We start from the raw sequence: 53,937 nt of genomic DNA, 5'->3' as shown, positions 1-53,937 counted from the left end.
GGGTTGAGATGGAAATAGCGGTTCTGCGCCAGCATCGCCTTCAGCAAATGCGGGAAGTCGCATTCGCTTGGGGATCCGGTGACGCTGCGCCACTGGGTCATCTGGATCGCCGTAGCACGGCTCCTCGCCGCGAGGTCGGTCACGGGCCCCTCCGGATGATGCGATCAGGCGAACCGCCGGTCATATTCGAGCACGGCATTGAGCAGCACCTGGGCGCCCGCCCCGCATTCATCGAAGGACGTCGATTCCGCTTCATTGTGCGAAAGCCCGCCGAGGCAGGGCACGAAGATCATGGTCGTCGGCGCGACGCGGGCGATATAGGCGGCGTCGTGGCCGGCGCCGGACGCCATGTCACGGGTGGCGAAGCCGGCCTGGTCGGCGCCATGGCGCACGCAGTCGATGAGGTCCGCCGCGAATCTGACCGCCGGCGACTTCCAGATCCGCTTCTCCTCGATCTCGAGCTTGAGCTCTTGCGCGATGCGCGGCAGGGCCGCCTGATAGGCCGCCTCCATCTTGTCGAGCACGCTCTCGTCGGGATGGCGAAGATCGACGCTGAAGAACACTTCGCCCGGCACGACATTGCGGCTGTTCGGCCGGTTCTCGAGGAGACCGACGCTGGCGACGCCCGGCAGATGATCGAGCCCGACCTGATTGATCGCCTCGATCATGCGCGCGGCACCGACGAGCGCGTTCTTGCGCAGGAGCATGGGGGTGGCACCCGTATGCGCTTCCTGGCCCCTGACCGTCACCTCGTACCAGCGCATGCCCTGCACGCCGGTCACGACGCCGATCATCTTCTGCTCGGCCTCGAGGATCGGCCCCTGCTCGATATGAAGCTCGAACATCGCCTGGAATTTGTGCGAGCCTACGGGCTCCGAGCCCTTGTAGCCGATGCGCGTCAGCTCGTCGCCCAGCGTGATGCCGTCGCGATCGGCTCTGGCGTAGGCATAGTCTTGCGTGAACACACCGGCATAGACGCCCGAGCACAGCATGGCGGGTGCGAAGCGCGAGCCTTCCTCATTGGTCCAATTGACGATCATGACGGGCGCATTGGTCTCGTAGCCGAGATCGACCATGCTGCGCAGCGCTTCGAGCGCGCCCAGGACGCCGAGCACGCCGTCGAATTTCCCGCCCGTCGGCTGGGTGTCGAGATGCGAGCCCATGGCGATGGGCTGGAGCTTGTTGTTCTTGCCCGGCCTGAGCGCGAACATGTTGCCGACGCTGTCGACCGACACCTTGCAGCCCAGCGCCTCGCATTGCGCCTTGAACCAATCGCGCACCTTCTTGTCTTCGTCGGAAACCGTGAGCCGCTTGATGCCGCCTTTCGGTGTCGCGCCGTATTTGGCGGTCTCCATGAGGGCGTCCCACAGACGCTGCGGATTGATGGTGAGATTGCTCTTAGCGGTCATGGAACGGCCTTTTCGAAGCGACAAAAGATTATTGCGGAGGATTGTCAGGCGTCTTCGGCCAACTCAAGAAAAAAGTCCACAGCGCATAGCAGAGCATCGCGGCGGCGATGGCTATCCACAGGCCGCTTTGGTTGTAGATCTCGAAAGCGAGCCACAGAGCGACGACGGCCGTGATGGCGATACGCCGCCACAAGGGCCGGTAGAAAGGCGAAGACTGTTCGTAGGTGCGCTTGCTCTCTCGACTATTGTCCATCGATCTGCTTGCCCATGATGGCAATCGCCTTCTGGTAGACGGTCGCGGCGTTCCACCCCTGGATGGCGCTGAAATTGGTCTGGCCCGGCTGATAGCCGGCACCCCTCACCCAGCCATGGCCTTTGAGGAAATTGGCGGTGGAGGCGAGCGCGTCGGCCTTGGAATTGAGATTGACGCGGCCGTCGCCATCGCCGTCCGCGCCATAGAGCCGGACATTCTTGGGCAGGAACTGGGTATGGCCGACCTCGCCATGCATGGCGCCGCGCGCCGAAGCCGAGAGCGTTCCGCGGTCGATGAGGGCGAGGGCCGCATAAAGCTGCTCGGTGAAATATTCCGTCCGGCGGCAGTCATAAGCCAGCGTCGCCACCGCCGACAGTGTGTTCTGATTGCCGGTGACGTTGCCGAAACCGGTCTCCATGCCCCATATGGCCAAGAGCGGCCCCGGCGGCACGCCATAGCGCCTTTCAAGGGAGGCAAAGAGAGCGGCATTGGATCTCTTGAGCGCCCGCCCGCGCGACACGATGGCAGGCGCGCCGCGCTTGGCCATGAAGGCCGAGAGCGACAGCTTGAAGCTCTTCTGGCTGCGGTCGGCCCTGATCGTGGCGGTCGAATAGCTGGTGTTCATCAGGGCGGCGATGGCTTTCGGCTTGACGCCGTTCTGCTTGGCTTCGGCGCTGAAGCTTTTCTTCCAGCTCTCGAAATTGGCCCCGCTGCTGCTGCATCTGGCGGCCTCGGCCGCGCCTGCCGCCGTCAGGAACACGCTTACGGTTGCGAGCAATCCCATCCATGTGCCGAGCCTCATGCCGTCCTCCGCCTTTCGTCGCTGATTTGAGGGAACCCGAATGTGCCATCAAGCGGCGGCCTTGTCACCGCTTGGATGAGATGGCATCAGGGGGATGGTTGAGCCCATGCCGAAGCCATCGTCCGCCCATATCGAGGCGCTGTTCCCGACCCTCGTCTACCGCACCGTCATCGAGGGTGCCGGCCGGCTTAACCATGATCTCGAACAGGCCGCCCTGGCGCTCGCCGAGAACGACACGGCCGGGCGGCGCTGGTGCGAAAAGCACGGCTATTCGGGCTATACCTCCTATGGCTCGCTCGCTGATCTCCCCGACCGGAGCCCGCTTTTCGCCAGGCTCAAGCGCGGCATCGAGCGCCACGCCGCCCGCTTCGCCAAGGAGCTCCATTGGGACCTGCGCGGCGGCAAGCCCGTCTGCGATACGATGTGGGTCAATGTGCTGCCCGAGGGCGGCTCGCACAGCTCGCATATCCATACCAACGCCGTGCTGAGCGGCACTTACTATGTCACCTCGCCCGAAGGTTCCGGCCCTATCGTCTTCGAGGATCCGCGCCATGGTTTGATGATGGCGGCGCCGCCGCGCAAGGCCCAAACCCCTCGTCCCTTGCGGACCTATGTCAGCGAGACGCCGGTTCCGGGTTCCCTGATCCTGTGGGAAAGTTGGCTGCGCCACGAAGTTCCCTTGAACCGGGCCCGGGCTGAGAGAATCAGCGTGAGTTTCAACCTCGTCATCGGGTGATCCTGCTTTCCGGAACATGGAAAATGTGTATAGTCCGGGCGAGGCGATAATCCGGGCATCCCCAATGAAAGCTCTCCCGTCTGTTGTTCTGGCGCTCCTGACGATTGTGCTTGCTGTTGTCCTGCCGGCCGGTCAAGCCGATGCGGCGAAAAAGAAGACGGAGACGCCCGTCTACGACCAGCCGATGCGGGTCGTCATCGTCCGCAGCGTGATGGGGGGGTGCGAGCCCTCCTGCCCGCAATGGATCTCGGCCGAAGGCCAGATCACGGCAAAGTCTCCGGCGGTGTTCAAGAAGGCGCTCGCCAAGGCGAAGGATCTGCGGCTGCCGGTGGTCGTCACCTCGACCGGCGGCGATGTCGATGCCGCGCTCAAGATCGGCGAGATGATCCGTGGGCGCCATCTCGATGTGGCGGTGGGCTGGACCTATTTCGGCGGCTGCGCGCCGCATCAGACGAATTGCAAGCTTCCCAAGGCGCAGAAGGGCGTCTATCGCGGCGTCATCATGTCGGGCCAGGGTTTTTGCGTTTCCGCCTGCGCCTTCATCTTGGCTGCCGGCGAAAAGCGCTTCATGGGCGAGGGCACGGCCGTCGGCGTGCATCAGATCAGCCGGACCATCACCCAGGAGAAGGTCCGCTATTATGAGCGCTACCGCATCGTCCGGGGCAAGAAGCAGGTCCTGAGCCGCAAGGTCGTCAGCCGCAAGCCGATGAAGAGCTATGTCTCGACCAAGCTCGACCGGAGGCTCGAGAAGAAGCTCAATGCCTTCTTTGCCAAGATGGGCGTCGACAAGTCTGTGCTCGGGCTGTTCAACAAGGCACCGCCGACGTCCATGTATATACTGACCTGGGGCGAAGCGCGGAACACGAAGCTCGTCACCGATCTCACCCCTGCGACGGATCTCGTCGCCGGCAGCCGCTGCAAGAGCGATCCGCCGGCCGACAACTGCGTGCTCATCGCGGATGAGCAGGCGGCCGTCGCTCCCTGATCCATCACCGCATCACGGTTTGGAATTCGCCTTCTCGAGCGCCCGCTTCATCTGAGCGTCAAGCGCTTTGAATTCGCTCATCATTGCTTTGCAAGCTGCCTCGCTTGCGGCACATTTGGCGTTGGTCCTGACATACCACGCCCCATCCTTCTGCCGGAAAGCATGGCGGCAGGCGACGGCGGGATGCGCCTCGTTTGCCGACGTGGTGATGGTCAGCGTTGTCAAGTCGGCTTTATTGGCATAGGCCACATAGCGGGCATTGCCGCCAACTCTCTTGAATGCCTTGGTTTTGGCCACATTGGCCGCAATTTCCTGCGGAGACTGGCCAGCGATACCACAGAACTCCGCTTGGGCGGCACTCGGAAGAGCGGCTCCCGCCGCACCAAGGATCAGCAGGATCACTTTTCGCCACTGTTTCATGACTGCCTCCAACGCAAGGCGTAACAGCGCCTGCCCTTTTCACCGCACGGGGCCGCCAAGCCCGGATCATCGCCCCATCATTGTGGGGCCTTCCTTTGCCACTGCACATCGTGAACTTTGAACTCGGCTAGGAACGTCCTGCAGGCTTCCCGGCTCGCCTCGCATTGGATTGTGTGCCAAGCCTCCCAGTCGCCAGACTTCCGTGTCACGCGGCGGCAGGCGACAGCGGCGTGGTGACGAGCAGCGTCAGCACGGCCTTTTGGTTGAAGTAGGATACAAAGCGGGCATTGCCGCCATATTTCTTGAACTGCTTCGTTTTGACGACATTGGCGGCGATCTCCTGCGCGGAGCTGCCGGCAACGCCGCAGAAATTTGCCTGCGCCACGGATGGAAATGCAACGGCCGCTGCCCCGAGCATCGCCAATCTCAACTTTCTTGAACGTAGCATGCCTGCCCCCGTCCCTATGACTATGGCGTCACCGTTCCTGCCCTTTTGACCGCGCGCGGCCGGTTGGTTTCGCGCCAGGTCGAATTGGCGACATGGACGGCGGGATAGGGATCGCGGCGGACGAAATCGCCATCCCCCGCTTTGGCCCTGAGATCGCCGTCCTTCCAGGCGATGCGCCCGCGCGACAGGACCACGACCGGCAATCCTGTGCATTCATAGCCTTCGAATACATTGTAGTCGATGCGGCTCACTTGCGCCTTGGCCGAGATCGTCTTCGTCTTGTTGGGGTCCCAGAGGACGAGATCGGCATCGGAGCCTTGGGCGATGCGGCCCTTCTTGGGATACATGTTGAGAATGCGCGCGATATTGGCGGACGTGACGGCGACGAACTCTTCCTTGGTGAGCCTGCCGCTATTGACGCCGGCCGTCCACAGGACCGGCATGCGGTCTTCGAGGCCGCCCGTGCCATTGGGGATCCTGGTGAAATCCTTGGCACCCATGCGCTTCTGCTCGGTGGTGAAGGAGCAGTGATCGGTCGCCACGACCTGCAGCGAGCCCGACTGCAATCCGGCCCACAGCGAGTCCTGGTGCTTCTTGGGCCTGAAGGGCGGCGACATCACCCGCCTTGCCGCATAGTCCCAGTCCTTGTTGCGGTACTCGTCCTCATCGAGGGTGAGGTGCTGGATCAAGGGCTCGCCATAGACGCGCTTTCCGGCTTCCCGCGCGCGCTTGATCGCCTCATGCGCCTCGCGGCAGGAGGTGTGCACGACATAGAGCGGGCATCCCGCCATGTCGGCGATCATGATGGCGCGGTTGGTGGCCTCGCCCTCGACCTCGGGCGGACGCGAATAGGCGTGGCCTTCGGGCCCGGTGATGCCTTGCGCCAGGAGATCGCCCTGCATGCGGAAGACGACGTCGCCGTTCTCGGCGTGGACCAAGGGCATGGCGCCGAGCCCGGCGCAGCGCGAGAAGGAATGATAGAGCTCATCGTCATTGACCATGAGCGCGCCCTTATAGGCCATGAAATGCTTGAAGGTGTTGATGCCATAGGTCTTCACCACCGTTTCCATCTCGTCGAAGACCTGTTTGTCCCACCAGGTCACCGCCATGTGGAAGGAATAGTCGGACGCCGCCTTCTCGGCCTTGCGGCGCCAGTCCTGATAGGCGGCGAGCATCGACTGCTTGGGGGCGGGAATGCAGAAATCGACGATCATGGTGGTGCCGCCGGAGAGTGCCGCCTTGGTGCCCCATTCGAAGTCATCCGCCGACACGGTGCCCATGAACATGAGCTCCATATGGGTATGGGGGTCGATGCCGCCCGGCATCACATAGAGGCCACCGGCATCGATGATCTCGGCCTTTCCCGGCGCCTCGAGCTTCTCGCCCACCGCGACGATGCGCCCCTCCTCGATCAGCACATCGGCGCGCCGCGAATGATCATGATTTACGACAATACCGCCGCGGACGAGAATGGACATGAGAGGCCTCCGTTTCTTACTTTCCCTCCCTCTTGCGGGGAGCACTATCGCATATGGAATTTTTTAAGGCCCCATCATCATTCCCCTTCTCCCGTTGCGAAGCAATGGGAGAAGGGGCGCGAAGCGCGGATGAGGGCTCTTTCGCGCAGTGCACTCTGATCTCAACGAGCATTTCTTGCTGAAACAAAGAGCCCTCACCCGGCCTTCGGCCACCCTCTCCCATTGCTTCGCAACGGGAGAGGGGGAACATCGGAGATGGCTCGCTCGCTTCAAGAATTCTCATATGCGATAGCCCTACCCTGCGGGGGAGGGGAACTGAGTACGCTACATCTTCTTCACTTCGTCGGTGACGACCGCCGACCACGCACCTTCCGGCTTCTTGGAGATGACGGGATCGGAGCCGCCCTTCATCAAGGTGTCCACCGTGCGGTCAGCGGCGGCGGTGTCGAGCGTGCCGTCGGAGCCCTCGGTGAGCTTGTTGATCTCCTGCATCATCGTCTTCTGGTGGCCCTCGGTCTGGGCACCCGTCGCGTCATTGTCGAGCACGATCTTGGCCGCATCGTCCGGATGCTCGCGCGCCCAGTCCCAGCCCTTCATCGACGCCTTGACGAATTTCGCCATGGTGGTGACGAAGGCCGGATCCTTGAGCTTGGCTTCGAGCACATAGAGCCCGTCCTCGAGCGTGGCCACGCCCTGATCCTCATATTTGAAGACGATCAGGTCTTCCGGCTTCACGCCCGCTTCGATCACCTGCCAATATTCATTGTAGGTCATGGTCGAAATGCAGTCGGCCTGCTTCTGGAGCAGCGGATCGACATTGAAGCCCTGCTTCAGCACCGTGACGCCGTCCGGCCCGCCAGTGGTCTTGAGCCCGAGCTGGCTCATCCAGGACAGGAACGGATATTCGTTGCCGGAGAACCACACGCCCAGCGTCTTGCCCTTGAAGTCTTCCGGCTTGGTGATGCCGGTGTCCTTGCGGCACGTGAGCATCATGCCCGAGCGCTTGAAGGGCTGGGCGATATTGACCAGCGGCACGCCTTTCTCGCGCGACGCGAGGGCCGAGGGCATCCAGTCGACGACGACATCGGCGCCGCCGCCCATGATCACTTGCGGCGGCGCGATATCGGGTCCGCCCGGCTTGATCGTCACGTCGAGCCCGGCGTCCTTGTAGAAGCCTTGCGCTTGCGCGACGTAGTAGCCGGCGAACTGGGCCTGCGTCACCCATTTGAGCTGGATGGTCACCGCCTCGGCGTAAGCCGCGGCGCTGCCCGCCATGAGCGCCGCGGTCGCCGCCGCGGCCATCAGAAATTTCTTCATGCTGTACGTCTCCTCTTCTCCCTGTTTGCCTACTGGTCTTTGCGCGACCGGTAGGACGGATGCCAGAAGGTCACCGCGCGTTCGATGAGCGCGATCACCCCGTAAAAGGCCGAGCCAGCGAGTGCTGCGACGGCGATCTCGGCCCAGACCAAGTCGAGATTGAACTTGGCGACCTCGGTTGAAATGCGAAAGCCCATGCCGACAATGGGGGTTCCGAAGAATTCCGCAACGATGGCCCCGATCAGGGCCAGAGTCGAGTTGATCTTGAGCGCATTGAAAATGAAGGGCATTGCCGCCGGAAGCCTGAGCTTCACCAGCATGTCGAAGTAGCTCGCGCCGTAAGACCGCATCAGGTCGCGCTCGAGATGGCCTGCCGCCTGAAGGCCTGCCACCGCATTCACCAGCATGGGGAAGAAGGTCATGATGACGACGACGGCGGCCTTGGAGTGCCAGTCGAAGCCGAACCACATGACCATGATGGGCGCCACGCCGACGATCGGCAGGGCGGCGAAGAGATTGCCGAGCGGCAGCAGCCCCCGCCTGAGGAATCCCCAGTAATCGCACAGGATCGCCACCACAAAGCCGGCGAGCGAGCCCAACGCCCAGCCGATCAGCACGGAGCGCATGAAGGTCTGGATGAAATCCGCTTCCAGCGTGGCATAGGACGTTGCAATTCTGGTCCAGATGTCCGAGGGCGCCGGCAGGAATACCGGCGATATGCCGAAACCCTTGACGATGAGCTGCCACAGCAGCAGGAGGGTCAGGCCGAAGATGGCCGGAACGGTCAAGTTGCGCAGCCTGAGCGCCAGAGGCGACGATGCGGCGAGACCCGAAAGCGCGTCATTGCCGATCCACACCAGGGCCCACAGCACCAGGACGCCGATCCAGAACAGGACGCCGGGTTGTGCCGTCACCTGATGCGCCATCAGCCACAGGAGTCCGCCGGCGGCGAGCAGAATGGCGATCACGGCGGGCGGGCTGCGGCGCAGGTTGGCAATCATGGCTTCGCCCCCATGGCGCGCGCCACCTGGCGCTCGACGAAGCCGACGAGCCAGACCAGTCCCGATGACATGACTGCGGCGGCGACCAGCGCCGCCCAGATCTGCTGGGTCTGGCCGTAGTAAGAGCCGTTGAGCAGCCGGGCGCCGATGCCGGCCTGGGCGCCGGTCGGCAATTCAGCGACGATGGCGCCGACGAGTGCTATGGCGATTGCCACCTTGAGGGAGGTGAAGAGGAAGGGCACCGCGGCGGGCCAGCGCAGTTTCCAAAAGGTCTGTGCCGTGCTCGCATTATAGGTGCGCATCAGGTCGAGTTGCATCGGGTCGGGCGAAGTGAAGCCCTTCACCATGCCGATGGTGACCGGGAAGAAGCACAGATACATGGAGATCAGCGACTTCGGCACGAGACCGGTGAGCCCGATCGAGCCCAGCACCACGATGATCATCGGCGCGATCGCCAGGATCGGGATGGTTTGCGAGGCGATGATCCACGGCATCAGGCTGCGGTTGAGCGCCTTCACATGGACGATGGCCGCGGCAAGGGCGATGCCGAGGAGCGAGCCCAGCACGAAGCCGAGCAGGGTGGAAGAAAGCGTCACCCAGCAGTGATAGAGGAGCGATCGCGGCCGCCACGGCTCGACCGTGAAGATCGTGTTCCACAATTCGGCCATGACCTGGTTGGGCGCCGGCAGGACCGGGCGCGGCAGCGACCAGGAGATCGACAGCGTATTCATGAGACCGCCGCCCGCGGCATCGATCAGGGGCTGGCTCAACACCCGGTTCATCGGGATGGCAGCGACATACCAGATGACGAGGACGATGGCGACGATCACCGCTACGGGGAAAGCGTGACCCGCGGCGAGCGCGCTCGCAAATGACGGCCGCTGTGCTGTGGCGGCGGCGACGGTCATGGAAGGACTCGCGCGCATACCCTCTCCCCCCACGGGGGAGAGGGAGGGACCCATTGCGCAGCAATGGGAGGGTGAGGGGGAACGGACGGCGCAGCATTTCGCTTCGGCAAGACTCTTGCCGTCGGTTCCCCCTCACCCTGCCCTCTCCCCCGCGGGGGGAGAGGGCAAACACCCTCAGTCATCATAGCTGTGCCCTTGCCTCAGGCCTTCGCGCACACGCTGTGCAACTTTCAGGAATTCCCGCGTCTCGCGGATATCGAGCGTGCGGTCATGCGCGAACTTCGTTTCGATCACGTCGATGATGCGCCCGGGCCGCGGTGACATGACGACGATCTTGCTCGACAGGAACACCGCTTCCGGGATCGAATGGGTCACGAAGACCACCGTCTTCTTCGTGCGCGCCCACAGCTCCAGCAGTTGCTGGTTGAGCTTGTCGCGCACGATCTCGTCGAGCGCGCCGAAAGGCTCGTCCATCAGGAGGAGCTTGGGATCGAAGGCAAGGGCGCGGGCGATCGACACGCGCTGCTGCATGCCGCCCGAGAGCTGCCACGGAAACTTCTTCTCGAAGCCGCTCAGATTGACGAGATCGAGATTGCGCGCGATGCGCTCGGCCCGCTCGCGGGCGCTGAAACCCATGATCTCGAGCGGCAAGGCGACATTGCGCTCGATGGTGCGCCAGGGATAGAGCGCCGGCGCCTGGAACACATAGCCATAGGCGCGCTTCTTGCGCGCTTCGTCGGGCGTCATGCCATTGACCGAGATCTGGCCTTCGCTCGCCTGCTCGAGATCGGCGATGACGCGCAGCAAGGTCGTCTTGCCGCAGCCCGACGGCCCGATGAAGGATACGAAATCCCCGTCCTCTACGGTGAGATTGACTTTCGACAGGGCATAGACCGGCCCGTCGGCTGCTTCGAATGTCAGGCTCAGCTCGCGCGCCTCGATAACGGACGCTGCCGCCATTCAACCTCCCCTGTATCATTTTTTAGAGACTCGTTGGAAAAGGATGCTATGCGGTCTTGACCATTTGATCAAGAATTAACACCATCGGCTATGGCCCAACCCAAGCAGAAGCTCATGGGCAAGACCCGCATCCAGGCGATCAATGAGGACATCATCCTCGCGGCCGCCCTCGAGGTCTTTTCGGTCTATGGCTATCGCGGCTCGACGGTCGACCAGATCGCCGAGCGTGCCCAGATGTCGAAGCCCAATCTGCTGTATTACTTCCGCCGCAAGGACGATATCTACCGCGCCGTCCTGGAGAAAACCCTGGCCGACTGGCTCAAGCCCTTGCGCGGCCTCGATCCCCAAGGCGAGCCCCTGGCCGAGATCGAAAACTATGTCCGCGCCAAGATGGCCATGTCGCGCGACAATCCCAAGGCCTCGCGGCTCTTTGCCAATGAGATGCTGCATGGCGCGCCCGCCATCGGCGACTTCCTTGCAGGGCCCATGAAACTTCTGGTCGACGACACGGCGAAGATCATCAAGGGCTGGATCACCAAGGGGCAGATCGCCGCCATCGATCCCTATCACCTGATCTTCACCATCTGGGCGATGACCCAGCATTATGCCGATTTCGATATCCAGATCCGCGCCGTGCTCGGCAAGAACGGCGATCACTTCCCCGATGCCGAGACGACGATCATCCGTTTGATCCAGGATGGGCTGAGGCCCCGGAAATGACTACCTTGCGGCCGTGGTCGGAGGCTGATCTCCCCGTCCTCGAAGCCTGCAACACGTCTGAGCAGAAGAAGTATCTCGGCGGTCCGGAGAGCCCGGAACGCCTCTTGAAGCGCAATCGCGACTTTGCGCAGATAGTGATTCCGGGCGAGACGCGCATGTTCCGCATCGACCACGAAGGCTCACCCGCAGGCTCGATCGGCTATTGGCGGAAGGAATGGCGCGGCGAGACCGTCTATGAGACCGGCTGGGCGGTGATGCCGCACCTCCAGGGCCGCGGCATCGCTCATGCCGCGACCGCGGCACTGATCGCCATTCTCAGGCAGGAAGCGCAGCGCCGCTTCCTCCATGCCTTCCCTTCGCCCGAAAACCTCGCTTCCAACGCGATCTGCCGCAAGGCCGGCTTCCTGCTTCAGGGCGAATATGATTTCGAGTTCCCGCCGGGCCGCATCATGCGCTGCAATGACTGGCGTTTCGATCTCACCGGCTGAAGCAAAGCTTCACATGGATCGGCCGTCGAAATCCATCACCGGGACCTTGCTCATGTCGACGCCTTCGAGGCAGCGGACATTCACATAGGCCATGCGCTCAGCCTTGCCGGCGCCGTCATCGGCAAAAGGATGAATGCCGCAGGTGCGGCAGAAGCGGTGCACGATCGCATGCTTGTTGAAGGTGTATTTCTGCAGGTCGGTCTCGGGCGACAGCAGCTTCAGGCTGTCGCGCGGCACGGCGATGAGGAGCGCTCCCTTGCGCGAGCAGATCGAGCAGTTGCAGCTGATCGCTCCGCCCGAGAGATCGCTTTCCACTTCGAAAGCGACCTTGCCGCAATGACAGCGTCCTTTGTAGCGCATGTTGTTCCCCTCAGAAGGATAGCCGTCGCGCCGATCATAGCGGCATTGGCTGAGTATTTCTATGCCGGAACGCGCCCGATGAGGCGGAAGAATGTATGCGACGTCACCAGCACACGAGGATCGGCGAGATGGCGCTCGAGATCCGCCATGTCGCTTTCGAGCTCGGCCTTGCTGATAAAACCCTGGGCGATGAGCCTGTCGCGCACATTGTTGATGAAATCGCGCAGGATGGGCCTGCGGTCATGGCCCGGCGGATAGACATGCATCACCGCATCGACGCGGATGTCCTCGACGCCCGCCGCGCGGAACAGCTCATGCGTGCGCCTGCCGATGAAGAGATCGATGCCTTGCCCCGCCGAATAGGCGATATAGGCCTTGAGCAACCGGTCCCAGGCCGGCAGCGGCGGATCGCAGACATGGCCGACGAAATCCGCTTCGAAACTCGCCACCCAGCCACCGGGACGCACCAGCGCGACCATCTCGCGCACGATCCTGTGGGGCTCGGGCACGTTGACGAGGACGAGGCGCATATGAGCGCCGTCGAAGGATGCGCGCGGCAGCCCGGTCGCATAGGCATCGCCCTCGCGCAGCTCGACCTGGCTCAGCGCGTGATCCTGGACGAAGCGGCGGGCCAGTTCGACGAAATGCGGGCTGCGCTCGATGCCGAGCACCGAGCCTCTGGGCCCGACGCGCTTGCCGAGGAGATGCAGCACGCCGCCTGGTCCGCAGCCGAGATCGACGATACGCTCGCCGGGCTTGATGCCGATCTTCTCGAACTGGGCGTCCGAATCGGGCGCCAGATTGGCGATCTGGCGTTTGAGGCGCGCTTCCTCGGCTTCGGCGCGCCCCAGCAGATATTGGTCGGGTTGCGTCACGGCACGTTCCTCTTCTGAAACCCGGATACAGGGAAGATACAGGGTAAAGTCAAAAAATCACTCTTCCAGAACGTGGAAAAAGTCAGGATAAGTCTGATTTTTGAGAGCTTAGCCCGGAAATGCAGGCTTCTGGAGAGCAGGGAAGCTTCGCCCGATGACCAGGGACCGTGCCACACGCTAGCGAAACTGCGATACCCTGCGGGCCGTCTCGGGGTCGAGGAAGCCTTTCACCGTCGCCGCCGTTTCCTGTTCCATCGCCGCCTCGAGCCCGGCGCGCGCGGGCCTTGCCAATATGCGGCGCAGATCCGCAACCCGCTCCCGGGGCAGTGCCGCGAGCCGCCTGGCGAGGTCTATCGCGGCCGGCAGGAGTGCTGCATCGTCGACGACGTCGCGGATGAGGCCCCAGGACCTCGCCTCAACGGCATCGAACTTCTCGCCCAAGAGGATCATCTCGCGCGCCCGGGCGAGGCCGACGAGGCGCGGCAGGAGCTCGGTGACGCCGCCGGTGACGAAGACGCCGAGCGCGATCTCCGGGAAGAAGAAGCGCGTGCCCTCGGCGGCGATGGCGAAGTCGCAATTGATCACCCATTCGAGGCCGCCGCCCGCGGCCCAGCCGCGGATTGCGCCAATGACCGGCCGTTCGCCCAGCATGATCGCACGGGTGACATCCTGGATGCGCTCGATATAGGCCCTGGTGTCCGCTTCGTCGGTAGCCTGGGTGTTGAAATCCTTGAGATCGTCGCCGGCGCAGAAGGCGCGGCCTTCGCCGGTGAGCACGATGGCGCCGACCTTGCTGTCGCGATTGGCTTCATCGAGCGCGGCGATGAGGTCTTCGAGCAATTCCGGCACGATGGCATTGAGCCGGTGCGGCCGGTTGAGCGAGATCTTCTGGACGCCGTCGCCGAGATAGTCGCTGAGCACGGTCTTGGTCATGATCTATCTCCTGACTACCCTGCGGGTCTTGCCCTCGCTCCGGGGCAGGCTGTTGAACGGCAGCACGGTGAGCCTGGCGCTGACGCCGATCTCGGTTTTGATACGTCGCTCGATCGTCTGGACCAGGCTTCCGACTTGAACATGGCCTTGAGCGAGCTCGGCCTCGACCGGCAGGATGTCATAGGGTCCTTTGCCGTCGAGCATGATGCGGTATTCGCCCGAGAGCTCGGCGAAGGAATTGAGGACGGCGGCGATCTGCGTCGGAAACACATTGATGCCGCGCACCACCACCATGTCGTCGCTGCGGCCCGCGACGCGGAAGCGCGGCGCGGTGCGCCCTGAGCGCGCTTTGCCGGTGCCGGTGATCTCGATGATGTCGCCGGTGCGGAAGCGCACCAGCGGCTGGCATTGACGCGTGAGATGAGTGAGGACGAGCTCGCCCTTGGCGCCCTCTTGCCAGGCGAGCGGCGCGCCATTGGCGGGATCGATGAGCTCCGGGTGGAGGATATCGAGCGCCAGGAAATGCAGGTCGTTGTCGACCTCGCTCTGGCCGGCGAAGACGCTGAACACATCGGTGACGCCGTAATTGGCATTGCGGGCGGCCATGCCCCAGGTCGTCTCGAGCCGGCGGCGGAATTCCGGATCGTCGAGCCCGGCCTCGCCGCCGAAGAGCCCGAGCTTGAGGCCGAGATCGGAAGGCCTGAGCCCGGGAAAATTCTCGGCGATGACGCGTTCGAGCACCGCGGGGTAAGAGGGCGTGCAGGAAATGGCGGTGATGCCCAGCTCCCTGATGGTGCGGATCAGCAATTGGGTCTCGCCGATCCCGAAGGGCACGACCGTGGCGCCGGCGGCTTCGAGCGTCGAATGATCGGTGTAGCCGCCCATCCACAGACGGTAATTGAGGCAATGGACGACGCGGATGCCGGGTCTCAGCCCCGAGGCCCGGTGGGCGCGGGCGCCGAGCAGCGCCGTCTCCTCGGCATCGCGCCGCGACAGAGCGAGATTCATCGCCGTGCCGGTGGTCCCTGAGGTGCGATGCACGCGGGCGATCTCGCTGTCCGCCGCGGCGAGATAATCGCCGAAGGGCGGATATTCATGCTGGCTCCGGCGCAGCATCTCCTTGTCGATCAAGGGCAGCTCGGCGAGGTCGGCAAGCCGTTCGGGCGGCCGCTTCCGGCCCCAGGCCCGCCGATGCAGCGGCGACCTCTCGGCCACATAGTGGCGCTGGCTTTCCCATAGGCGCTGGCGATGCGCCGCGAGGTCGTGAAGATCGGCAAAATCGGCCCGGTCGACCAGCATGGCCGTCGCCTCCAATAAATGACTATGATATCATTTCCATTATTTTACAAATCATGTCAATATGCTGGGAAGATGATCAAACCGATACCGATGTCACCCGCCGCAGTGAGCGATCAGGATCTCGATTTTGCCGCGACCCTTCTCGCCCGGGCGGATGATCTCTCCTTGCGCAAGGTCGAGCGCACGGAGCTGCGTCTCCTGGCGAGCCTCGCCCGAGAGCTCTTGGCCGGCGTCGAAAGGGCCGGTCTCAAAGTGGCCGAGATCACGCGCAAGGCCGGCCTCGCCCATGGCACCTTCTATCGCTATTTCACCGACATCGAGGCCGCGACCGCCCGGCTGATCGAGGATTTTTCGGCTTTCGTGCATGAGAAGATCGCACGAGCCCGCCGCGGCGAGACGGGCTCGCGCGAACGTGTCAGAAGCGCCACTTTGCTCTATGCCCGGCTCTTCCGGCGCAATGCCGGGCTGATGCGCTGCCTTCTCGGCCTCAGCAATGATGGCCTGTCTTTCACGTCTTCCTATCAGCGCCTCAACCGCGACTGGTATGGCCGCGTGGCGACGGCTATCGCGCGGCAACGGGACGACGGGACATCGCCGCAGGACCTTTTGCCCGCTGCCTATGTGCTGGGCGGCATGATCGACGATTTCCTGAGGCAGATCTATTTGCGCCACGACCCGACGCTCGCTCATCTCGCCGATGACGAGGAGAAAATCGCCGACCTTCTCACCGATCTTTGGTGTTTCGGCGCCTATGGCAAGCCGTCAGAATGAAAACCGCTTGCCGACCGCGAGCGGCACGAGCGTCTTGTCGCCGAATTCATTGGCGAGCGCCGTGACGGCGCGCCATCCGGTGCAGTGGCCGGCGGCGATGACGGTGAGGCCGAAGTCGCGCAAGGCCGCGACCGTCTCGGGGATGATCCGCTCATTGGCGCCGGAGAGATGGAGCCCGCCCGCCACCGCATAGAGCGGCACGTCGGGAAACGAGGCCTTGGCCTGCTTCAGCACATTGACGACGCCCGCATGCGAGCAGGCGGTGAACACGATGAGCCCCTTGCCCGCGACATTCACCGCGACGAAGCGCTCGTCCATGATGAGCTCATCGAGCTCCCAGCCCTTGCCGTCGAGCGTGCGCCTGTGCTGGCCCGGAAACCCGCGCTCGAAGGGCGTGACCCGCGCGATCTCGCCGCTCACATAGGCCATGCCGCCGAACAGCGATTGCGCCTCGGTGGTATTGACGACCTTGGCGCCATAGGCGGTCAACGCCTCTATGCTGGGCACGTCTTCCAGCATCAGCATCGACCCATTGGGCATCTTCAGTGCCCGGCTACGGAACATTTCGGGATGAGCGTAATAGGGAATTTCCCTGCCGCCATTGCGGTCGCGGATGATCTGGAGTGCCCTGAGCATGGCGCCGCCATGGTCGAAATGACCATGTGACAGCACGATCGCCTCGACCGTGCTCAGATCGGCGCCGAGGCGCGAGACATTCTGCTCGAAGGTGCGGTCCTCGGGCCCGGTATCGAAGAGGAGCGTCTTCGCCACATCGCCGTGCCGGACGGTGACGAGGCAGGAAAGGCCATGCGCGGCGCAGCACAGGCAGCTGCCGGCGAGCACCCAATGGCCGTGGCGCCGCCGCCCGAGGCCCGCGAGCTCCGTCTCGACGAAGGACGGCACGGAAGACAGGCTGTCGGTGACATTGTCGACAAGGACATGGATCTCGGCGCTGTCGACTTCATGGAGCGCTGTCATCGCTGGGTCCTCCGGTTCAGGCGAAGCGGGCTTTCGACCTCTCGCGCGCCTTGATGGCCTCAATCTCGCGGTTGCGTGGCGGCGCCTGGGTCTCGAGCGCGAAAATGAGCTTGCGCGCCGCCGCCGTCACGTCCTTGACGGCGCGATCGAAGGCCGCTTCATTGGCTTTCGACGGCTTGTTGAAGCCCGAAAGCTTGCGCACGAATTGCAGCGCCGAGGCGTGGATCTCGTCCTCGCTCGCCGGCGGCTCGAAATTGAACAGAGTGCGGATGTTCCGGCACATCGTGACCTCCTCTTGATTGACTTCTTATGATAGAGCAGTGAGGCGAAAATGGGAGCCCCCTCCCCGCCAATCGGGAACACTGCGATGCCGCAACGCGATTCTGAGCCCGTCACCATCGAGATTTCAGGCGAGGCCCGTGTCTCCGGCCTGTTGCAGAGGCCACCCAAGGCGAAAGCGCTCTATGTGCTGGCGCATGGCGCCGGCGCCGGCATGACGCATCCATCCCTGACGTCCATCGCCAATGGCCTGGTCGAGCGCGGCATCGCCGTATTGCGCTATCAGTTCCTCTATATGGATAAGAAGACGAAGCGGCCCGATCCGCCGAAGCTCGCGCAAGCGACGGTGCGCGCCGCGGTCGCCGAGGCGCGTCGGCTTCTGCCGAAACTCCCGCTCTTCGCCGGCGGCAAATCTTTCGGCGGGCGCATGACCTCGGGCGCGCAGGCCGCCGAGCCCTTGGCAGGCGTGTTGGGCCTCGTCTTCCTGGGCTTCCCGCTGCATCCCGCCGGCAAGCCTGGACGTGAGCGCGCCGATCATCTGGCACAAGTGCATATACCGATGCTGTTCCTCTCGGGTACGCGCGATGCGCTGGCCGAACTCGATCATCTCGAACCGGTGATCAAGGGCTTAGGCGAGCGCGCGACGCTGAAGCTCTTCGATCAGGCCGATCACTCTTTCCACGTGCCGGCCAAGAGCGGCCGCAAGGATTCGGATGTGCTGAAGGAGATCCTGGACGATTTCGCGAACTGGGTGGACAAGGTGATCGCCGCATCATGACCTATGACGATGTGCGCAAGATGGCGCTTGCCTGGCCGGGCGTCGAAGAGGCGACCTCCTATGGAACGCCGGCACTCAAGGTCAAAGGCAAGTTCCTGACCCGGCTCCGGGAGGATGGCGACAGCCTGGTGATCAAGGATGTCGATCTCGACGAGCGCGACATGCTGATGGAAGCAGCGCCCGAAGTCTTCTACATCACCGATCACTACAAAAGCTGGCCGATGGTGCTGGTGCGCCTGTCCAAGGCGCATCCGCGGCAGGTGAAACCACTGCTGCTCCGATCCTGGAAGGCGACCGCGCCCAAGAAATTGGCGAAGGCCTTCGCTGCGGACACCACGCGACAAGCTTGAAACCCGCCAGCTGGCGCTCCCGTAAGGTTCTGTTGAGAGCAAACGAAGGAGCATCGTCATGACTCCCGTCGAGCAGGTCCGCCGGATCTATGCCGCCTTTCTGCATGGTGACGTCCAGTCGATACTGGCCGCCTTGGCCGAGGATGTGGTGTGGGAATATGGCGTCGCCACAAGCCCGGTGCCGTGGCTCGAGCGGCGCGACGGCCGCGCCGCGGTCGCCGGCTTCTTCAAGGCGCTCGAGCTTGTCGACATCGTCCGCTTCGAGCCGAGCGCGCTTCTCGCCGATGATGATCTGGTGGTCACGTTGTTCGACGTCGAGCTCGTCGTGAAGGCGACCGGCAAGCGCGTGGTCGAGCTCGACGAAGTTCACATCTGGCGGTTCAACGATGACGGGCTGGTGAAGCGTTTCCGCCATCAGGTCGACAGCTGGTCCCTGGCACAGGCGCTCATCGCCTGACGTTTCAGGGCGCGTGCACTTGGGCTTTCTTGAGCAGCGCCAGGGCCGCGTCATGGGCCTCCTTGACCCAGGCGGCCATGGCCTTGGGATCGGGCGGGAATTCGAGCTCGATCGAGGCAGCGCCTTGGAATCCCGTCTCGCTGATGGCTTCGAGATAGTCGCTGAACGGCGTGTTGCCGCGTCCGGGCGGCATGTCGCCGTGATGGATGCCGTCGCAATCCGACATATGGACATGGGCGATGCGGCCCTTGAGCCTTTTGGCCACATGCTCAGGGCTGATGCGCATCAGCCAGAAATGCGAGATATCGACCGTCGCCTTGACATTGGCAAGCGCCACTTCGTCGAGGAAGCGCTCCATCGTGTCGAGCGAGTTGATGAAGGCGAATTCGAAGGGCAGAAGCTCGATGGCGAGCTCGCGATGCCGCCCCGCCGCGTGCTTGCCCACTTGCCGCGTCGCATCGACCACTTTGTCCCACTCGCCCTTGGCTGGAATGAGCTTCTTCTGGAACATGTATTCGCCCGGCACGAAGCAGAGATTGCGGGTGGTCGGGAAATCGGCGGCGAGATCGACGACATTCTTCGCCCGCTCGATATGATAGTCGCGGATCGCCGGGTTGAAGTCGCTCAAGCCGAGACAAGTGCAGACCAGCGAGACGACCGGCAGCCCGGCCGACAGGTTCTCGTCGATATAAGCCTGACGCTCGGCCTTGCTCAGCTTGCCGGGATCGAAGCCGACAAAGAGATCGAGGCTTTCGAAGCCGATGCGCTTCGCCTCCTCGCGCCCGCGCTTGCCTTCATAATCCGTGCCGAACCAGGCCGAATCGATCAGGCCGAGTGTCCAATTGCCGTTCTTCTGCATGTGGCGCCTTTCGGCGTTATCTTCACCGACTTCGTGCGAGATGCCAACCCCTTATGAGGAATAACTTTTTGCACAAACAGAGACCAGCCATTTGCGATGGTTGAAGCGCGGCGTAAAGGTTCAATCGGAGGCCCCAGAATACCCATCGATTTGGGTAGGACGATTTTCTTGGACAAGCGACGGGGGAGCCCTTCTGATTTGGGTTTGAGCCGACGCTAGAGGACTACGCTGATTGCGTCTGATCTATGCATAGCCGACTCACGCATCGATTGTGTTATTTGGTAGACTTGGCAACATGGAGCGGCCTCTTGAGCGACCAAAAGAAACCAGTATTGCCACCAGATGTTTCCAAAAAACTCGGGGTTGATATCCGACGCGCTTTGGAGAGCACCCCAAGCTTTAACATTGTGAAGGCGCTCGAAAGCAGTCCCTTATTTCAAGCCAACAAACATCTCGAAGAGTTTAGACGTTTGGAAGCAACAATTACTAGCCTCCAATCTAAAATGCCCGAGAGCTTTAAGTCTATCGAACTCGTTCAGAAGGCGCTCGAAAACGGTCCCTTGTTTCAAGCCAACAAATATCTCGAAGAGTTTACACGTTTGGAAGCAACGATTGCCGGCCTCCAATCTAAAATACCCGAGAGCTTTAAGACTATCGAGCTAGTGCAGAAAGCGCTCAAGCTGCAGGGAATTTCAACTCAATTGCTTGAGTCTCAAAATCAGATTGATAGCATCGCGCGGTCATTGGAAGTAGCCATCGCCCCAAAGGCAGGAGCAATATCCGCACTCAGCAAGTCACTAGCAGATATTGTTGGTAACAATAGCCCGCTCTTTTCATCGAAATTGGACTGGCAAGAGTCTTTAGCCGCCCGAATGTCGTCGTTAAGAATCGATTGGGCTTTCGCAGACCGCTTCGATCAATCCATTCTTGGATTTACACGCATGGCTCGTCTCAGCGACGCTGTTCATGTTGATGCGCCATTCGCCGAGGGAACTGGCGAACTAGTTGCACTGGAATTGGGCGCAGCGATCGAGGTTGAGGCGGACGATCCTGCGGCGCGAGAGAAAGCGGCGATTGACGGAGGCTTCAATCCTGAACTAATCGCCTTTCCGACAGCCGCTTACAGTAACGTTGTAGTTGCTGCGGGTTTCGAATTTAAGTTCACAAGCGCCCCCATACCAAAGCCTCTGCACCAAAATACTGGAGATGTTTGGTATGATCCGACTCACAACACTATACTTTTCGAGCTGGAGCAGCACCTAAGGCAGTTCGTGGAGAACGGCCTTCGAGCTCTTGCGGGTGAGAAATGGATTAAGCAGAGGGTATCCCAAACCGTGAGAGAACGATGGCAGAATCGACAGTCAGAGGAAAGAGACGCTCGTCGCCCCGTTTACCCCCTAGTACAGTATTCTGATTTTATGGACTTGGCCGACGTAATTGGCCAGGCAAATAATTGGCGCGATACATTTGCGCTGGTAATTGGCAACCGAGAGGACTTCATACTTTCTCTGCGCCGACTTCACCCAATCCGAAACGCGATTGCGCATCATCGTCCGATTGGCAGATCGGACATTCTCACGCTCGTTTGTGAAGCCACTAGGATATTTAGCGCGCTAAAGATCCCGCACATGTTAGGTTAGTATCACTCCGCCGCGATCTTGGACGCCGGATTATTCGGATGCGTGGTCCAGTTGGCGTAGCGCTTGTCGATCTTCTTGCCGGTGCGCGGATCGACGCCGTCGGTCAATCGCACCATGGTGATGCAGCTCTCGACCGGGCAGACCTCGATGCACAGATTGCAGGCGACGCATTCCTCGTCGATCACCTCGAAATGGCGTTTTCCGTTCTTCGGCTTGTTGGAGATCGCCTGGTGCGATGTGTCCTCGCAGGCCGCGTAGCAGCGCCCGCATTGGATGCATTTGTCCTGATCGATACGCGCCTTGGTGACGTAATTGAGGTTGAGATACTGCCAGTCGGTGACATTGGGCACCGCCTTGCCGACGAGCTCGTCGAGCCGCTTGTAGCCGTGCTCGTCCATCCAGTTCTCGAGGCCCGAAATCATCTCCTGCACCACCTTGAAGCCATAGGTCATGGCCGCGGTGCAGACTTGCGCCGTGCCGGCGCCGAGCACGATGAATTCGAGCGCGTCGCGCCAGTTGGTGATGCCGCCGATGCCCGAGATTGGCATGCCCTTCGTCTCGGCATCGCGTGCGATCTCCGACACCATGGAAAGCGCGATCGGCTTCACCGCCGGGCCGCAATAGCCGCCATGCGTGCCCTTGCCGTCGATGGTGGGCTCTGGCGCGAAATTGTCGAGATCGATGCCCATGATCGAATTGATCGTGTTGATGAGCGACACGGCATCGGCACCGCCTTGCTTGGCGGCCCGCGCGGGCTTCCGGATGTCGGTGATGTTGGGCGTGAGCTTCACGATCACCGGCATGCGCGTATTGGCCTTGCACCAGCGCGCCACCATCTCGATATATTCCGGCACCTGGCCCACCGCCGAGCCCATGCCGCGCTCCGACATGCCATGCGGGCAGCCGAAATTGAGCTCGACACCGTCGCAGTCGGTTTCCTCGACGCGCTTCAGGATCTCCGCCCAATTGCGCTCCTCGCACGGCACCATCAGCGAGACGACCATGGCGCGGTCCGGCCAGTCGCGCTTGACGCGCTTGATCTCGTCGAGATTGGTCTGCAATGGCCGGTCGGTGATGAGCTCGATATTGTTGAGGCCCAAGAGCCGCCGGTCGCCCGAATGGATGGCGCCATAGCGCGGCCCGTTCACATTGACGATATGCGGGTCCTCGCCCAGCGTCTTCCACACGACGCCGCCCCAGCCCGCCTTGAAGGCGCGGACCACATTGTATTCCTTGTCGGTCGGCGGCGCCGAAGCGAGCCAGAAGGGGTTCGGCGACTTGATGCCGACGAAATTGCTGCGAAGGTCTGCCATGGGGTTCTCCTAGGCTGACAGAAAACTATTGATCGCTTCGGCGGCGCGGCGGCCGTCATCGACGGCGGCGACCGTCAGATCCTGGCCGCCCGCGGCGCAGTCGCCGCCAGCCCAGACATCGGGCAGGCTGGTGCGGCGGGAAGCGTCGACCTTGATGCGCCCGCCGTCAAGCACGATCGCGTCCTTCATCGGCTCCGGTACGAAACTCTGGCCGATGGCCTTGAAGATCATGTCGGCCTTGAGCTTGAAGGTCTCGCCCGTACCTTGGAGCTTGCCTTTCTTCTCGACCGTATATTCGCATTCGAGCCCGATCGCCTTGCCGTCCCAGGCGAGGACCTTCTTCGGCATGACCCAATGCTTGATCTTGACGCCCTTGGTCTGCGCCAGCTCCTGCTCGAAGTCAGACGCCTTCATCTGGTCGGCGCCGCGGCGATAGAGGATGGTGACCTCCTCGGCGCCCAAAAGCTTCGACTGCACCGCGATGTCGATGGCGGTCATGCCGCCGCCGATCACCAGCACATGGCGTCCGACCGGAAGCTTGCCCAAATCCTTCGCCTGGCGGAGCTCCGCGATGTAATCGACAGCATCCTCGACGCCGTCCGAATCCTCGTGTCGGCTGTTCAGCGCATTGACGCCCTGCAATCCCATGCCGAGGAAGACCGCGTCATAGTCCTGGCGCAGGCGTTCGAGGGTGATCTGCTTGCCGAGCGCCTTGCCATGCTCGATGGCGATGCCGCCGACGCCCAGGATGAAATCGACCTCGGCCTGGGCGAAGCCGTCCACCGTCTTATAGGCGGCGATGCCATATTCGTTGAGTCCGCCCGATTTCTTGCGCGCCTCGAAGATGGTCACGTCGTGACCATGAAGAGCGAGGCGATGAGCACAGGCGAGGCCCGCAGGCCCCGCCCCGACGATAGCCACTTTCTTCCCGGTCGCGGCCGCTCGTTGGAAGGGTTGCTTGCCCGACCGCATCAGCGTGTCGGTGGCATAGCGTTGCAGAAGCCCGATCTTGACCGGCTTGCCTTCGGCCGTCTCGCGCACGCAGGCTTCTTCGCATAATGTCTCGGTGGGACAGACGCGGGCGCACATGCCGCCCAATATGTTCTGCTCGAAGATCGTCTCGGCGGCCCCTTGCGGATTGCCGGCGCCGATCTGGCGGATGAAAAGGGGAATATCGATCGAGGTCGGACAGGCCTCTTGGCAGGGCGCCTCATAGCAGAAATAGCAGCGGTCGCTTTCGACCAGCGCCTCATGCGCGCTCAAGGGCGGATGCAGATCGGCGAAATTCTTCGCATAGGCGTCCTTGGACAGACGGCGTCCCGCAATATCGGGGTGGCCCATGGCAGTCTCCTCGCATACCGGTCTTGTTATGTCCGCCGGATGCTGCGGATAATGGGTTAATTTTGTCTTTTGGTCAAATTATTTATCAAAAGGTCAAAAATACTTACTTCCGCTCGCCTCTGAGCAGGCTGCGCTGCGCTCGCAGTCGTACCGCCGCAAATTCCGCGAACCGCCGCGCCTCCGGCATGCGCTGCACTTCCGGCGTCATCAGCAGCCACCATATACCCGTCAGTTCCTCCCGCGGCTCGAAGCAGCGCAGGAGCCCGGCATTGTCACCCTCGATGCAGGGCAGAAGCCCGACGCCAAACGACGCTTTGAGCAGCCCGAGCATGTTCAGCACCGTGTTGCTGCGGGCCACGATGCGCGAAGGATCGGCCTGCGTCACGAGCCAGCGCCCGCGCGGCGTTTGTCCCAATGCCTTCTCATAGACGATCACCGAATGCCCGCGAATCTCATCAGGGCTGGCCGGCATTCCGTGCTTGGCGGCATAGTCGGCGCTGCAATAGAGCGTCCAGCCGAAATCGGGCAGCCGCTGGCCGATCAGGCTTTCGCTGATCGGGCTCTCGGTGGCGCGGAAGGCGATATCCGCTTCGCCCTTCTCGAGATCGCAATGGGCCTCGCTCGACACCTGCTCGATCTGCACCTGGGGATGCTCCTGGCGATAGGCGGCGACGATCGGCGCCAGAAGATGGGTGAACATGGTCTCGGGCGCGGTGACGCGGATCAGGCCGGAGACCAGCCGGCGCAGCCGCTCCGCCTCGCATTCGAATTCCAGTGCCGCCGTCTCCATCCGCGCCGCTGCCGCTTCCAGGGCGCGGCCATGCTCGGTCAGGGCATAACCGGTGCTGCGCCGGGCAAAGAGGGCAAGGCCCAGCTGATGCTCCAGCAGCTGAATGCGCCGGCTGACCGTGGTCTGGTTGAGCCCCAGGCCGCGGGCGGCGCCGAGCGTCGAGCCGGCACGGACCACGGCCAGGAAGATTCGCAGATCGCTCCATTCGTACATGGAGCTGATTCTGCAACAATGCAGAACCATTCTTCAAGGCCGTATATACCCTAACGTCATATTTTCTGCGACATGGTCGCCCCTCGATTGTCCCAGGAGGAAGCCATGACCACCGCACCTGCTTCGGCCCATCCGGTGAAAACCCGGGAAATGCACAGCCACCATTTCGACTCGACCATCTGGAACGACTTCAACTTCCGGGACGACGACATCGTCATCTCGACCTATGCCAAGTCCGGCACCACCTGGGTGCAGCAGATCGTGAGCCAGCTCATCTTCAACGGCGCGCCTGGCTTGCCGGTCGCCGAGATGTCGCCCTGGCTCGATTTGCGCGTGCCGCCCAAGGCCGAGAAGCTCGCGGCGGTCGAGACGCAGGCGCATCGGCGCTTCATCAAGACCCATCTGCCTGTCGATGCTTTGGTTTTCTCGCCCCGCGCCAAATACATCTATATCGGCCGCGACGGGCGCGACGTCGTGTGGAGCATGTACAACCACCACGCCAATGCCAACGCCCTCTTCTATGAGGTGCTGAATGAGACGCCGGGCCTCGTCGGCGAACCCATCGCGCCGCCGCCCGCATCTGTCCGCGACTACTATCACGATTGGCTCGACCGCGATGGCCATCCCTTCTGGCCGTTCTGGGAGAATGTTCGCTCATGGTGGGCGATCCGCGATCTGCCGAACGTCTACCTCACGCATTTTCAGACGCTGAAAGACGACATGCCGGGCCAGATCCGCCGCATTGCCGACTTCCTCGGCATCACCATCGACGCGGCGAAATGGGATGCCATCCTGCGCCATTGCAGCTTCGACTATATGAAGGCCCATGCCACGGCGAGCGTGCCGCTCGGCGGGGCATTGTGGGAGGGCGGTGCCCAGACCTTCGTGCACAAGGGCACGAACGGACGCTGGCGTGACGTTTTGACAGTGGCGGAAAGCGCCAAATACGAGCGCCTCGCCCTCAAAGAGCTCGGGCATGACTGCGCCCGCTGGCTCGCCTCAGGTGATCTCTGCGACGGCCTCGGCAAAGCCGCTTGATCCAGCGCGCGAGAGCATCCAGGGGGTGCGCGTTCTCTAGCTCCACGTTTCAAATGTAACCGAATTCGCGCCCCCTGAAATCATTCCGCAACCGGGCCGCGCGACCTTGCTCGAGCAGAGATGCAGGGCAGAAAGGTCACGCCATGCGAGAGGTCAGCCGCTCCACGGCCCATCCGGTGAAGCGCCGGGAGATGCACAACCATCATTTCGACTCGACCATCTGGAACGACTTCAAGTTTCGCGATGACGACATCGTCATTGCCACCTATGCCAAGTCGGGCACCACCTGGGTGCAGCAGATCGTAAGCCAGCTCATCTTCGGAGGCACGGAAGGCCTCAAGGTGGCCGAGATGTCGCCCTGGCTCGACCTCAGGGTGCCGCCCAAGGCGGAGAAGCTCAAGGCGGTCGAAGCGCAGACCCATCGGCGCTTCGTCAAGACCCATCTGCCGGTCGATGCTTTGGTCTTCTCGCCCCGCGCCAAATACATCTATATCGGCCGCGACGGGCGCGACGTCGTGTGGAGCATGTACAACCACCACGCCAATGCCAACGCCCTCTGGTATGAGGCGCTGAATGAGACGCCCGGCCTCGTCGGCGAGCCTATCGCGAAGCCGCCCTCATCGATCCGCGACTACTATCACGACTGGCTCGACCGCGATGGCCATCCTTTCTGGCCGTTCTGGGAGAATGTTCGCTCATGGTGGGCGATCCGCGACCTGCCGAACGTATATATGGCGCATTTTCAGACGCTGAAAGACGACATGCCGGGCCAGATCCGCCGCCTTGCCGACTTCCTCGGCATCACCATCGATGCGGCGAAATGGGAGGCGATCCTGCGCCATTGCAGCTTCGAGTATATGAAGGCCCATGCCACGGCGAGCGTGCCGCTCGGCGGCGCGTTCTGGGAAGGCGGGGCCAAGACCTTCGTGCACAAGGGCACGAACGGACGTTGGCGTGACGTGCTGACGGTGGCGGAAAGCACCAAATACGAGCGCCTCGCTTTCAGGGAGCTCGGACCCGACTGCGCCCGCTGGCTCGCTTCAGGTGATCTCGCCGACGGCTTCGGCAAGGTAGCCTGACATCATCAGATTTTCGGCGCGTAGTCGGCCGTATTCACCGTCTTAGGCCGGTCCTCGAGATGGAGCCGCGTCACCCGTTCCGGCGTCTCGGCGATGACCTCGCCGCGCCGTACGACATAGAGCCGCGCCGGCTTGAGCCTGATCGCCTCGACCGGGTCCTTGGCCTGCAGCACCACGAAATCGGCATGGCAGCCTTTTTCCAGCCCGTAGCCTTCGAGCTGCATGGCTTTCGCCGGATTGACGGTGACCGCATCGAAGCACCAGCGCATCGCCTCGCGGCTCGTCATCTGCGCCACATGCACGCCCATGTTGGCGACCTCCAGCATGTCGCCCTGGCCCAGCGAATACCAGGGATCGAGCACGCAATCATGGCCGAAGGAGACATTGATCCCTTGAGCGCGCAATTCCGGCACGCGCGTCATGCCGCGGCGCTTGGGGTAGGTGTCATGCCGGCCCTGGATCGTGATGTTGATCAAGGGATTGGGCGTCGCATGGAGGCCCGCTTCCGCCATCAGCGGCAAGAGCTTCGAGACATAATAATTGTCCATGGAGTGCATCGAAGTGAGATGCGAGCCGACCACGCGGCCGTTCAATCCGAGCCGCTGGGTTTCACTGGCCAGCGTCTCGACATGGCGCGACAAGGGATCGTCGGTCTCGTCGCAATGCATGTCGACCATGAGGCCGCGCTTGGCGGCGATCTCGCACAAGGCCTTCACGCTCGCCGCACCCTCCTCCATCGTGCGCTCGAAATGCGGGATGCCGCCCACCACATCGACGCCGAGGACGAGAGCGCGCTTCAGGTTCTTGGCGGCGCTGGCCGAACGGAAATAGCCGTCCTGCGGGAAAGCGACGATCTGCAGATCGATATAGGGCTTAACCTTCTGGCGCACCTCGAGCAGGGCCTCGACGCAGAGCAGACGGTCGTCGCACACATCGACATGGGTGCGGATGGCGAGCAGGCCTTGTGACACCGCGAGATCGCAATAGCGCAAGGCGCGCTCGATGACGGCCGCATGGGTGAGGCGCGGCTTGAGCTCGCCCCACAGCGCGATGCCTTCCAGGAGCGTGCCCGTTACGTTCATGCGCGGCTGGCCGAGCGACAGGGTCGCATCCATGTGGAAATGCGCATCGACGAAGGGCGGCGAGACGAGATAGCCCTTGGCGTCGATCTCACGCGCCCCTGCGATCTGAGGCACGGTGCCGATCTCGGCGATGCGCCCCTTGCGGGCGAGGATGCTCACCCGCGTGCGCCCATCCGGCAAAGTCGCATTTCTGACGATCAGATCGCTGGTCATGTTTCCCACCCCACCCTGAAGGGCCATGTGAGCAGGAAATTTTTGTGGCGTCTAGCGCGCGTCCCGGCGAAGTGGAATCACTTCGCCGAAAAGGATTCGCGCCAAATCAATATCTCTGAGCAAATCCTTATCGCCAAAGTCTTCAACTTTGGCGGGATTTGCTACATGCGCCGCGCCGCAAGCGAGAAGGCGAGCGGCAGTTGCACATGATCGGGAGGCAGGCGGTAGAGCCCGTCTTCCGAGACCGTCATATTGGGGAAGAGCGGCCAGGTGAGCGCTGCATGCTCGTTGAGCCAGAAGAGCGCCAACCCCGCAGCGATGAGGCCGTTGACGATGTCCGACAAGGGATGCTGCCAGGAATAGGTCGTCTTGTTGTCGAGCACATCGGCCGCACCCGTATAGGTGTTCGCCGTCTCTTCGATGATCGGCCGATCCCTTGGCGTGCGCCAGTCGAAGCGGGGTGCAATGCGGCCATCGATCCAGTCGAAGCTCAGGATCGTCGGATGGCTTTCGGCCAGATAGAGCCGGCCGCCGGGCTTGAGCAGCGAGGCCACGACCTTCGCCCATTGCGCGATATCGGGCAGCCAGTTGATGGCGCCCCAGGTCACATAGACCATGTCGAAGTCGCCGGTGAGAAGACCGCGCGCATCATAGACATTGCCCTCGACGAACCGGGCATCGACGCCGAGCTGCCCGGCAAGAGCGCGCGCTTCCGCAACCGCCGCCGATGAGAAATCGAGGCCGACGACGGACGCTCCCCGCCTTGCGAGGCAGATCGAGTCCAGGCCGAAATGGCATTGCAGATGGGCGACGCGCAAACCCCGCACATCGCCGATCTCGGCCGCTTCGATGGCATTGAGCTTGTCATGGCCGTCGAGAACCTTCTGGACGTCATAGAATTTCGTCGCGTCGCGGCGATGGATCGCCACGCGCTCGTCCCAGCTCTTGCGGTTGGTGTCGAAATAGATCTGCTTGTCCATCGCCTGCATCCTCGCAAAAATGAAACGGGCCAGCTCGATGAGCCGGCCCGCACCAAATCAGAGCTGAAAAGAGAATTATGCTTTGTCGGCTTCGCTCGCCTCGGTGACCGGAACGGCATCCGTTTCCGCCGCAGTCCCCATGAGCGAACGCTGCTTCTCGGCGATGCGCGCCGATTTGCCGGTGCGTCCGCGCAGGTAATAGAGCTTGGCGCGGCGCACATCGCCTTTGCGCACCACCTTGATCGAGTCGATCAGCGGCGAATAGACCGGGAAGACGCGCTCCACGCCTTCGCCATAGGAGATCTTGCGAACGGTGAAGTTCTCGTTGAGGCCGCCGCCCGAACGCGCGATCACCACGCCTTCATAGGCCTGCACGCGGCTGCGGTCGCCTTCGACGACCTTCACATTGACGATGACCGTGTCGCCGGGGGCGAAATCGGGAACGGCGCGCTTGGCGGCCACCGCCGATGCCTGCTCTTTTTCGAGCTGCTCGATGATATTCATGGGCGTAAATCCTTTTGGAGTTGGCGGCTCTTTACCTGCTGAGCCGGTTAAAATCAATTCTTTCTCTGCACATAAGCCTGCCAAAGATCGACGCGGCGTTTCTCGGTCAGCCTCTCGCGCTGCTCCTTCTTCCAGCGGTTCATCGCCTTGTGGTCCCCTGAGAGCAAAATCTCAGGGATTTCAAGGCCTTCCCAGGTCCGAGGCCGGGTATATTGCGGCTGTTCGAGAAGCCCGTCCTCGAAGCTTTCCTCGAAGCCCGACCGCTCATCGCCCATGACGCCCGGCAGAAGCCTGACCACCGCATCGAGGAGCGCCAAAGCCGCGGGCTCGCCGCCCGAGAGCACGAAATCGCCGAGCGAGACCTCGCGCAATTGCCGCCGCTCGATCACCCGCTCATCGACGCCCTCGAACCGCCCGCAGATGATGAGGGCGCCTGGACCTTGAGCCAGATGTCGGACGAGCCCCTGGGTCAGGCGCTCGCCCCTTGGCGACATCAAGAGACGCGGCCCCACATGCGGGGCCTGATCGATCGCCGCCGCCAGGATGTCGGGCTTCATCACCATGCCGGGCCCGCCGCCCGCCGGAGAATCGTCCACGCTGCGGTGCCGGTCGGTGGCCGATGCCCTGATGTCGCGCACGGCGAGCGACCAGATGCCCCCGTCCAGCGCCTTGCCGGCGAGCGATGTGCCGAGCGGTCCCGGAAACATCTCCGGGAACAGCGTCAATATGGTCGCCTGCCAGCTCATCCTCTTTGCCGTTCGTCCTCGTCGAGCCAGGTCGCCGGCAGATCGATGACGATCCGGCCCTTGGCGAGATCGATCTCAGGCACATAGTCTTGAGCGAAGGGCACCAGCACCGTCTCCTCAGCACCGTCACGGCGGATCTCGATCAGATCGCCGGCGCCGAAATTCGGCACCGCCACGACTGTCCCGAATTTTTCGCCGCCCATGTCCATCACCGTCACCCCGATGAGATCATGGATATAGACTTCATCAGCCTCGGGCGCCGGCAATTGCCGGCGCTGAACGAAGAGCTCGACGCCTTTGAGCGTCTCGGCCCGGTTGCGGTCGCCGACGCCTTTGAGCGTCGCGATGAAACCGTCCTTCTGGGCTTTCAGCCTTTGGATCTCGAAGCGCTCGCCGGTCGACGCGAGAAGCGCACCATAGGCCGCGATCGCTTTGGGATCGGCGGTGAAGCTTTTGAGCTTCACCTCGCCCTTGATGCCATGCGCACCGGTGATGACACCGGCCAGCACTTTATCGTCGGGCGAGGCCATGGCCTCGGACTAGCTCTGCGCTTCGGCCGGCGCGGCAGCGGCAGCAGCAGCGGCTTCAGCGGCCTTGGCGGCGGCGTCGGCTTGGGCCTTCTCGCGCTCCTGGCGCTTCTTGCCCGGCAGGGCCTTGTTCGGGTTGTTGCGCGCCTCGCGCTTCTTGAGGCCGGCCTTGTCGAGGAAGCGCAGCACGCGATCGGTCGGCTGTGCGCCCTTTTTGAGCCACGCCGCCGCCTTCTCGGCGTCGAGCTGCACGCGCTTCTCGTCGGTCTTGCCGAGCATCGGATTGAAGGCCCCGACCACGTCGATGAACTTGCCGTCGCGCGGTGATGCCGCATCGGCGACCACGATGTGGTAATAGGGCCGCTTCTTCGAGCCGGCACGCGACAGTCTGATCTTGAGTGACATTCAGTTTCTCCTTGGATTTGAATCAGTCGTTGTTGGGATAGAGATAGATGCGGTGAGGCTTGCCGTGCATGAGGAATTCTCCGTCAGGCACAGCGCCAAGCTTCTCGGCAACCTTGATCGATGCCGTGTTGCCGGGATCGATGTAGCTGACAAGACGGGCAAGCCCGATCTCGCGATAGCCGTAGTCGCGCACGCGCCGCGCCGCTTCCGCGGCATAGCCCTGCCCGCGGAATTCCGGCATGATGCCGTAGCCGATCTCGACATCGCCCCAGCCATCCGGAAACCACAGGCCGCCAAGGCCGGCGATCTTGCTGGTCGCTTTGTCTTCGAGCACCCACGGCCCGAAGCCCCGCAGGTGCCAATGGCCGATGGCGAGCGCCATGCGCCGCCACACATCGCTGCGCTTGATATCCTCGCCATAGACCGCCGCCGACTGGGGATCGCGATAGAAGGCGAGAAGCGGATCGACATCGCTTTCGCACCAATGGCGCAAGCGCAGTCTTTCCGTCTCGAGCTCGGGGAAGGGCGACATGTCATTTCTTCTTGCCCAGGCCCGGGAGCCCCTTGAAAGGCGAACCGCCGCCGAGACCCGGGAGCTTGCCGCCCAAGCCCGGCAGGCCCGTCGGCAGCTTCGGCATGTCGGGCAAGGCGCCGCCCTGCATCATGTCTTTCAGCTCGGGCGGGATCGCATTGGGATCGAGCTTGGCGAGCTCGGCCTGCATCTTCTCCATCTCGGCCGCGTCGGGGGCGCCCTTGCCGCCGAACATGCGGCTCATCAGGCCTTTGTTGCCGCCCATCTTCTTCATCATATCCGCCATCTGGATATGCATCTTGAGCAGGCGGTTGATCTCCTCGACCTTGGTGCCCGAGCCCGCGGCGACGCGCTTCTTGCGCGAGGCGTTCATGACCTTGGGATTGCGCTTCTCGAACTTGCTCATCGAGCCGATGATCGCCATCTGGCGCTTGAGCACCGAATTGTCGAGGTCGACACCTGCGAGCTGCTTCTTGATCTTGCCCATGCCGGGCAGCAATCCCATCATGCCCGACATGCCGCCGAGCTTCTGCAATTGCTGCAACTGCTCGGCGAGATCTTCGAGATCGAAGGCGCCCTTCTTCATGCGCTCGGCGATACGCTTCGCCTTGTCGGCATCGATCGACTGCGCCGCACGCTCGACCAGGCTGACGACGTCGCCCATGCCGAGAATGCGCCCGGCGATGCGCTGCGGATGGAAGTCCTCGAGCCCGTCGAGCTTCTCGCCGGTGCCCATGAGCTTGATCGGCTTGCCGGTGACGGCGCGCATCGACAGCGCCGCACCACCGCGGCCATCGCCGTCGATGCGGGTCAGGACGATGCCGGTGATGCCGATCTTCTCATCAAAACTCTTCGCCAGATTGACGGCGTCCTGGCCGGTGAGCGAGTCGGCGACGAGCAATGTCTCATTGGGCTTGGCGATGTCGCGCACCGCCGCCGCTTCGGCGAGGAGCTCTTCATCGATGTGAAGACGGCCGGCGGTGTCGAGCAGGACGACGTCGAAGCCGCCGCGGCGGGCTTCCGACATGGCGCGCCTGGCGATCTGGACCGGGTTCTCGCCCTTGACGATGGCAAGCGTCTCGACGCCCGTCTGCTGGCCCAATATCGCGAGCTGCTCCTGCGCCGCGGGCCGCCGCGTATCGAGCGAGGCCATCAGGACCTTGCGCTTCTCGCGCTCTTGCAGGCGCTTGGCGATCTTGGCCGTGGTCGTCGTCTTGCCCGAGCCCTGCAAGCCCACCATCAGGATCGGCACGGGCGGCGAGGCTCTGAGATTGAGCGTCGCCCCTTCCGAGCCCAAGGTCTCGACCAGGGCGTCATGGACGATCTTGACCACCATCTGGCCGGGCGTCACCGACTTGACCACGTCGGCGCCGACCGCCTTGGCCCTTACCTTGTCGATGAAGCCCTTCACCACATCGAGCGCCACGTCGGCCTCGAGCAGAGCGCGTCTCACTTCGCGCATCGCCGCATCGACATCGGCCTCCGACAGCGCACCGCGGCCGGTGAGCTTGTCGAGAATGCCGGAAAGGCGCTCTTGCAGTGTTTCGAACATACCCAGTTCCTTTTAGCCCAAACGCAAATGACACCCGGGGGCGCCACGCGCTGCCGGATGCCGGTTCATCACCTCCCGGGGACGAAACCCATGTGTGACGAAGCCTCGAGACGTTCAAGCGTCTTGAAATCGGGCCGTGTTCTAGGGTCCCAAGGGGCAAAAGTCAATTCTGGGATATGCTTCCTATTTCAGCGCCTCGCCGGCCTTGAGCGCGGCCGCTTCGCCCGAAAGCCTGGCCCCGGCGCAGGTCTGGATCAGCGATCCGCCCAGCGCCTCTCCGGCGAAGAAGATGCGGTTCCCGATGGGCTCCATCAGCGTCTTTCGCGCCGCGGCATAGCCTGGCCGCGCCGCCGCATAGGCGCCGCGGGCATAAGGATTGGCGCCCCAGTCGGTCATGGCGCTGCGCCCGATCTGCTTTTCGATATTGGCGCCGAATGTCCGCGTGAGGCTCTGCACCGCGAAATCGACCGCCGCCGCCTCTCCCGCCGCCGACAATTCCCAGGCGAAATCGCCGCCGACGAAGCCGATGAGAAGATCGCAGTCGAAGGGGAAGCACAGGAAATACACATCGTGATGGCCATGGCGCTCGATCAGGATGTCCTCGAAAGGTTTCAGGCCGAGCCGGTCGCCTTTGATCTCGAGCGGGATCTTGGTGAGAAGCCCCATCGGCAGATTGTGGACCGCTTCATCATGCGCGGGCGGCAGATCGGGCGTGAAGCGCAAGCCGCCGAAGGCCAGCACGCCGGTCGAGACCGTGACGATCGCCGCCTTGGCCTGGAGCTCGCCGCGCGGCGTTTCGGCAATGACACCGGGCCCGTCCCAGCGCAGCCGCTTGACCGGTGTCGCGAGCTCGACCGGGACATCGCGCGCCCACTGCGCCACCACGGCGCCAAAGCCTTCGCGCACCAGGAAATTGGGATCGAGATCGGCGGCGGCCATCAGGTCGGCGGCGGATATCTCATCCAGGTCCTGGGCGAAATCCATCGGCCCTGCATAGGTGCCGGCCGCGGCACTCGCCGCCGAGACCTCGAGAAGCTCGGCCAGCCTGTCGCCTTTCGCCGTCTTGTGCTCGAGCAGGGAAGCGAACTCGAAATCGGCCTTGAACATCTGCGCCATTTCGACCGCGGTGGCGCGCCTGGCGCCGAAATAGAGCCGGTCGAGATTGAGATCGTGATGTTGCAATGTCGCATTCTGGGCGATGGCTTCGTCGAAGAAGGGATTGCGGTCGGCGGCATGCATCCAGGCGCAGCCCCAGTCGAAGGGCACGCCGAACCTGGCCGTCACCGTATGGGCACGCCCCCCGATGCGGTCCTGCGCCTCGAGGATCCGGACCGATTTGCCCTGGGCGATGAGGGTTTTCGCCGCGCCGAGCCCCGCGGCGCCGGCGCCGATGATGATGACGTCTGTTGCTGAAGCCATTTCGCGCACCCGCTTCCCACGGAACGCCCTCTCGCAGCGTCAGAATGTCTGTGCGCGCCGGTTTACGCAAGCCTCAATTTGAGATCATTCGGCGGGCGCCAGTATTAACCCTCTTTGCCGCCGGTTCTCCTTGACGAAGAATACCATCAGGCCGGCGAGCACGGCCGTGGCGAAGGCCGCCCACCACATTTCGGTATAGCGGGCGAAGAGGTCGAACAGATAGCCGCCCATGAAGGAGCCGAGAGCGCCCCCCAGCGCATGTCCGCCGCTGATCAGCCCCATGGCGAGGCCCATGATCTTGAGGCCGAGATGTGAGGCGGCGAGGCTCGCCGTCGGCGGCACGGTCGAATAGTCGAAGATGCCGTAGATGACCGCAAAGACGAACAGCATCTCATAGCTCGTTCCCACATGCATGAGCACCAGGAAGGAGAAGGAGCGCACGATGTAGATGCTGCCCAAAAGCAGCGGCCGGTTGACCTTGTCAGTGAGCCAGCCCGAAAGGAACATGCCGGCGAGATTGATGGCCATGATGCCGCCATAGACGCCTGACGCCGGCACCGGCGGGAAGCCGCAAAAGGCCGCATAGGGCAGGAAATGCGTCTCGATGGCGCCGGTGGTGGTGACGCCGCAGATGAAGAAGCTCCAATAGAGAATGTGGAAGGTCGGATTGGTGAGGAGAAATCTGAGCCGCGTCCACAGAGGCTCCTGCGACAGGGTCTCGGCCTTCCGGGTTTCGGCCGCCGCATCGGCGCCGGGCTTGAGCGCCACCCAGATCACCACTGCCATCCCGACGCAGGCCAGCGCCACTGCGATGATGCTCCATTGCCAGCTCACATAAGCGAGACCCGCCGTGACCAGGGGAACGGTGATGAACTGCCCGGCCGTGGCGCCCGAATTGGCGATGCCGGTGGCAAGCCCACGCTGCTCGGTGAAGAGCTTGGCGATGGCGGTCGAGATCAGATGCATGTTCGCCGTGGCGAAGCCGACGCCGCCGACGAGGCCGTAGCCGACAATATAGAGTGCAGCGACCGGGAAGCTGGCGAACAGGAGCAAGCCTGCCGCAACGACAAGCAGACCGGCCGTCAGCATCACCCGCGCGCCATAGCGGTCGGCGAGATTGCCGGCGATCGGCGCCACGATGGCGACCATCACCAGGGCCACCGACTGCCCCGAGCTGATGAAGGTCTTCGACCAGCCGAGCGTCCTGGTCCAGTCGTCGGTCATGATCGCCACGACCTGGCGCGCCGACATCACGATGGAGAGCACGGCGAAGCACAGCCAGACGACGACCCAGGGATTGAGTCGGCGCGAGCCCGGAAGAGCGGAAGTCATTGCTTGAGTCATGCCGCTCCCTTGGCGTGACGGGCACGGCTCGGTCCAGCGAAATTATTTGATGGATATATCGCCAGCGTTGATATATGCGCGGGGCGCTGCCTAGCTTTGCGGCCGGTTCCGCAGCGCTTCCGCTTCGGCGTAGAAGCGCTTCTCCCATTCCTTGTGGTTGTCGAGGCCTTCGCGGATGAAGGGTGTGAACAGCGCGATGTTCATCAACAGCCAGTTGACGAAATTGGCCGGGAAGCGGAGCGGCTTCACGAAGTCGACGAACAGCACCACACGCGTCTTGTCGGAATGATTCCACGCCTCATGCTCATAGGCATCGTCGAAAATGAGAACCTTGCCCTCGCTCCAATGGCAGACCTGGTCCTTCACCCGGATCGCGATCTTGTCGCGGGGCTCCGGCACGATGAGGCCGAGATGGAGCCTGAGCACGCCATTGTAGGGACCTCTATGCGCCGGCAGGTGCTTGCCCGGCTCGAAGATCGAGAACATCGCGGTCTTGAGTCCGGGAATGGCCTGGACGGCCTTCCAGGTCTCAGGGCATTGCGCGATGTTCTGCTCGGACTTCATGCCGAAAGCGAGCAGGAAGAAGGTCTTCCAGCCCTGATCGGTGCTGATGGTCTTCACATCGGCAGAGATGTCCTGAAAATTCGGCAACTCTGATTTGCGCACGAGGACACGCTCGAGCTCGGCCCGGATCTTGGGCGCGGCCTTCTCGATCTCGACCGCCCAGGGGAAGACCCGGTTGTCATAGACCGGCGGGTTGCCGAGCTTGGCATATTTCAAATTGAGCCTTTCGGCCCTGGCGACCACGCCCATGAAGAAGCGGGTAAGCGCGCTGGGCCTTTCGAGCGGTGCGATCCCGGCGGTGGCATATTGCTGATCGGCGCCCTCGTCCCGTCTCCCGGCGGCGAAGGCATCCTGCGTGGTATTGGCAGTCATGGGAATGATTGCTTATGGCTGCTTCGTGGCGGCTCTATGGCATAAACCGCGGCCAGGGGGAAGCAAAGGGCTGGCTTTCCCGGACCCTTTCACCATATAAACCGGCCATGAACGGGTTGGCCCCCAGGGAATTCCGCAAGATGAACGGGCTCGGCAACGATTTTGTCGTGCTCGACGCCCGCTCGCGTCCGGCGGTGATCAGCGACGCGCAGGCCCGCGCCATTGCCGACCGCAAGACCGGGATCGGCTGCGACCAGCTCATCGTCATCGGGCCTTCCAAGACGGCCGATGTGCAAATGCGCATCTGGAACAATGCCGGCTTCGAGGTCGAATCCTGCGGCAACGCCTCGCGCTGCATCGCCGATATTCTGTTCGCCGAGAAAGGCTCGTCCGCGGCCACCATCGATACTCTGGGCGGCTTCCTCGTCTGCGAGAAGGGCGAAAACGGCATGGTGACGGTCGATATGGGGGCGCCCCGCTTCGGCTGGCAGGACATCCCCTTGTCCGAGCCCTTCCCCGATACGCGTCATATCGAATTGCAGCTCGGTCCCATCGACGCGCCCCTGATCCATTCGCCCTCGGTGGTCAATGTCGGCAACCCGCATTGCATCTTCTGGGTGAAGGACCTCGACGTCGTCGACCTCGCCAAAGCGGGACCGATGCTCGAGCACCATCCGCTGTTCCCGGAGCGCGCCAATATTTCCTTGGCCCGCGTCGATGCCAAGGACCACATCACGCTCAAAGTATGGGAGCGCGGCGCCGGCCTCACCCGTGCCTGCGGCACGGCGGCCTGCGCCACCATAGCGGCGGCGGCGCGCATCAAGCTTACCGACCGTAAGGCGACCGTGACCCTTCCCGGCGGCGATCTCGCCATGGAGTGGCGCGAAGCCGACGATCACATTCTGATGACCGGCCCCATCGCCTATGAATTCGAGGGTACATTGCCCGCTCATCTTGCGGTGTGATGCCCCATGTCGAAGCCTGACATCATCACTTTCGGCTGCCGCCTCAACGCCTATGAATCGGAGGTCATGCGCCACGAGGCCGAGAAGGCCGGCCTCGAAAACGCAGTCATCTTCAACACCTGCGCGGTGACGGCGGAAGCGACGCGCCAGGCGCGCCAGGCGATCAGGCGGGCGCGCAAGGAGAACCCTGAAGCGCGTATCATCGTCACCGGCTGCGCGGCCCAGACGACGCCTGAGATGTTTTCCGAGATGCCGGAGGTCGACCTCGTTCTCGGCAATGAGGAGAAGCTCGATTCCAAGAGCTATCGTTTCCCCGATTTCGGCTTGGGCGCCGAGGAGCGCGTCAAGGTAAACGACATCATGTCGGTGCGCGAGACGGCGCTCCACATGATCGACGGCTTCACCGAGCGCACCCGCGCCTTCGTGCAGGTCCAGAATGGCTGCGACCATCGCTGCACCTTCTGCATCATTCCCTTTGGCCGCGGCAATTCGCGCTCGGTGCCGGCGGGCGACGTGGCCGAGCAGATCCGCCGCCTCGCCAACAACGGCTATTCCGAGATCGTGCTGTCGGGCGTCGACATCACCTCCTGGGGCGCCGATCTGCCCGGCCGCCCGCGTCTCGGCAATCTCGTCCGCCGCATCCTCAAGGCGGTGCCCGAGCTCAAGCGCCTGCGCCTCTCGTCGATCGATTCGATCGAGGCGGATGCGGATCTGATGCGCGCCATCGCCGAGGAGGAGCGGCTGATGCCGCATCTCCATCTGTCGCTGCAGGCGGGCGACGACATGATCCTCAAGCGCATGAAGCGCCGCCATTTGCGCGACCATTCGATCGCCTTCTGTGCGGACGTGCGCAAGCTCCGGCCCGACATGGTCTTCGGTGCCGACATCATCGCCGGCTTCCCGACCGAGACCGAGGCGATGTTCGAGAATTCGCTGAACATCGTCGAGGAATGCGGTCTTACTTATCTGCATGTCTTCCCGTTTTCGCCGCGCCCGGGAACGCCCGCTGCGCGCATGCCGCAGCTGCCCAAACCCGTCATCCAGGACCGTGCCCGCGCCTTGCGGGAGAAGGGCCGGGAGCGGTTCGATGCGTTTCTGGGCCGGGAGGTGGGCGCCCTGCGCTCGATCCTCATCGAGACCCCCTCCTCGGGACGCACGGAACATTTCGCCTCGGTGAAATTCGTCCAGCGCATGAGCGCCGGTGCCATCGTCCGTGCCAAGGTGACGGGCCGCGGCAGCGATCACCTCGAGGCGAGCCTCGCGGCATGAGCTTCTTCAAGAAACTCTTCAACCGGGGCGCCGGACAAAAGGACGAAGCCGCCCCGCCCCCCGAAGAGCTGGTCGAGGCTCTGCAGCCCGCGCCCGAGCCGGAACCCGAACCATCGCCCGCCGCGGGATCGGATGAAGCGCCGGTCGCGCCGCCGCAACAGCGGGGCGGCTGGTTCAATCGCCTCAAGGCGGGGATGGCGAAATCATCGCGCTCGCTCACCGGATCGATCACCGCCATCTTCACCAAGCGCCGGCTCGATGCGGCGACGCTGGACGAGCTCGAGGACGTCTTGATCCAGGCCGATCTCGGGGTCGAGATGACGACCCGCATCGTCAAGGCGGTCTCGGCCGGGCGCTATGACAAGGAGATCGATCCGCAAGAGGTGAAGGCGATTCTCGCCGGCGAAGTGGCGAAGGTCCTGAAGCCGGTCGAGGTCCCATTCAACTTCGGCGCCCAGAAGCCTTTCGTCATCCTGGTGGTCGGCGTCAACGGATCAGGCAAGACCACAACCATCGGCAAGCTCGGCGCCATCGCGGCGGGTGAGGGCTTTTCCGTGATGCTGGCCGCCTGCGACACGTTCCGCGCGGCGGCGATCGAGCAGCTCTCGGTCTGGGGCAAGCGCATCGGCGCCAAGGTGATCGCGCGTCCGACCGGAGCGGACGCCGCCGGCCTTGCTTTCGACGCGATGCGGGAAGCCAAGGCCGAGGCTGCCGACATCCTCATCATCGACACGGCCGGCCGGCTGCAGAACAAGGCCAATCTCATGGCCGAGCTCGAAAAGATCGTGCGCGTCATCAAGAAGCAGGACGAGACGGCGCCGCATGCGGTCCTCCTGGTGCTCGACGCCACCACCGGCCAGAACGCCATTTCCCAGGCCGACGTCTTCACCAAGGTGGCGGGCGTCACCGGCCTCATCATGACCAAGCTCGACGGCACGGCGCGCGGCGGCATCCTCGTTGCCATTGCCGAGCGCTTCAAGCTTCCCATTCACGCCATCGGCGTGGGCGAGCAGATCGAGGATCTGCAGCCTTTCGACGCCAATGCCTTTTCGCGCGCCATTGCAGGTCTGGAAGAATGAACCCGATTGTCAAGATTATCATCGAAGCCGGCCCGCTGATCGCCTTCTTCCTTTCCAACTGGCTGGGCGGCATATTCTGGGCGACCGGCATCTTCATGGCGGCGACCGCCTTGGCCCTGCTTCTGTCCTGGATTCTGACCGGCAAGCTCGCGGTCATGCCGCTGATCAGCGCCGGCTTCGTCGCGGTCTTCGGCGTCTTGACCCTCTGGCTTCACGACGAAACCTTCATCAAGGTGAAAGTCACGCTCATCAACGCCCTGTTCGGCGTGGTTCTTCTCGGCGGCTTGTTCTTTGGGCAGACTTTTCTGAAGTATGTGATGGGTGAAGCCATCAAGATGACCGATGAAGGTTGGCGCGCGCTCACCATACGCTGGGGAATTTTCTTTTTGTGCATCGCCGTCGCCAACGAAGTCGTGTGGCGGATGGTACCGACTGATACCTGGGTGAATTTCAAGGTGGCGCTGCTGCCCGTGACGCTGGTTTTTGCCCTGTCGCAGGCGCCAATGATGACCAAACACATGATTCAGGACGATCCCAAGACGCCAAATTAGTATTGGATCGGCGCGACAGCACTATTTGTCGCATTTCGAGACCGTTCCGTATGCTGACGATGAGTTCCGGCGCAAGCGAGAATTGTTTCTCGCAATTGCAAAACAGCATTTTGCTTTATCCTCTTGCCGTCCTCGCTATGAGGCGCTAGGACAAATGGCTTCGGGTGACGGTGACAACAAGCTTGAGCGTTTTCGGGGCGAAAAGGCCAAGCGATAATCATCCGGAACGAGGCATCAGATACGCGGGGCGAGGCTGGCGGCTTGCTCGGCGGCAGGAGTAGGGGTCGATGACAGGCAACAAAGACGTGAAGCAGCTTTCACGCTCGCCATATCATCTTTTGAAGAGAGCAGCTCAATACGCAGCCTATGTCTATCAGGGGGAGGTCGGGAAGGCCGGCCTGACACAGCGCCAATTCACCGTTCTCATCGCCGTCGACCAGAATGAAGGCGTGAGCCAGACGGCACTGGTGAAGATGACCGGCATCGACCGTTCGACCTTGGCCGACCTGGTGGCCCGGCTTCTCGCGCAGGGCTATCTGCAGCGCCGCCGCACCAAGGATGACGGCCGCACCAATTCGGTGCGCATCACCTCGGCCGGCAAGCGCATGCTGAAGCTCGCGCAACCGGGAGCCGATGAAGTCGACAAGCAAGTGCTTGCCGCGGTGCCGCCCGGCCACCGCAAGCCGTTCACCGAGGCCTTGACGCTTCTCGCTGCAGAGATGGACCGCATCGAGGACGAGAACGAGGTCAAGCCCGCCCTCAAGATCAAGAACCGCCGCCGCGCTTGATCGCTTTGATCTTTGGAATGATTTCGTTGTTGAGGGCTTCTCCGGTGAGAGGCCCGATCCATTTCAGGCGGATCACGCCCTCGCCGTCGACCAGGAAGCTCTCCGGCACGCCATAGACGCCCCAGTCGACCGCCGCCCGCCCGGTCGGATCGCTGCCCACGGCGGCGAAGGGAACCCCGAGCGTGATCAGGAACCGGCGGGCATTTGCCGGATCATCCTTGTAGTTGATGCCGACGACGCGAAGATCCTCGCGCTTGGCGAGCTCCATGAGCAAGGGATGCTCGGTTCGGCAGGGCACGCACCAGGATGCCCAGACATTGACCAGCGTGATCGCGCCCTTTTTCAGATCGCCCGTGGCAAGTCCGGGGAGATTCAAGCCCTCGACCGGCGCAAGCGTGAAATCGGGCACGGGCTTGTTGATCAAGACCGAGGGAACCTCGGCGGGATCGCCCGACAGGCCGCGATAGAACAGAGCGGCAAGCACGAGGAACACCGCCACCGGCAGGATGGTGAGCCAACCGCGCGACCGGGACTGCGAGGGGGCATCGGTCATGGTGCGCTTGGCCTGTCGCGGTCGAGAGCAGCCGCTTGCCGCTTGAGCTTGCGGTCGCGCAGAAAGATGAAGAGCACCAGTGCCGCGAGGCCGGCGAAGCTCGCGGCATAGGCGGCGATCACGAAGGCGATATGGGCGGCGGTGAGATCCATCAGCGGCCTTCGAGCCTCGCGAACTGCAGCTGCCGGATCTTACGCGAGGTGATCTCGCTGCGCATCGCGATGAGGAGCAGCCCGAGGAACAGCAGGAGATAGGCGAGTGCCATGACGAGCAAGGGCCACAGCATGCGCTGATCGATGGTGGGGCCTCCCATGCGGAAGACGGAGGCGCCCTGATGCAGGGAATTCCACCAATCGACGGAGAATTTGACGATCGGCACGTTGATGAAGCCGGCAATCGCGACGATGCGCGCCACGAGTGCGGCGCGATGCGGGTCCTCGATCGCCTGCCAGATGGCCATATAGCCGAGATAAAGAAGGAACAGCACGAACATCGAGGTCAGGCGCGCGTCCCACACCCACCAGGCGCCCCACATGGGCTTGCCCCACAGTGATCCGGTGACGAGTGCCAGCAGGCAGAACATGGCGCCGATGGGAGCTGCGGCCTTGGCCGCCATGTCGGCCAGCGGATGGCGGAAGATGGCCGCCGAGGCGCTCGCCACCGCCATTGCGCTATAGACCATGAGCGCCATCCAGGCGGCCGGCACATGAACGAACATGATGCGGACCGTCTCACCCTGCTGGTAGTCGGCGGGGGCCGTGACCAGCGCCATATAGAGCCCCACCGCGAAAGCGATCGCCGTCAGGACCCAGATCGGCGCGAGGATCGCCTGGGCGAGCTTGAGGAACCGGGCCGGATTGGCGAGTTGCTGCATGGCGCTTATTTAGGGTTCCTGGCTCATTTCAGATAGGCGCGCAACGCCGCAGCGGCCGCAACCGGGACTAGGACGAGGCTGGCCAGGACGAGCGCCGTCAGGATGAGGAGCGACGGCCCGATGAGCTCGGAATTGGAGCTTGCCGCCACGCCGAAGATGAGACAGGGCACATAGAAGGGCAGGATCAGGAGCGAGACCAGGAGGCCGCCGCGCCGGAGCGCCACGGTGATCGCGGCACCCAGCGCCGCCAGCAGCGACAGGAAGAGCGAGCCCAGGATCATGGCGAGGCTGAGCGGCGGGATGGCCTCTGGATCGAGATTGATCAGGAAGCCGAACAAGGGTGCGGCGATGGCGAGCGGCAAGGCGGTGGTGAGCCAATGCGCTGAGGCCTTGGCCAGCACCACGAGCTCGAGCGGCACCACGCCGAGCGCCATCGCATCGAGCGAACCGTCCTCATAGTCCGATTGGAAGATCCGCTCCGCCGACAAGAGAACGGACAATAGCAGCGCGATCCATAAGGCGCCCGGCGCGATGCGCTGCAGCAGCGCCTGGTCGGGGCCTAGCCCCAAGGGCAAGAGGACGATCACCGTCACGAAGAAGCCGATCGCCGTGCCCGCGCCACCGCCTTGCCTGGTGGCGAGCCTGAGGTCACGCCGGATGAGCGCCCAGATCAGCTTCACCTGGCCGCCCCCAGGACGATCGTCGCATCAGCCGCGAGGGCGAGTGCCGCATGGGTGGCGATGACGGCAAGGCCGCCGCCCGACAAATGGCCGCGCAGGAGCTGCATCAGCCGCTCGAGCGAGGCCTGGTCGAGGCCGAGCGTCGGTTCGTCCAGGAGCCAGAGGAGACGCGGCACCAGAGCGAGCCGTGCGAGCGACAGGCGGCGCTTCTGCCCGGCCGAGAGGAGTGCGGCCGGATATTGGGCGAGATCGACGAGATCGAAGGCGGCGAGCGCCCTGTCGAGATCGCCGCCGCCCAGGAAGTCGCTCCAGAATTCGAGATTCTCGGCCACCGTCAGCGGCGATTTGATCGCCTCCTGATGCGCCGCGTAATGGGCTTGCTGGCCGATGGTGAGCTCGGCGCTGCCGCCATCGAGGACGATCTCGCCCTGGACCGGCTCGCCGAGCCCGGCGATCAGGCGCAGGAGCGAAGACTTGCCCGAGCCATTGGGGCCCCGGAGCTCCAGGAGCTGGCCCGAGGAGAGGGCAAAATTCACATTGCTGAAGACCGCCCGGCCGCCGCGCTGGCAGGCGAGCGATTTTGCCTGAAGTTGGACCATCGTCCATCCGCTTAACCCATTGGGGAGCGGGAGGCAAAGCGATCAAGCCTTTTTTCCCATGTCCCCCGGGAATGTGACATTCCGACAGATGGGGCGGCTCATGTCTTGGCATTGTGACGGAAATGGAACTATATGCTGGGCATCCCGCCCAGAGACCAATTTGTACCAAGGATCAGCCTATGACCGCGACGTCCCTCGACTCCTTCAAAAGCCGCAAAACGTTGAAGGTGGGCGCCAAGACCTATGCCTATTTCAGCCTCAAGGCCGCCGAGAAGAACGGACTGGCCGGAATTTCCTCCCTGCCCTATTCGCTCAAGGTGCTGCTCGAGAATCTCCTGCGTCACGAGGATGGCCGCTCCGTCACCAAGGAGAGCATCACCAATTTCGCCCATTGGCTCACCAATCGCGGCAAGGCCGAGAACGAGATCGCCTATCGGCCGGCGCGCGTGCTCATGCAGGACTTCACCGGCGTGCCGGCGGTCGTCGATCTCGCCGCCATGCGCGATGCGATGCGCAACCTGGGCGGCGATCCAAAGAAGATCAATCCGCTGGCGCCGGTCGATCTCGTCATCGATCATTCGGTGATGGTCGATTTCTTCGCCAATTCGAAAGCCTTCAAGCAGAATGTGGCCCTCGAATATGACCGCAATGGCGAGCGCTACACTTTCCTCAAATGGGGCCAGAGCGCCTTCGACAATTTCCGTGTCGTGCCGCCCGGCACCGGCATCTGCCATCAGGTGAATCTCGAATATCTCGCCCGCACCGTATGGACGAAGAAGGTTCAGGAGAAGGGCAAGACCGTCGAATATGCCTTCCCCGACACGCTGGTCGGCACCGACAGCCACACCACCATGGTCAACGGCCTTGCCGTGCTGGGCTGGGGTGTGGGCGGCATCGAGGCGGAAGCGGCCATGCTCGGCCAGCCGACCTCCATGCTCATCCCGGAAGTCATCGGCTTCCGCCTCGAGGGTCAGTTGCCGGAAGGCACCACCGCCACCGATCTCGTTCTCACCGTGACCCAGATGCTGCGCAAGAAGGGCGTGGTCGGCAAGTTCGTCGAGTTCTATGGCCCGGGCCTCGCCAATCTGGCGCTGGCCGACATGGCGACGATCGCCAATATGGCGCCCGAATATGGCGCGACATGCGGCTTCTTCCCGGTCTCGGCCGAGACACTCGACTATCTGAAGAGCACCGCGCGTCCCGCGGGCCAAGTCGCTCTCGTCGAGGCCTATGCCAAGGCACAAGGCATGTTCTGGACCGCCAAATCGGCCGATCCCGTCTTCACCGATACGCTCACCCTCGATCTCGCGACCGTCGAGGCTTCGATGGCGGGGCCGAAGCGTCCGCAGGATCGCGTCACGCTGAAGAATGCGGCGCCCGATTTCGCCACCGTCATGGCGAACGAGTTCAAGAAGGCCGACGAGTTGCACAAGCGCTTCAAGGTCGATGGCGCCAATTTCGATCTGGGCCACGGCGATGTGGTGATCGCCGCCATCACCTCCTGCACCAACACCTCCAATCCCTCCGTCATGATCGGCGCCGGCCTCCTCGCCCGCAATGCGGTGAAGAAAGGCCTCACCGTCAAGCCGTGGGTGAAGACCTCGCTCGCGCCGGGCAGCCAGGTGGTGACCGAATATCTGAAATCGTCGGGCCTGCAGAAGGACCTCGACAAGCTCGGCTTCGGTCTCGTGGGCTATGGCTGCACCACCTGCATCGGCAATTCGGGGCCCTTGCCCGAGGCGATCTCGGAGACGATCAAGAAGAACGATCTCGTCGCCGCCGCCGTGCTTTCCGGCAACCGCAATTTCGAAGGCCGCGTCAATCCGGATGTCAGGGCCAACTATCTGGCCTCGCCGCCGCTCGTCGTCGCCTATGCGCTGGCGGGCTCGCTCAATGTCGATCTGAGCAAGGATCCTTTGGGTCTCGGCAAGGACGGCAAGCCCGTCTATCTCAAGGACATCTGGCCCGGGGCCAAGGAGATCGCCGCGAGCGTGCGCAAGAACGTCACCCGCAAGGCCTTCGCCACCAAATACAAGGACGTGTTCAAGGGCGACGCCGAGTGGCGCAAGATCAAGGTCGAGGGCGGCCTCACCTTCAAATGGAGCCCCTCTTCCACCTATGTTCAGAACCCGCCCTATTTCGAGGGGATGAAGATGACGCCGGATCCGGTGACCGATGTCGTCAACGCCCGCATTCTGGGTCTCTTCCTCGATTCGATCACCACCGACCACATCTCGCCCGCCGGCAACATCAAGGCGACGAGCCCCGCCGGCATCTATCTCACCGAGCACCAGGTGCGCCCCGTCGATTTCAACTCCTATGGCGCGAGGCGCGGCAATCACGAAGTCATGATGCGCGGCACCTTCGCCAATATCCGCATCAAGAACCAGATGGTGCCGGGTGTCGAAGGCGGCGTGACCAAGCACTACCCTTCCGGCGAGCAGATGCCGATCTATGACGCGGCGATGCGCTACGCGCAGGAAGGCGTGCCGCTCGTCATCTTCGCCGGCAAGGAATATGGCACCGGTTCCTCGCGCGACTGGGCGGCGAAGGGTACGCGGCTGCTCGGCGTGCGCGCCGTGGTGGCGCAGAGCTTCGAGCGCATCCACCGCTCCAATCTCGTCGGCATGGGCGTGGCTCCGCTCCAGTTCAAGGACGGCGAGAGCTGGCAGGCCCTCGGTCTCAAGGGTGACGAAATAGTAACCATTCATGGGTTAGCTGAAGGGCTCAAACCGCGGGCCACGCTTCAGTTGATGATCACCGCACCTGATGGCGCGGGCCGCATCATAGATGTGCAGTGCCGGATCGATACGCTCGACGAGCTGGACTATTACAAGCAGGGCGGCATCATGCCCTATGTCCTGCGCGGCCTCGCAAAAGCGGCGTAATTTCCGTCACCAGCTTGTGAGTGGGCTCACCTGAACGTGACTCGATGGGGTGTCATGTTTACGTCATATAGGCCGGGATGCAGAACTCGCTTGAAGTGACCCGCCGGGGCGTGCTGGCGCTGGCCGCCGGTGCCGCGGCGTCGGGCCTCGTGGGCCGCGCCAAGGCCGACGCTGCCGTACGCCCGGCGATCGTCGAATTGTTCACCAGCCAAGGCTGCTCGTCCTGCCCGCCCGCCGATGCCTTCATGGAAGAGGTGCGTGCCATGAAGGACGTCGTGGCGCTGACCTACAATGTCGATTACTGGGACTATCGCGGCTGGCGCGACACGCTGGCGGCGCCGGAAAATTCCAAGCGCCAGTATAAATATGCCAAGGCGCGCGGCGACATGGACGTCTATACGCCGCAGATGATCATCGACGGCGCCTCGCATGTGGTCGGCAGCCAGAAGGCGGCGGTGATCGGAGCCATCAAGCATTCGCTGCTGACCCCGCCGCCAATGTGGATCCCGGTGTCCATTTTTGCCAATGACGCCGAATTCCAGATCACCGTCGATCCCGCACCGCCCGACGTGCCGGCCCCCCTCGCCACCCTCTGGTTCGTGTCGGTCGCGCCGCAGATGCCCGTCGAGATTGAAAAGGGCGAGAATGCCGGCCAGAAGATCACCTATCTGAATGTCGTGCGCCGGCTCGTGCCGGCCGGCATGTGGCATGGCGAGAGCACAACCTTCACGTTGCCCAAGGACAGCGTGATGACGGAAGAGAGCACGAGCTGCGTCGCTTTGCTGCAGATGAAGCCTCTGGGCCGCGTCCTCGGCTGCGCCGTCTGGGGCCGTCTAAGCGCCTAAAAAATCAGCTTGAAACCTGCGAAATGGGCTGCGGACAAAGGGGTCCGCGAACCAACTGGCGCTCGCAATTCCTATTGCAATGACTATATTAATGGAGGTGTTCCCACGCTTCGCGCGGGGTGAACGTGCCCAACCTGGGAGAAGGACAATGTCCTACAAGACCGTTCTCGTCGCCCTCAACGAAATCAACCGCCTCGATGCCCTGAATGCCGCAGCTGCCCGGATTGCCGCGCTCGACGGCGCTTTCGTGCGCGGCCTCTACACCATCCCGGCCGCGCAGATCTATCCTTCGACCGGCTTCGAAGCCGTCCCGCAGATGTTCGAAGGCCATCAGACCTTCTTCAAGAACAATCTCCCCAAGGTGCGGAACGCCTTCGAAGCGGCCATGAAGCAAGCCAAGCTCGAGCAGGAATTCGTCTCCGTCGAAGGCCGCTCGCCTTTGATCTCGGACGAGATCATCAGCCATGGCAAGTCCGCCGACATCATCATCGCCAGCGCCACCGACCCCTCGGAGGTCTCGGGCGTCGAGCTCGACTGCATCGAGCGCATACTGGTCGGCGCCGGCCGCCCGCTTCTGGTCCTGCCGCGCAGCAACGAGCACAAGCTCGATCTCGACCGCATCGTCATCGGCTGGAATGGCGGGCGCGAGGCCGCCCGCTCGGTGTTCGACGCGCTGCCGCTGCTCCGGGCGGCGAAGGCGGTCGATGTCGTCTGCGTCGATTCCAAGAATGAAGAAAGAGTGACGCCGGAGCAGCCGGGCCGGCGCATCGTGGCGACGTTGCAGCGGCACAAGGTGAAAGCCGAGGCCAGGACGATGGAAAGCGGCGGCGAGAGCGCCGGCAAGGCGCTGCTCAAGCGCGCCGCGGAGATCGATGCCGGCCTTCTGGTCATGGGCGCCTATGGCCACAGCCGCTTGCGCGAATTCGTCTTCGGCGGCGCGACGCGCCATGTGCTCGACGACATGACGCGTCCCGTCCTGATGTCGCATTGACGGACACTCCCCAAGGGGTGAGAAGACGGGCTGAGGAGATTCATCATGCCTGTGCCGAAACCCGCCTTTCTGTTCGATCTCGACGGCACGCTCGTCGACAGCGTCTATGATCACGTGCTCGCCTGGCATGATGCGCTGCTCGCCGAAGGCATCGAGCTGCCGGTCTGGCGCATCCATCGCCGCATCGGCATGTCGGGCGGCCTCTTCGCCAACATCCTGCTCAGGGAGATCGGCGGCGAATTGAGCAAGGAGCGCATCGATCACATGCGCCGCATCCATGCCGAATCCTATGCCCGGCGCTCGGGGAAAGTCAGGCCTTTGCCCGGCGCTCAGGCGCTGCTCAAATATCTGAGCGATGCCAAGATCCCCTGGGCCATCGCCACCAGCGGCCGCATGGAGACCGCCGGCCCCGTGCTCAAGACCCTGGGCGTCGATCCGAAGACGGCGGTGGTGGTGACGCGCGACCAGGTGCGCTTCGCCAAGCCCGATCCCGATCTCTTCATCGAGGCGGCCGACCGCCTCGGCATCGACATCACCACCGCTTCGGTGGTCGGCGATGCGATCTGGGACATGCTGGCGGCGCGCCGCGCCCGCGCTCTCGGCATCGGCCTCCTATCGGGCGGCTATGGCGAGGAGGAATTGCTCCGCGCCGGCGCCTATCGCGTCTTCACCGAGCCCGCCGACATGCTGCGCCATATCGACGAGATCGGCGGCCGGCAGGCCTGAGCGGCCGGCACTTTAACACTCGGACTCATCAAAACTGTTGCTATCCCTCTATTCCGTCATCCCGGAGAAAGCCGGGATCCACAAAATTCTTTCCACGCGGGCAGCGCTTCCCGGGTTGCGCTTTTTCAGGGGATCCCGGCTTTCGCCGGGATGACGGATTGAAAGAGAGTGCGATGGCGACAAGCCCCAAGGCATCGCGGATTTCCTCAATATCGCCAGTCTCGAGCGCCAGACTAATATAGGCCACTCGCCGTTCGGGAGTGTCGAGATGCTCGGATGCATCAAAGCGCTTCAGTATCATGATAGTTGGCTACTTCAGGCTCGATCGCAGCACCAAGGCTGGCGCGGCGAGGATAGCCGCGAAGCCCGCAATATCTGTGAGGCTCGGCCGGTCTCCCACTAGGAGCATGGCCGATAGCACGCCGACGACGGGGACTGCGAAGCTGAGCAGTGCCGATGTCGAGGCGGCGTTGCGCGAGAGGATCGTGAACCACAGGAGATAGGCGCCGGCCGTGGCACAGACGATGTGGAACAGAAAGGCGCCGGCCACCTTGGCCGAAACCGCGGGCGGCAGCGCTTCGCCCGAGATCGCGAGGCCGGTCAAGGAGATCGCGGCACCGATCATGAGCTGATAGGCGGTGGTAGCGATGGGATCGCCCTTGAGCGGCCATTTCTTGAGAACGATGGTGCCGAGCGCCCAGGCCAAAGCGGCGAGGATGGGCAAGATGATGCCCAAGGTCTGACCCGATTTAAAGACCGGGATGGCGAGCAGGCCTATGCCGATCGCGCCGATGATGACGGCCATCACCTTCTCGCGGCCGATCGGCTCACGCAGGATGAGTGCCGCCAGCACGACCGACCAGATGGGCATCGTATAGGTGAGGATCGCCGCCTGCGATGTCGTCGTGCTGAGTTGCGCGAAAGCCGTGAAGATATTGAAGGCGGCGATATTGAGCGTGCCCGCCACGAGCAAGGGCAGAAGCGACGCACGCTCGACGCGAAGGCGACGACGCAGCATCAGCGCGACGGCGAGCAGCAAGAGGCTGGCGCTGCCGAGCCCGATGCCGCGCAGGACGAAAGGCGGGAATTCCTGCAGGACGATCTTGATCGCCGGCCAGTTGAACCCCCACAGCAGAGCGAGCAGGACCGGAAAAAAGCTCTCCCGCCTTATCATAGGGTGCGAGCTAGATATTCTTGCGATAGACGATGAAGGAAGAGCGCGGCGTGATCGTGTCATAGAGCGAGCGCGCGGCGCCGTTATATTCCTGGGTCTGCCAATAGACGCGGAAGGCACCCTTCTCTTTCGCTTTGTCCTCGCAGGCGAGGATCAGCGCCTTGGCTGCTCCGCCGCCCCGCGCCTCGGGGTCGACGAAGAGATCCTGAAGATAGCAAATGGGCTTCAGGCTCCAGGTGCTGTCATGGAAGAGATAGTTGCAGATGCCGATGACCTCGCCGTCCCGCTCGGCCACCAGGCCGTCGATCTTGCTCTTGGGATCGAGGATCTGAGCCCAGGTATTGGCAGTCACCTCTTCCGCCACCGAGGCCCGGTAGAATTTGAGATAGCCCGCCCACAGCTTGCGCCACCTCGCTTCGTCCTTGGACTGCGCGGGTCTTATGACGACATCGGACATCGTGGAATTCCTCTTGCGTGGTTATGGCCCTTTATGTCCCGACGATGCGCGCCCGACAGGGCCACTTTCATGAAACCGAACCATACCACCATCACGCAGTAGGCAGGGACTGCCGGTATTTCTCCGCGTCCCAGTTGACGAGAGCGAGCTCGTCTTCACGCGTCAGGATGCGGATGGGATCATCGGCGGCAAGCCTCACCGCCACATCGGCCAGGCAGCGCGCCATGGCATGGATCGCGGGCGTCGCGTCCTGAGGCAGAAACACGCCCTCGCCTGGCACCACGATGAGCTTGGGCTCCGGGCGGCCGGTCAAGCCGATGCGCCGCGCGGCAGTCCCTGGCGCTTCGCCGGGCTCGGCGACGGCGATGCCGGCGCCCAGGAAGACGATATGGTCGGGATAGAGCGTCCCCTTTCGCGCCTGGGCAAGGCTCACCGGGTCGAGCGCCAGAGAATGCACGCCGGGATCGGGCGAGGGGACATAGGCGCTGCCCTGGGCGAGGCTTGCCAGGCGGGGCTCGGGCCCGGCACGCATTGGACGCGCCGGCCGGGTCAAGGCTTTGACGACCCGGTCCAGGAGCTCTTCCGCTTCGGCGACCGTTTCCGCGGCCACGACCAGCCCATGATTGCAGAGAATGAGCACATCCGTGTCGGGCTTGAGCCTCTTGCGGATCTCGCGGGCGAGCGGCAGGCCCGGCCGGTGGTAGGGCACGAAGGCCCAGCGAAAGCCCGCGAGCATCGGCGCGAGGATGGCTTCGGCATCCGCGCGCACCGCGAGCGAGATCGTGGCGATGCAATGGACATGCACCACGATCCTTTGCGCCAAGCTCGCATGCACCGTCGTCTCGATCGAGGGCCGCAAGCCCAGACTGTTCAGGTCACCGCGGACGAAATCGGCGCAGGTCTCGCAGGCCGGATCGTCGCGTCCAAGTGCCGCGAGCAACGGATCGAGGGCGACGGGAACGAAGATGTCGCGGGCCAGCGCATGCTGAAGCCAGGTGCCCGAGGCTTTGATCCACATGACGCCGTCCTGCTTGAGCGACGTATTGCCGCCCGCGGCCTGGACCAGCAACGGATCGGCGCCGACCCTGGCCGAGAGCGCCTTCAGCGCCGACATTTCACGCATCGTTCCAACCTTTGAGATAGTTGCGGACGGCCGTGGCTTCATCGGGCTTCAAGTGAAGCCCATGCTTGGTGCGCCGTTCCAAAATATCTTCCGCCGTCTGCGCCCATTCCGCCTCGCGCAAATAGGAGATCTCCCGCTCGTAGAGCAAGGCGCCGAAATGCCGGCCGAGATCGGTGAGCGATCGCGCGCCGTGGAGAAGATCGAAGGCCATGCCGCCATAGAGCCGGGCATAGTGCTGCGCCAAGGGAGCGCTGATCCAGGGATAGTGCTTCTCCAACAGGGCAATGAAATCCGCAAAACTCTTGGCGCCCTTGAGATCGCCGCCAGGCAGGTGTGCGGCGCTTGTCCAGTCTCCGGTCATTTGCGGGAAATAGGGCTTGAGCTTCTCGAGCGCATGCTCGGCAAGCTTGCGGTAGGTGGTGATCTTGCCGCCGAAGACTGAAAGCAGCGGCGGCCGCCCGTCGCCGCCATCGATGTCGAAGACATAATCGCGCGTGACGGCGGAAGGATTGGCGGCATTGTCGTCATAGAGCGGGCGCACGCCGGAAAAAGCCTGGACGATGTCGGTGCGCTTGAGCTCGCGCGTGCAATAGCGATTGACCACCGCCAGGAGATAATCGATCTCATTGTCGTCGATCGCGACGTCTTCCGCCTTGCCCTCATAGGGAATATCGGTCGTGCCGATGAGACAGAGATTGTCCTGATAGGGATTGACGAAGATCACGCGCTTGTCGTGGTTCTGGAACAAATAGGCATGAGGTCCGTCCCAGAATTTCGGCACCACGATATGGCTGCCCTTGACGAGGCGGATGCGGCGGTTGGAATTGACGCCCGAGATGCGGGTGAGCACGTCCTGG

General features: G+C 63.0%; 62 protein-coding genes (2 of these 62 running past the window's edge). 20 read left to right on the top strand and 42 right to left on the bottom strand.

Translation table 11 applies throughout. From position 1 onward, the window contains the following. The 4 genes in view from DS839_RS19775 to DS839_RS19760 are tightly spaced (at most 28 nt apart) and all read right to left on the bottom strand, a layout consistent with a single transcriptional unit that may run on beyond the window. Window positions 1-143 carry the beginning of a M20/M25/M40 family metallo-hydrolase gene (locus DS839_RS19775; protein WP_162918676.1) on the bottom strand. Its footprint begins 1,456 nt before the window's first position, so the window shows 143 of its 1,599 coding nt (coding positions 1-143); it begins with the start codon at window positions 141-143; its stop codon lies off the left edge, out of view. A 21-nt stretch (window positions 144-164) separates the two neighbouring features. Further along, the gene (locus DS839_RS19770; RefSeq protein WP_119272189.1) at window positions 165-1,409 is read right to left on the bottom strand and encodes a Zn-dependent hydrolase; all 1,245 of its coding nucleotides are present in this window, start codon (window positions 1,407-1,409) and stop codon (window positions 165-167) included. 28 nt (window positions 1,410-1,437) lie between these two features. Next, window positions 1,438-1,662, bottom strand: coding sequence for a hypothetical protein (locus DS839_RS19765; protein WP_119272188.1), 225 nt, complete (start codon window positions 1,660-1,662; stop codon window positions 1,438-1,440). Then, entirely contained in the window at window positions 1,652-2,464 is an 813-nt protein-coding gene (locus tag DS839_RS19760) for a lytic murein transglycosylase (protein ID WP_119272187.1), read from the bottom strand. Before DS839_RS19760 ends, DS839_RS19765 begins: the two co-directional genes overlap by 11 nt. A gap of 106 nt (window positions 2,465-2,570) precedes the next feature. Between DS839_RS19760 and DS839_RS19755 the strand changes: the two genes are divergently transcribed. Continuing rightward, complete coding sequence (locus tag DS839_RS19755; RefSeq protein WP_119272385.1) at window positions 2,571-3,200, top strand: TIGR02466 family protein; 630 nt, start codon at window positions 2,571-2,573, stop codon at window positions 3,198-3,200. A 64-nt stretch (window positions 3,201-3,264) separates the two neighbouring features. Continuing rightward, window positions 3,265-4,185, top strand: a complete 921-nt coding sequence (locus DS839_RS19750; protein WP_119272186.1) for a COG3904 family protein — start codon at window positions 3,265-3,267, stop codon at window positions 4,183-4,185. 12 nt (window positions 4,186-4,197) lie between these two features. Here the strand turns inward: DS839_RS19750 and DS839_RS19745 are convergent, their stop codons facing one another. The 7 genes from DS839_RS19745 to DS839_RS19715 form a co-directional block, all read right to left on the bottom strand. Next, window positions 4,198-4,605, bottom strand: coding sequence for a hypothetical protein (locus DS839_RS19745; protein WP_119272185.1), 408 nt, complete (start codon window positions 4,603-4,605; stop codon window positions 4,198-4,200). Between the two features lie 205 nt (window positions 4,606-4,810). Further along, on the bottom strand, window positions 4,811-5,023 hold the full coding sequence (locus DS839_RS19740; RefSeq protein ID WP_119272184.1) for a hypothetical protein: 213 nt from the start codon (window positions 5,021-5,023) through the stop codon (window positions 4,811-4,813). 50 nt (window positions 5,024-5,073) lie between these two features. Continuing rightward, the gene (gene hydA / locus DS839_RS19735; RefSeq protein ID WP_119272183.1) at window positions 5,074-6,531 is read right to left on the bottom strand and encodes a dihydropyrimidinase; all 1,458 of its coding nucleotides are present in this window, start codon (window positions 6,529-6,531) and stop codon (window positions 5,074-5,076) included. A 324-nt stretch (window positions 6,532-6,855) separates the two neighbouring features. Then, entirely contained in the window at window positions 6,856-7,848 is a 993-nt protein-coding gene (locus DS839_RS19730; RefSeq protein ID WP_119272182.1) for an ABC transporter substrate-binding protein, read from the bottom strand. 29 nt (window positions 7,849-7,877) lie between these two features. Then, the gene (locus DS839_RS19725) at window positions 7,878-8,849 is read right to left on the bottom strand and encodes an ABC transporter permease (RefSeq protein WP_119272181.1); all 972 of its coding nucleotides are present in this window, start codon (window positions 8,847-8,849) and stop codon (window positions 7,878-7,880) included. Next, entirely contained in the window at window positions 8,846-9,757 is a 912-nt protein-coding gene (locus DS839_RS19720) for an ABC transporter permease (protein WP_119272384.1), read from the bottom strand. Before DS839_RS19720 ends, DS839_RS19725 begins: the two co-directional genes overlap by 4 nt. Before the next feature lie 174 nt (window positions 9,758-9,931). After that, window positions 9,932-10,717: an ABC transporter ATP-binding protein gene (locus DS839_RS19715; RefSeq protein ID WP_119272180.1), complete on the bottom strand. Its 786-nt coding sequence runs from the start codon at window positions 10,715-10,717 to the stop codon at window positions 9,932-9,934. A 114-nt stretch (window positions 10,718-10,831) separates the two neighbouring features. Between DS839_RS19715 and DS839_RS19710 the strand changes: the two genes are divergently transcribed. Next, window positions 10,832-11,437 (top strand): TetR family transcriptional regulator C-terminal domain-containing protein, encoded by a 606-nt coding sequence (locus DS839_RS19710; protein WP_438816536.1) that lies wholly within the window; start codon window positions 10,832-10,834, stop codon window positions 11,435-11,437. Beyond that, complete coding sequence (locus DS839_RS19705; protein ID WP_119272178.1) at window positions 11,434-11,925, top strand: GNAT family N-acetyltransferase; 492 nt, start codon at window positions 11,434-11,436, stop codon at window positions 11,923-11,925. The genes DS839_RS19710 and DS839_RS19705 overlap by 4 nt, the downstream gene beginning before the upstream one ends. Window positions 11,926-11,934: 9 nt before the next feature. On the opposite strand, the gene DS839_RS19700 is transcribed toward DS839_RS19705, so the two are convergent. The 4 genes from DS839_RS19700 to DS839_RS19685 all read right to left on the bottom strand — a co-directional run bounded on the left by DS839_RS19700 (window position 11,935) and on the right by DS839_RS19685 (window position 15,392). Then, on the bottom strand, window positions 11,935-12,285 hold the full coding sequence (locus DS839_RS19700; protein WP_119272177.1) for a GFA family protein: 351 nt from the start codon (window positions 12,283-12,285) through the stop codon (window positions 11,935-11,937). Window positions 12,286-12,344: 59 nt separating this feature from the next. Next, complete coding sequence (locus tag DS839_RS19695; RefSeq protein ID WP_119272176.1) at window positions 12,345-13,160, bottom strand: methyltransferase domain-containing protein; 816 nt, start codon at window positions 13,158-13,160, stop codon at window positions 12,345-12,347. A gap of 177 nt (window positions 13,161-13,337) precedes the next feature. Next, entirely contained in the window at window positions 13,338-14,093 is a 756-nt protein-coding gene (locus DS839_RS19690; protein ID WP_119272175.1) for an enoyl-CoA hydratase/isomerase family protein, read from the bottom strand. Between the two features lie 3 nt (window positions 14,094-14,096). Beyond that, window positions 14,097-15,392, bottom strand: coding sequence for a phenylacetate--CoA ligase family protein (locus DS839_RS19685; protein ID WP_119272383.1), 1,296 nt, complete (start codon window positions 15,390-15,392; stop codon window positions 14,097-14,099). A gap of 72 nt (window positions 15,393-15,464) precedes the next feature. Here DS839_RS19685 and DS839_RS19680 point away from each other — a divergent pair, with 72 nt between their 5' ends. Continuing rightward, window positions 15,465-16,163 (top strand): TetR/AcrR family transcriptional regulator, encoded by a 699-nt coding sequence (locus tag DS839_RS19680; protein WP_162918675.1) that lies wholly within the window; start codon window positions 15,465-15,467, stop codon window positions 16,161-16,163. On the opposite strand, the gene DS839_RS19675 is transcribed toward DS839_RS19680, so the two are convergent. Further along, window positions 16,155-17,141 carry an MBL fold metallo-hydrolase gene (locus DS839_RS19675; protein ID WP_119272173.1) on the bottom strand — a complete coding sequence of 329 codons (987 nt, stop codon included), beginning with the start codon at window positions 17,139-17,141 and terminating at the stop codon, window positions 16,155-16,157. The two genes, DS839_RS19680 and DS839_RS19675, sit on opposite strands and share 9 nt — an antisense overlap. Before the next feature lie 16 nt (window positions 17,142-17,157). Further along, complete coding sequence (locus DS839_RS19670; protein ID WP_119272172.1) at window positions 17,158-17,424, bottom strand: DUF2277 domain-containing protein; 267 nt, start codon at window positions 17,422-17,424, stop codon at window positions 17,158-17,160. 84 nt (window positions 17,425-17,508) lie between these two features. On the opposite strand from DS839_RS19670, the gene DS839_RS19665 reads away from it, so the two are divergent. From DS839_RS19665 to DS839_RS19655, 3 genes are read left to right on the top strand one after another with little or no spacing between them, the layout of a single operon-like run. Next, complete coding sequence (locus DS839_RS19665; protein WP_119272171.1) at window positions 17,509-18,198, top strand: alpha/beta hydrolase family protein; 690 nt, start codon at window positions 17,509-17,511, stop codon at window positions 18,196-18,198. Next, window positions 18,195-18,548 carry an MmcQ/YjbR family DNA-binding protein gene (locus tag DS839_RS19660; protein ID WP_119272170.1) on the top strand — a complete coding sequence of 118 codons (354 nt, stop codon included), beginning with the start codon at window positions 18,195-18,197 and terminating at the stop codon, window positions 18,546-18,548. Before DS839_RS19665 ends, DS839_RS19660 begins: the two co-directional genes overlap by 4 nt. 58 nt (window positions 18,549-18,606) lie before the next feature. After that, on the top strand, window positions 18,607-19,005 hold the full coding sequence (locus DS839_RS19655) for a nuclear transport factor 2 family protein (protein WP_119272169.1): 399 nt from the start codon (window positions 18,607-18,609) through the stop codon (window positions 19,003-19,005). A gap of 4 nt (window positions 19,006-19,009) precedes the next feature. Here DS839_RS19655 and DS839_RS19650 read toward each other — a convergent pair whose 3' ends face one another. Next, window positions 19,010-19,864, bottom strand: coding sequence for a sugar phosphate isomerase/epimerase family protein (locus tag DS839_RS19650; protein ID WP_119272168.1), 855 nt, complete (start codon window positions 19,862-19,864; stop codon window positions 19,010-19,012). A gap of 308 nt (window positions 19,865-20,172) precedes the next feature. On the opposite strand from DS839_RS19650, the gene DS839_RS19645 reads away from it, so the two are divergent. Further along, window positions 20,173-21,504, top strand: coding sequence for a Swt1 family HEPN domain-containing protein (locus tag DS839_RS19645; RefSeq protein ID WP_162918674.1), 1,332 nt, complete (start codon window positions 20,173-20,175; stop codon window positions 21,502-21,504). A 2-nt stretch (window positions 21,505-21,506) separates the two neighbouring features. Here the strand turns inward: DS839_RS19645 and preA are convergent, their stop codons facing one another. The 3 genes from preA to DS839_RS19630 form a co-directional block, all read right to left on the bottom strand. Beyond that, complete coding sequence (gene preA, locus DS839_RS19640) at window positions 21,507-22,817, bottom strand: NAD-dependent dihydropyrimidine dehydrogenase subunit PreA (protein ID WP_119272166.1); 1,311 nt, start codon at window positions 22,815-22,817, stop codon at window positions 21,507-21,509. A gap of 9 nt (window positions 22,818-22,826) precedes the next feature. Continuing rightward, window positions 22,827-24,158: an NAD(P)-dependent oxidoreductase gene (locus DS839_RS19635; protein WP_119272165.1), complete on the bottom strand. Its 1,332-nt coding sequence runs from the start codon at window positions 24,156-24,158 to the stop codon at window positions 22,827-22,829. Between the two features lie 103 nt (window positions 24,159-24,261). Continuing rightward, window positions 24,262-25,161: a LysR family transcriptional regulator gene (locus tag DS839_RS19630; RefSeq protein ID WP_162918673.1), complete on the bottom strand. Its 900-nt coding sequence runs from the start codon at window positions 25,159-25,161 to the stop codon at window positions 24,262-24,264. A gap of 105 nt (window positions 25,162-25,266) precedes the next feature. Here DS839_RS19630 and DS839_RS19625 point away from each other — a divergent pair, with 105 nt between their 5' ends. Beyond that, the gene (locus DS839_RS19625; protein WP_119272163.1) at window positions 25,267-26,199 is read left to right on the top strand and encodes a sulfotransferase domain-containing protein; all 933 of its coding nucleotides are present in this window, start codon (window positions 25,267-25,269) and stop codon (window positions 26,197-26,199) included. A 143-nt stretch (window positions 26,200-26,342) separates the two neighbouring features. Further along, on the top strand, window positions 26,343-27,278 hold the full coding sequence (locus tag DS839_RS19620; RefSeq protein ID WP_119272162.1) for a sulfotransferase domain-containing protein: 936 nt from the start codon (window positions 26,343-26,345) through the stop codon (window positions 27,276-27,278). Between the two features lie 5 nt (window positions 27,279-27,283). On the opposite strand, the gene DS839_RS19615 is transcribed toward DS839_RS19620, so the two are convergent. From DS839_RS19615 to olsC, 11 genes are all read right to left on the bottom strand, one after another. Beyond that, entirely contained in the window at window positions 27,284-28,573 is a 1,290-nt protein-coding gene (locus DS839_RS19615; RefSeq protein WP_119272161.1) for an amidohydrolase family protein, read from the bottom strand. Window positions 28,574-28,734: 161 nt separating this feature from the next. Continuing rightward, window positions 28,735-29,553 (bottom strand): class I SAM-dependent methyltransferase, encoded by an 819-nt coding sequence (locus tag DS839_RS19610; RefSeq protein ID WP_162918672.1) that lies wholly within the window; start codon window positions 29,551-29,553, stop codon window positions 28,735-28,737. A gap of 75 nt (window positions 29,554-29,628) precedes the next feature. Next, window positions 29,629-30,057 (bottom strand): 50S ribosomal protein L19, encoded by a 429-nt coding sequence (gene rplS / locus DS839_RS19605; protein WP_119272159.1) that lies wholly within the window; start codon window positions 30,055-30,057, stop codon window positions 29,629-29,631. Window positions 30,058-30,110: 53 nt separating this feature from the next. Further along, complete coding sequence (trmD, locus tag DS839_RS19600) at window positions 30,111-30,803, bottom strand: tRNA (guanosine(37)-N1)-methyltransferase TrmD (protein WP_119272158.1); 693 nt, start codon at window positions 30,801-30,803, stop codon at window positions 30,111-30,113. Beyond that, window positions 30,800-31,333: a ribosome maturation factor RimM gene (rimM, locus tag DS839_RS19595; RefSeq protein WP_119272157.1), complete on the bottom strand. Its 534-nt coding sequence runs from the start codon at window positions 31,331-31,333 to the stop codon at window positions 30,800-30,802. Before rimM ends, trmD begins: the two co-directional genes overlap by 4 nt. Window positions 31,334-31,342: 9 nt before the next feature. Further along, window positions 31,343-31,735 carry a 30S ribosomal protein S16 gene (gene rpsP, locus DS839_RS19590; protein ID WP_119272156.1) on the bottom strand — a complete coding sequence of 131 codons (393 nt, stop codon included), beginning with the start codon at window positions 31,733-31,735 and terminating at the stop codon, window positions 31,343-31,345. 22 nt (window positions 31,736-31,757) lie between these two features. Beyond that, complete coding sequence (locus DS839_RS19585; protein ID WP_119272155.1) at window positions 31,758-32,267, bottom strand: GNAT family N-acetyltransferase; 510 nt, start codon at window positions 32,265-32,267, stop codon at window positions 31,758-31,760. Between the two features lies 1 nt (window position 32,268). Further along, window positions 32,269-33,819, bottom strand: a complete 1,551-nt coding sequence (ffh, locus tag DS839_RS19580) for a signal recognition particle protein (RefSeq protein ID WP_119272154.1) — start codon at window positions 33,817-33,819, stop codon at window positions 32,269-32,271. Between the two features lie 183 nt (window positions 33,820-34,002). Then, window positions 34,003-35,238, bottom strand: coding sequence for a flavin monoamine oxidase family protein (locus DS839_RS19575; protein WP_119272153.1), 1,236 nt, complete (start codon window positions 35,236-35,238; stop codon window positions 34,003-34,005). 84 nt (window positions 35,239-35,322) lie between these two features. Next, complete coding sequence (locus DS839_RS19570) at window positions 35,323-36,582, bottom strand: MFS transporter (protein ID WP_119272152.1); 1,260 nt, start codon at window positions 36,580-36,582, stop codon at window positions 35,323-35,325. A gap of 90 nt (window positions 36,583-36,672) precedes the next feature. Further along, on the bottom strand, window positions 36,673-37,518 hold the full coding sequence (gene olsC, locus DS839_RS19565) for an ornithine lipid ester-linked acyl 2-hydroxylase OlsC (protein WP_119272151.1): 846 nt from the start codon (window positions 37,516-37,518) through the stop codon (window positions 36,673-36,675). Between the two features lie 107 nt (window positions 37,519-37,625). Here olsC and dapF point away from each other — a divergent pair, with 107 nt between their 5' ends. The 5 genes from dapF (at window position 37,626) to DS839_RS19540 (ending at window position 42,170) form a co-directional block, all read left to right on the top strand. Then, window positions 37,626-38,483, top strand: a complete 858-nt coding sequence (dapF, locus tag DS839_RS19560) for a diaminopimelate epimerase (protein ID WP_119272150.1) — start codon at window positions 37,626-37,628, stop codon at window positions 38,481-38,483. 6 nt (window positions 38,484-38,489) lie between these two features. Further along, entirely contained in the window at window positions 38,490-39,752 is a 1,263-nt protein-coding gene (gene mtaB, locus DS839_RS19555) for a tRNA (N(6)-L-threonylcarbamoyladenosine(37)-C(2))-methylthiotransferase MtaB (RefSeq protein WP_119272149.1), read from the top strand. Next, entirely contained in the window at window positions 39,749-40,831 is a 1,083-nt protein-coding gene (ftsY, locus tag DS839_RS19550; RefSeq protein WP_368911747.1) for a signal recognition particle-docking protein FtsY, read from the top strand. The genes mtaB and ftsY overlap by 4 nt, the downstream gene beginning before the upstream one ends. After that, complete coding sequence (locus tag DS839_RS19545; protein ID WP_119272147.1) at window positions 40,828-41,382, top strand: septation protein A; 555 nt, start codon at window positions 40,828-40,830, stop codon at window positions 41,380-41,382. The genes ftsY and DS839_RS19545 overlap by 4 nt, the downstream gene beginning before the upstream one ends. A gap of 287 nt (window positions 41,383-41,669) precedes the next feature. Next, complete coding sequence (locus DS839_RS19540) at window positions 41,670-42,170, top strand: MarR family winged helix-turn-helix transcriptional regulator (protein ID WP_119272146.1); 501 nt, start codon at window positions 41,670-41,672, stop codon at window positions 42,168-42,170. On the opposite strand, the gene DS839_RS19535 is transcribed toward DS839_RS19540, so the two are convergent. From DS839_RS19535 to ccmA, 5 genes are read right to left on the bottom strand one after another with little or no spacing between them, the layout of a single operon-like run. Beyond that, complete coding sequence (locus DS839_RS19535) at window positions 42,148-42,723, bottom strand: DsbE family thiol:disulfide interchange protein (RefSeq protein ID WP_119272145.1); 576 nt, start codon at window positions 42,721-42,723, stop codon at window positions 42,148-42,150. The genes DS839_RS19540 and DS839_RS19535 overlap by 23 nt on opposite strands. Beyond that, a complete protein-coding gene (gene ccmD, locus DS839_RS19530; protein ID WP_119272144.1) occupies window positions 42,720-42,875 on the bottom strand; it encodes a heme exporter protein CcmD in 156 nt (51 codons plus the stop codon). Before ccmD ends, DS839_RS19535 begins: the two co-directional genes overlap by 4 nt. After that, window positions 42,875-43,597 carry a heme ABC transporter permease CcmC gene (gene ccmC / locus DS839_RS19525; RefSeq protein WP_119272143.1) on the bottom strand — a complete coding sequence of 241 codons (723 nt, stop codon included), beginning with the start codon at window positions 43,595-43,597 and terminating at the stop codon, window positions 42,875-42,877. The genes ccmD and ccmC overlap by 1 nt, the downstream gene beginning before the upstream one ends. 23 nt (window positions 43,598-43,620) lie before the next feature. Next, window positions 43,621-44,277, bottom strand: coding sequence for a heme exporter protein CcmB (gene ccmB / locus DS839_RS19520; RefSeq protein ID WP_368911746.1), 657 nt, complete (start codon window positions 44,275-44,277; stop codon window positions 43,621-43,623). Further along, the gene (gene ccmA, locus DS839_RS19515) at window positions 44,274-44,876 is read right to left on the bottom strand and encodes a heme ABC exporter ATP-binding protein CcmA (RefSeq protein WP_119272142.1); all 603 of its coding nucleotides are present in this window, start codon (window positions 44,874-44,876) and stop codon (window positions 44,274-44,276) included. The genes ccmB and ccmA overlap by 4 nt, the downstream gene beginning before the upstream one ends. A 179-nt stretch (window positions 44,877-45,055) precedes the next feature. On the opposite strand from ccmA, the gene acnA reads away from it, so the two are divergent. The 4 genes from acnA to DS839_RS19495 all read left to right on the top strand — a co-directional run bounded on the left by acnA (window position 45,056) and on the right by DS839_RS19495 (window position 50,326). Further along, complete coding sequence (gene acnA / locus DS839_RS19510) at window positions 45,056-47,764, top strand: aconitate hydratase AcnA (protein ID WP_119272141.1); 2,709 nt, start codon at window positions 45,056-45,058, stop codon at window positions 47,762-47,764. Between the two features lie 77 nt (window positions 47,765-47,841). Continuing rightward, window positions 47,842-48,609 carry a DUF1223 domain-containing protein gene (locus tag DS839_RS19505; RefSeq protein WP_119272140.1) on the top strand — a complete coding sequence of 256 codons (768 nt, stop codon included), beginning with the start codon at window positions 47,842-47,844 and terminating at the stop codon, window positions 48,607-48,609. Window positions 48,610-48,757: 148 nt separating this feature from the next. Continuing rightward, the gene (locus DS839_RS19500; RefSeq protein ID WP_162918671.1) at window positions 48,758-49,600 is read left to right on the top strand and encodes a universal stress protein; all 843 of its coding nucleotides are present in this window, start codon (window positions 48,758-48,760) and stop codon (window positions 49,598-49,600) included. A gap of 45 nt (window positions 49,601-49,645) precedes the next feature. Next, the gene (locus tag DS839_RS19495; RefSeq protein WP_119272138.1) at window positions 49,646-50,326 is read left to right on the top strand and encodes an HAD family hydrolase; all 681 of its coding nucleotides are present in this window, start codon (window positions 49,646-49,648) and stop codon (window positions 50,324-50,326) included. 40 nt (window positions 50,327-50,366) lie between these two features. Here DS839_RS19495 and DS839_RS36585 read toward each other — a convergent pair whose 3' ends face one another. The 5 genes from DS839_RS36585 to DS839_RS19475 form a co-directional block, all read right to left on the bottom strand. Beyond that, window positions 50,367-50,627 (bottom strand): helix-turn-helix domain-containing transcriptional regulator, encoded by a 261-nt coding sequence (locus tag DS839_RS36585; protein ID WP_162918670.1) that lies wholly within the window; start codon window positions 50,625-50,627, stop codon window positions 50,367-50,369. 9 nt (window positions 50,628-50,636) lie between these two features. Further along, on the bottom strand, window positions 50,637-51,500 hold the full coding sequence (locus DS839_RS19490; protein ID WP_119272137.1) for a DMT family transporter: 864 nt from the start codon (window positions 51,498-51,500) through the stop codon (window positions 50,637-50,639). A 10-nt stretch (window positions 51,501-51,510) separates the two neighbouring features. After that, window positions 51,511-51,957, bottom strand: coding sequence for a GNAT family N-acetyltransferase (locus DS839_RS19485; protein WP_119272136.1), 447 nt, complete (start codon window positions 51,955-51,957; stop codon window positions 51,511-51,513). Between the two features lie 91 nt (window positions 51,958-52,048). Next, entirely contained in the window at window positions 52,049-53,080 is a 1,032-nt protein-coding gene (locus DS839_RS19480) for a class II aldolase/adducin family protein (protein ID WP_119272135.1), read from the bottom strand. Next, window positions 53,073-53,937 carry the 3' portion of a glycerol-3-phosphate dehydrogenase gene (locus tag DS839_RS19475; RefSeq protein ID WP_119272134.1) on the bottom strand. It continues 641 nt past the right edge of the window, so the window shows 865 of its 1,506 coding nt (coding positions 642-1,506); its start codon lies off the right edge, out of view; it ends in the stop codon at window positions 53,073-53,075. Before DS839_RS19475 ends, DS839_RS19480 begins: the two co-directional genes overlap by 8 nt.

The organism is Taklimakanibacter deserti (assembly GCA_003574785.1).
Note: the sequence above shows the minus strand (reverse complement) of the source record. Positions and strands in the feature narration are given on the sequence as shown.

What these genes read in the sequence shown, in the direction of transcription:
- DS839_RS19540 (WP_119272146.1), top strand. Translation starts at nt 41,670, where the DNA reads ATGACAGGCAACAAAGACGTGAAGCAGCTTTCACGCTCGCCATATCAT.
- DS839_RS19610 (WP_162918672.1), bottom strand. Translation starts at nt 29,553, where the DNA reads ATGGACAAGCAGATCTATTTCGACACCAACCGCAAGAGCTGGGACGAG.
- DS839_RS19480 (WP_119272135.1), bottom strand. Translation starts at nt 53,080, where the DNA reads ATGCGTGAAATGTCGGCGCTGAAGGCGCTCTCGGCCAGGGTCGGCGCC.
- DS839_RS19660 (WP_119272170.1), top strand. Translation starts at nt 18,195, where the DNA reads ATGACCTATGACGATGTGCGCAAGATGGCGCTTGCCTGGCCGGGCGTC.
- DS839_RS19495 (WP_119272138.1), top strand. Translation starts at nt 49,646, where the DNA reads ATGCCTGTGCCGAAACCCGCCTTTCTGTTCGATCTCGACGGCACGCTC.
- DS839_RS19685 (WP_119272383.1), bottom strand. Translation starts at nt 15,392, where the DNA reads ATGCTGGTCGACCGGGCCGATTTTGCCGATCTTCACGACCTCGCGGCG.
- DS839_RS19545 (WP_119272147.1), top strand. Translation starts at nt 40,828, where the DNA reads ATGAACCCGATTGTCAAGATTATCATCGAAGCCGGCCCGCTGATCGCC.
- DS839_RS19630 (WP_162918673.1), bottom strand. Translation starts at nt 25,161, where the DNA reads ATGTACGAATGGAGCGATCTGCGAATCTTCCTGGCCGTGGTCCGTGCC.
- ftsY (WP_368911747.1), top strand. Translation starts at nt 39,749, where the DNA reads ATGAGCTTCTTCAAGAAACTCTTCAACCGGGGCGCCGGACAAAAGGAC.
- DS839_RS36585 (WP_162918670.1), bottom strand. Translation starts at nt 50,627, where the DNA reads ATGATACTGAAGCGCTTTGATGCATCCGAGCATCTCGACACTCCCGAA.
- hydA (WP_119272183.1), bottom strand. Translation starts at nt 6,531, where the DNA reads ATGTCCATTCTCGTCCGCGGCGGTATTGTCGTAAATCATGATCATTCG.
- trmD (WP_119272158.1), bottom strand. Translation starts at nt 30,803, where the DNA reads ATGAGCTGGCAGGCGACCATATTGACGCTGTTCCCGGAGATGTTTCCG.
- DS839_RS19770 (WP_119272189.1), bottom strand. Translation starts at nt 1,409, where the DNA reads ATGACCGCTAAGAGCAATCTCACCATCAATCCGCAGCGTCTGTGGGAC.
- DS839_RS19720 (WP_119272384.1), bottom strand. Translation starts at nt 9,757, where the DNA reads ATGACCGTCGCCGCCGCCACAGCACAGCGGCCGTCATTTGCGAGCGCG.
- DS839_RS19650 (WP_119272168.1), bottom strand. Translation starts at nt 19,864, where the DNA reads ATGCAGAAGAACGGCAATTGGACACTCGGCCTGATCGATTCGGCCTGG.
- DS839_RS19655 (WP_119272169.1), top strand. Translation starts at nt 18,607, where the DNA reads ATGACTCCCGTCGAGCAGGTCCGCCGGATCTATGCCGCCTTTCTGCAT.
- rimM (WP_119272157.1), bottom strand. Translation starts at nt 31,333, where the DNA reads ATGGCCTCGCCCGACGATAAAGTGCTGGCCGGTGTCATCACCGGTGCG.
- DS839_RS19745 (WP_119272185.1), bottom strand. Translation starts at nt 4,605, where the DNA reads ATGAAACAGTGGCGAAAAGTGATCCTGCTGATCCTTGGTGCGGCGGGA.
- DS839_RS19485 (WP_119272136.1), bottom strand. Translation starts at nt 51,957, where the DNA reads ATGTCCGATGTCGTCATAAGACCCGCGCAGTCCAAGGACGAAGCGAGG.
- DS839_RS19615 (WP_119272161.1), bottom strand. Translation starts at nt 28,573, where the DNA reads ATGACCAGCGATCTGATCGTCAGAAATGCGACTTTGCCGGATGGGCGC.
- DS839_RS19620 (WP_119272162.1), top strand. Translation starts at nt 26,343, where the DNA reads ATGCGAGAGGTCAGCCGCTCCACGGCCCATCCGGTGAAGCGCCGGGAG.
- DS839_RS19700 (WP_119272177.1), bottom strand. Translation starts at nt 12,285, where the DNA reads ATGCGCTACAAAGGACGCTGTCATTGCGGCAAGGTCGCTTTCGAAGTG.
- olsC (WP_119272151.1), bottom strand. Translation starts at nt 37,518, where the DNA reads ATGACTGCCAATACCACGCAGGATGCCTTCGCCGCCGGGAGACGGGAC.
- DS839_RS19730 (WP_119272182.1), bottom strand. Translation starts at nt 7,848, where the DNA reads ATGAAGAAATTTCTGATGGCCGCGGCGGCGACCGCGGCGCTCATGGCG.
- DS839_RS19500 (WP_162918671.1), top strand. Translation starts at nt 48,758, where the DNA reads ATGTCCTACAAGACCGTTCTCGTCGCCCTCAACGAAATCAACCGCCTC.
- DS839_RS19505 (WP_119272140.1), top strand. Translation starts at nt 47,842, where the DNA reads ATGCAGAACTCGCTTGAAGTGACCCGCCGGGGCGTGCTGGCGCTGGCC.
- DS839_RS19675 (WP_119272173.1), bottom strand. Translation starts at nt 17,141, where the DNA reads ATGACAGCGCTCCATGAAGTCGACAGCGCCGAGATCCATGTCCTTGTC.
- preA (WP_119272166.1), bottom strand. Translation starts at nt 22,817, where the DNA reads ATGGCAGACCTTCGCAGCAATTTCGTCGGCATCAAGTCGCCGAACCCC.
- DS839_RS19670 (WP_119272172.1), bottom strand. Translation starts at nt 17,424, where the DNA reads ATGTGCCGGAACATCCGCACTCTGTTCAATTTCGAGCCGCCGGCGAGC.
- DS839_RS19665 (WP_119272171.1), top strand. Translation starts at nt 17,509, where the DNA reads ATGCCGCAACGCGATTCTGAGCCCGTCACCATCGAGATTTCAGGCGAG.
- ccmD (WP_119272144.1), bottom strand. Translation starts at nt 42,875, where the DNA reads ATGGATCTCACCGCCGCCCATATCGCCTTCGTGATCGCCGCCTATGCC.
- DS839_RS19705 (WP_119272178.1), top strand. Translation starts at nt 11,434, where the DNA reads ATGACTACCTTGCGGCCGTGGTCGGAGGCTGATCTCCCCGTCCTCGAA.
- dapF (WP_119272150.1), top strand. Translation starts at nt 37,626, where the DNA reads ATGAACGGGTTGGCCCCCAGGGAATTCCGCAAGATGAACGGGCTCGGC.
- DS839_RS19760 (WP_119272187.1), bottom strand. Translation starts at nt 2,464, where the DNA reads ATGAGGCTCGGCACATGGATGGGATTGCTCGCAACCGTAAGCGTGTTC.
- DS839_RS19680 (WP_162918675.1), top strand. Translation starts at nt 15,465, where the DNA reads ATGATCAAACCGATACCGATGTCACCCGCCGCAGTGAGCGATCAGGAT.
- DS839_RS19765 (WP_119272188.1), bottom strand. Translation starts at nt 1,662, where the DNA reads ATGGACAATAGTCGAGAGAGCAAGCGCACCTACGAACAGTCTTCGCCT.
- DS839_RS19635 (WP_119272165.1), bottom strand. Translation starts at nt 24,158, where the DNA reads ATGGGCCACCCCGATATTGCGGGACGCCGTCTGTCCAAGGACGCCTAT.
- DS839_RS19625 (WP_119272163.1), top strand. Translation starts at nt 25,267, where the DNA reads ATGACCACCGCACCTGCTTCGGCCCATCCGGTGAAAACCCGGGAAATG.
- acnA (WP_119272141.1), top strand. Translation starts at nt 45,056, where the DNA reads ATGACCGCGACGTCCCTCGACTCCTTCAAAAGCCGCAAAACGTTGAAG.
- DS839_RS19690 (WP_119272175.1), bottom strand. Translation starts at nt 14,093, where the DNA reads ATGACCAAGACCGTGCTCAGCGACTATCTCGGCGACGGCGTCCAGAAG.
- DS839_RS19725 (WP_119272181.1), bottom strand. Translation starts at nt 8,849, where the DNA reads ATGATTGCCAACCTGCGCCGCAGCCCGCCCGCCGTGATCGCCATTCTG.
- DS839_RS19490 (WP_119272137.1), bottom strand. Translation starts at nt 51,500, where the DNA reads ATGATAAGGCGGGAGAGCTTTTTTCCGGTCCTGCTCGCTCTGCTGTGG.
- rplS (WP_119272159.1), bottom strand. Translation starts at nt 30,057, where the DNA reads ATGAATATCATCGAGCAGCTCGAAAAAGAGCAGGCATCGGCGGTGGCC.
- rpsP (WP_119272156.1), bottom strand. Translation starts at nt 31,735, where the DNA reads ATGTCACTCAAGATCAGACTGTCGCGTGCCGGCTCGAAGAAGCGGCCC.
- DS839_RS19575 (WP_119272153.1), bottom strand. Translation starts at nt 35,238, where the DNA reads ATGGCTTCAGCAACAGACGTCATCATCATCGGCGCCGGCGCCGCGGGG.
- DS839_RS19750 (WP_119272186.1), top strand. Translation starts at nt 3,265, where the DNA reads ATGAAAGCTCTCCCGTCTGTTGTTCTGGCGCTCCTGACGATTGTGCTT.
- DS839_RS19535 (WP_119272145.1), bottom strand. Translation starts at nt 42,723, where the DNA reads ATGACCGATGCCCCCTCGCAGTCCCGGTCGCGCGGTTGGCTCACCATC.
- ccmA (WP_119272142.1), bottom strand. Translation starts at nt 44,876, where the DNA reads ATGGTCCAACTTCAGGCAAAATCGCTCGCCTGCCAGCGCGGCGGCCGG.
- ffh (WP_119272154.1), bottom strand. Translation starts at nt 33,819, where the DNA reads ATGTTCGAAACACTGCAAGAGCGCCTTTCCGGCATTCTCGACAAGCTC.
- mtaB (WP_119272149.1), top strand. Translation starts at nt 38,490, where the DNA reads ATGTCGAAGCCTGACATCATCACTTTCGGCTGCCGCCTCAACGCCTAT.
- DS839_RS19570 (WP_119272152.1), bottom strand. Translation starts at nt 36,582, where the DNA reads ATGACTCAAGCAATGACTTCCGCTCTTCCGGGCTCGCGCCGACTCAAT.
- DS839_RS19710 (WP_438816536.1), top strand. Translation starts at nt 10,832, where the DNA reads ATGGGCAAGACCCGCATCCAGGCGATCAATGAGGACATCATCCTCGCG.
- DS839_RS19740 (WP_119272184.1), bottom strand. Translation starts at nt 5,023, where the DNA reads ATGCTCGGGGCAGCGGCCGTTGCATTTCCATCCGTGGCGCAGGCAAAT.
- DS839_RS19715 (WP_119272180.1), bottom strand. Translation starts at nt 10,717, where the DNA reads ATGGCGGCAGCGTCCGTTATCGAGGCGCGCGAGCTGAGCCTGACATTC.
- ccmC (WP_119272143.1), bottom strand. Translation starts at nt 43,597, where the DNA reads ATGCAGCAACTCGCCAATCCGGCCCGGTTCCTCAAGCTCGCCCAGGCG.
- DS839_RS19585 (WP_119272155.1), bottom strand. Translation starts at nt 32,267, where the DNA reads ATGTCGCCCTTCCCCGAGCTCGAGACGGAAAGACTGCGCTTGCGCCAT.
- DS839_RS19755 (WP_119272385.1), top strand. Translation starts at nt 2,571, where the DNA reads ATGCCGAAGCCATCGTCCGCCCATATCGAGGCGCTGTTCCCGACCCTC.